The sequence below is a fragment of the Laedolimicola ammoniilytica genome (genome assembly GCF_025567165.1).
Classification (GTDB): Bacteria; Bacillota; Clostridia; order Lachnospirales; family Lachnospiraceae; genus Laedolimicola; species Laedolimicola ammoniilytica.
Window position 1 is genome coordinate 1 of sequence record NZ_JAOQKC010000018.1, and the last position, 57,671, is coordinate 57,671.

Annotated in this window: 58 protein-coding genes (1 of these 58 running past the window's edge); 53 read left to right on the top strand and 5 right to left on the bottom strand. The window is 50.3% G+C overall.

Annotation, left to right across the window (positions count from 1 at the left end):
- Nucleotides 1-571: 571 nt before the first annotated feature.
- The 5 genes from OCV63_RS12445 to OCV63_RS12465 all read left to right on the top strand — a co-directional run bounded on the left by OCV63_RS12445 (nucleotide 572) and on the right by OCV63_RS12465 (nucleotide 6,543).
- Nucleotides 572-1,447, top strand: coding sequence for an Abi family protein (locus tag OCV63_RS12445; protein WP_262670852.1), 876 nt, complete (start codon nucleotides 572-574; stop codon nucleotides 1,445-1,447).
- Between the two features lie 303 nt (nucleotides 1,448-1,750).
- A complete protein-coding gene (locus tag OCV63_RS12450) occupies nucleotides 1,751-2,731 on the top strand; it encodes a LacI family DNA-binding transcriptional regulator (protein WP_262670853.1) in 981 nt (326 codons plus the stop codon).
- Nucleotides 2,732-2,735: 4 nt separating this feature from the next.
- On the top strand, nucleotides 2,736-4,151 hold the full coding sequence (locus OCV63_RS12455) for a glycoside hydrolase family 32 protein (RefSeq protein WP_158364315.1): 1,416 nt from the start codon (nucleotides 2,736-2,738) through the stop codon (nucleotides 4,149-4,151).
- Between the two features lie 19 nt (nucleotides 4,152-4,170).
- Entirely contained in the window at nucleotides 4,171-6,075 is a 1,905-nt protein-coding gene (locus OCV63_RS12460; protein WP_158364317.1) for a PTS sucrose transporter subunit IIABC, read from the top strand.
- A gap of 105 nt (nucleotides 6,076-6,180) precedes the next feature.
- On the top strand, nucleotides 6,181-6,543 hold the full coding sequence (locus OCV63_RS12465) for a hypothetical protein (RefSeq protein WP_158364319.1): 363 nt from the start codon (nucleotides 6,181-6,183) through the stop codon (nucleotides 6,541-6,543).
- Between the two features lie 72 nt (nucleotides 6,544-6,615).
- On the opposite strand, the gene OCV63_RS12470 is transcribed toward OCV63_RS12465, so the two are convergent.
- A complete protein-coding gene (locus OCV63_RS12470) occupies nucleotides 6,616-6,852 on the bottom strand; it encodes a hypothetical protein (RefSeq protein ID WP_158364321.1) in 237 nt (78 codons plus the stop codon).
- Between the two features lie 222 nt (nucleotides 6,853-7,074).
- Between OCV63_RS12470 and OCV63_RS12475 the strand changes: the two genes are divergently transcribed.
- The 4 genes from OCV63_RS12475 to OCV63_RS12490 all read left to right on the top strand — a co-directional run bounded on the left by OCV63_RS12475 (nucleotide 7,075) and on the right by OCV63_RS12490 (nucleotide 10,469).
- Nucleotides 7,075-7,767, top strand: a complete 693-nt coding sequence (locus OCV63_RS12475) for an iron-sulfur cluster assembly scaffold protein (protein ID WP_158364323.1) — start codon at nucleotides 7,075-7,077, stop codon at nucleotides 7,765-7,767.
- Nucleotides 7,768-7,786: 19 nt separating this feature from the next.
- Nucleotides 7,787-8,797 (top strand): GGGtGRT protein, encoded by a 1,011-nt coding sequence (locus tag OCV63_RS12480; protein ID WP_158364324.1) that lies wholly within the window; start codon nucleotides 7,787-7,789, stop codon nucleotides 8,795-8,797.
- Between the two features lie 276 nt (nucleotides 8,798-9,073).
- Nucleotides 9,074-9,844 (top strand): cyclase family protein, encoded by a 771-nt coding sequence (locus OCV63_RS12485; protein WP_158364326.1) that lies wholly within the window; start codon nucleotides 9,074-9,076, stop codon nucleotides 9,842-9,844.
- Nucleotides 9,845-9,863: 19 nt separating this feature from the next.
- Nucleotides 9,864-10,469, top strand: a complete 606-nt coding sequence (locus OCV63_RS12490; RefSeq protein ID WP_158364328.1) for a peroxidase-related enzyme — start codon at nucleotides 9,864-9,866, stop codon at nucleotides 10,467-10,469.
- A 48-nt stretch (nucleotides 10,470-10,517) separates the two neighbouring features.
- Here the strand turns inward: OCV63_RS12490 and OCV63_RS12495 are convergent, their stop codons facing one another.
- Nucleotides 10,518-11,267 (bottom strand): GTP pyrophosphokinase, encoded by a 750-nt coding sequence (locus tag OCV63_RS12495; protein WP_158364330.1) that lies wholly within the window; start codon nucleotides 11,265-11,267, stop codon nucleotides 10,518-10,520.
- 17 nt (nucleotides 11,268-11,284) lie between these two features.
- Nucleotides 11,285-12,328, bottom strand: coding sequence for a helix-turn-helix domain-containing protein (locus OCV63_RS12500; RefSeq protein WP_158364332.1), 1,044 nt, complete (start codon nucleotides 12,326-12,328; stop codon nucleotides 11,285-11,287).
- A 180-nt stretch (nucleotides 12,329-12,508) separates the two neighbouring features.
- Between OCV63_RS12500 and OCV63_RS12505 the strand changes: the two genes are divergently transcribed.
- The 24 genes from OCV63_RS12505 to OCV63_RS12620 all read left to right on the top strand — a co-directional run bounded on the left by OCV63_RS12505 (nucleotide 12,509) and on the right by OCV63_RS12620 (nucleotide 39,440).
- Nucleotides 12,509-13,237 (top strand): MBL fold metallo-hydrolase, encoded by a 729-nt coding sequence (locus OCV63_RS12505; protein ID WP_158364334.1) that lies wholly within the window; start codon nucleotides 12,509-12,511, stop codon nucleotides 13,235-13,237.
- Nucleotides 13,224-13,895 (top strand): nuclear transport factor 2 family protein, encoded by a 672-nt coding sequence (locus tag OCV63_RS12510; RefSeq protein ID WP_158364336.1) that lies wholly within the window; start codon nucleotides 13,224-13,226, stop codon nucleotides 13,893-13,895. The genes OCV63_RS12505 and OCV63_RS12510 overlap by 14 nt, the downstream gene beginning before the upstream one ends.
- A gap of 12 nt (nucleotides 13,896-13,907) precedes the next feature.
- Entirely contained in the window at nucleotides 13,908-14,570 is a 663-nt protein-coding gene (locus OCV63_RS12515) for a hypothetical protein (RefSeq protein ID WP_158364338.1), read from the top strand.
- A 43-nt stretch (nucleotides 14,571-14,613) separates the two neighbouring features.
- On the top strand, nucleotides 14,614-15,972 hold the full coding sequence (locus tag OCV63_RS12520) for a PTS transporter subunit EIIC (protein WP_158364439.1): 1,359 nt from the start codon (nucleotides 14,614-14,616) through the stop codon (nucleotides 15,970-15,972).
- 1 nt (nucleotide 15,973) lies between these two features.
- Entirely contained in the window at nucleotides 15,974-17,410 is a 1,437-nt protein-coding gene (locus OCV63_RS12525) for a family 1 glycosylhydrolase (RefSeq protein WP_158364340.1), read from the top strand.
- 168 nt (nucleotides 17,411-17,578) lie between these two features.
- Complete coding sequence (locus OCV63_RS12530; RefSeq protein ID WP_158364342.1) at nucleotides 17,579-19,165, top strand: peptide chain release factor 3; 1,587 nt, start codon at nucleotides 17,579-17,581, stop codon at nucleotides 19,163-19,165.
- 195 nt (nucleotides 19,166-19,360) lie between these two features.
- Nucleotides 19,361-19,750 (top strand): Asp23/Gls24 family envelope stress response protein, encoded by a 390-nt coding sequence (locus OCV63_RS12535; RefSeq protein ID WP_158364344.1) that lies wholly within the window; start codon nucleotides 19,361-19,363, stop codon nucleotides 19,748-19,750.
- A 73-nt stretch (nucleotides 19,751-19,823) separates the two neighbouring features.
- The gene (nusB, locus tag OCV63_RS12540) at nucleotides 19,824-20,237 is read left to right on the top strand and encodes a transcription antitermination factor NusB (RefSeq protein WP_158364346.1); all 414 of its coding nucleotides are present in this window, start codon (nucleotides 19,824-19,826) and stop codon (nucleotides 20,235-20,237) included.
- Nucleotides 20,234-21,445 carry an exodeoxyribonuclease VII large subunit gene (xseA, locus tag OCV63_RS12545; RefSeq protein ID WP_158364348.1) on the top strand — a complete coding sequence of 404 codons (1,212 nt, stop codon included), beginning with the start codon at nucleotides 20,234-20,236 and terminating at the stop codon, nucleotides 21,443-21,445. The genes nusB and xseA overlap by 4 nt, the downstream gene beginning before the upstream one ends.
- A 39-nt stretch (nucleotides 21,446-21,484) precedes the next feature.
- On the top strand, nucleotides 21,485-21,700 hold the full coding sequence (gene xseB / locus OCV63_RS12550; protein WP_158364350.1) for an exodeoxyribonuclease VII small subunit: 216 nt from the start codon (nucleotides 21,485-21,487) through the stop codon (nucleotides 21,698-21,700).
- Nucleotides 21,690-22,574 carry a polyprenyl synthetase family protein gene (locus tag OCV63_RS12555; protein WP_158364352.1) on the top strand — a complete coding sequence of 295 codons (885 nt, stop codon included), beginning with the start codon at nucleotides 21,690-21,692 and terminating at the stop codon, nucleotides 22,572-22,574. Before xseB ends, OCV63_RS12555 begins: the two co-directional genes overlap by 11 nt.
- A 15-nt stretch (nucleotides 22,575-22,589) precedes the next feature.
- Nucleotides 22,590-24,458, top strand: a complete 1,869-nt coding sequence (dxs, locus tag OCV63_RS12560; protein WP_158364354.1) for a 1-deoxy-D-xylulose-5-phosphate synthase — start codon at nucleotides 22,590-22,592, stop codon at nucleotides 24,456-24,458.
- Between the two features lie 64 nt (nucleotides 24,459-24,522).
- Nucleotides 24,523-25,368, top strand: coding sequence for a TlyA family RNA methyltransferase (locus OCV63_RS12565; RefSeq protein WP_158364356.1), 846 nt, complete (start codon nucleotides 24,523-24,525; stop codon nucleotides 25,366-25,368).
- 19 nt (nucleotides 25,369-25,387) lie between these two features.
- Nucleotides 25,388-26,260 (top strand): NAD(+)/NADH kinase, encoded by an 873-nt coding sequence (locus OCV63_RS12570; RefSeq protein WP_158364357.1) that lies wholly within the window; start codon nucleotides 25,388-25,390, stop codon nucleotides 26,258-26,260.
- Nucleotides 26,261-26,273: 13 nt separating this feature from the next.
- Complete coding sequence (locus OCV63_RS12575) at nucleotides 26,274-26,723, top strand: arginine repressor (RefSeq protein ID WP_158364359.1); 450 nt, start codon at nucleotides 26,274-26,276, stop codon at nucleotides 26,721-26,723.
- A gap of 15 nt (nucleotides 26,724-26,738) precedes the next feature.
- A complete protein-coding gene (gene recN / locus OCV63_RS12580) occupies nucleotides 26,739-28,427 on the top strand; it encodes a DNA repair protein RecN (protein ID WP_158364361.1) in 1,689 nt (562 codons plus the stop codon).
- An 88-nt stretch (nucleotides 28,428-28,515) separates the two neighbouring features.
- Complete coding sequence (gene spoIVB, locus OCV63_RS12585) at nucleotides 28,516-29,742, top strand: SpoIVB peptidase (RefSeq protein ID WP_158364363.1); 1,227 nt, start codon at nucleotides 28,516-28,518, stop codon at nucleotides 29,740-29,742.
- A 161-nt stretch (nucleotides 29,743-29,903) separates the two neighbouring features.
- On the top strand, nucleotides 29,904-30,707 hold the full coding sequence (spo0A, locus tag OCV63_RS12590) for a sporulation transcription factor Spo0A (protein WP_158364365.1): 804 nt from the start codon (nucleotides 29,904-29,906) through the stop codon (nucleotides 30,705-30,707).
- Nucleotides 30,708-30,812: 105 nt separating this feature from the next.
- Nucleotides 30,813-32,255, top strand: coding sequence for a glycogen synthase GlgA (gene glgA, locus OCV63_RS12595; protein WP_158364367.1), 1,443 nt, complete (start codon nucleotides 30,813-30,815; stop codon nucleotides 32,253-32,255).
- A gap of 220 nt (nucleotides 32,256-32,475) precedes the next feature.
- Nucleotides 32,476-33,210 carry a 30S ribosomal protein S2 gene (gene rpsB, locus OCV63_RS12600; RefSeq protein WP_158364369.1) on the top strand — a complete coding sequence of 245 codons (735 nt, stop codon included), beginning with the start codon at nucleotides 32,476-32,478 and terminating at the stop codon, nucleotides 33,208-33,210.
- 55 nt (nucleotides 33,211-33,265) lie between these two features.
- Nucleotides 33,266-34,204, top strand: a complete 939-nt coding sequence (tsf, locus tag OCV63_RS12605; RefSeq protein ID WP_158364371.1) for a translation elongation factor Ts — start codon at nucleotides 33,266-33,268, stop codon at nucleotides 34,202-34,204.
- A 273-nt stretch (nucleotides 34,205-34,477) separates the two neighbouring features.
- Nucleotides 34,478-36,016 (top strand): alanine/glycine:cation symporter family protein, encoded by a 1,539-nt coding sequence (locus OCV63_RS12610; RefSeq protein ID WP_158364373.1) that lies wholly within the window; start codon nucleotides 34,478-34,480, stop codon nucleotides 36,014-36,016.
- A gap of 124 nt (nucleotides 36,017-36,140) precedes the next feature.
- On the top strand, nucleotides 36,141-37,592 hold the full coding sequence (gltX, locus tag OCV63_RS12615; protein ID WP_158364375.1) for a glutamate--tRNA ligase: 1,452 nt from the start codon (nucleotides 36,141-36,143) through the stop codon (nucleotides 37,590-37,592).
- 3 nt (nucleotides 37,593-37,595) lie between these two features.
- On the top strand, nucleotides 37,596-39,440 hold the full coding sequence (locus tag OCV63_RS12620; protein WP_262670854.1) for an ATP-dependent helicase: 1,845 nt from the start codon (nucleotides 37,596-37,598) through the stop codon (nucleotides 39,438-39,440).
- A gap of 157 nt (nucleotides 39,441-39,597) precedes the next feature.
- Here OCV63_RS12620 and OCV63_RS12625 read toward each other — a convergent pair whose 3' ends face one another.
- Nucleotides 39,598-39,966, bottom strand: a complete 369-nt coding sequence (locus OCV63_RS12625; protein WP_158364377.1) for a DUF1292 domain-containing protein — start codon at nucleotides 39,964-39,966, stop codon at nucleotides 39,598-39,600.
- 204 nt (nucleotides 39,967-40,170) lie between these two features.
- On the opposite strand from OCV63_RS12625, the gene OCV63_RS12630 reads away from it, so the two are divergent.
- From OCV63_RS12630 to OCV63_RS12680, 11 genes are all read left to right on the top strand, one after another.
- The gene (locus OCV63_RS12630; RefSeq protein ID WP_158364379.1) at nucleotides 40,171-41,343 is read left to right on the top strand and encodes an aminotransferase class I/II-fold pyridoxal phosphate-dependent enzyme; all 1,173 of its coding nucleotides are present in this window, start codon (nucleotides 40,171-40,173) and stop codon (nucleotides 41,341-41,343) included.
- Nucleotides 41,344-41,357: 14 nt separating this feature from the next.
- Entirely contained in the window at nucleotides 41,358-41,948 is a 591-nt protein-coding gene (locus OCV63_RS12635; RefSeq protein WP_158364381.1) for a YdcF family protein, read from the top strand.
- A 2-nt stretch (nucleotides 41,949-41,950) separates the two neighbouring features.
- The gene (locus OCV63_RS12640) at nucleotides 41,951-42,709 is read left to right on the top strand and encodes an inositol monophosphatase family protein (RefSeq protein ID WP_158364443.1); all 759 of its coding nucleotides are present in this window, start codon (nucleotides 41,951-41,953) and stop codon (nucleotides 42,707-42,709) included.
- 228 nt (nucleotides 42,710-42,937) lie between these two features.
- A complete protein-coding gene (locus tag OCV63_RS12645) occupies nucleotides 42,938-45,082 on the top strand; it encodes a BglG family transcription antiterminator (protein WP_262670855.1) in 2,145 nt (714 codons plus the stop codon).
- A complete protein-coding gene (locus OCV63_RS12650) occupies nucleotides 45,076-45,354 on the top strand; it encodes a PTS sugar transporter subunit IIB (protein ID WP_158364385.1) in 279 nt (92 codons plus the stop codon). Before OCV63_RS12645 ends, OCV63_RS12650 begins: the two co-directional genes overlap by 7 nt.
- Nucleotides 45,355-45,385: 31 nt before the next feature.
- Nucleotides 45,386-46,657 (top strand): PTS ascorbate transporter subunit IIC, encoded by a 1,272-nt coding sequence (locus OCV63_RS12655; RefSeq protein WP_262670856.1) that lies wholly within the window; start codon nucleotides 45,386-45,388, stop codon nucleotides 46,655-46,657.
- Between the two features lie 18 nt (nucleotides 46,658-46,675).
- Nucleotides 46,676-47,134: a PTS sugar transporter subunit IIA gene (locus OCV63_RS12660; RefSeq protein ID WP_158364389.1), complete on the top strand. Its 459-nt coding sequence runs from the start codon at nucleotides 46,676-46,678 to the stop codon at nucleotides 47,132-47,134.
- Nucleotides 47,135-48,016: a dihydrodipicolinate synthase family protein gene (locus OCV63_RS12665; RefSeq protein ID WP_158364391.1), complete on the top strand. Its 882-nt coding sequence runs from the start codon at nucleotides 47,135-47,137 to the stop codon at nucleotides 48,014-48,016. It abuts the gene before it with no gap.
- Between the two features lies 1 nt (nucleotide 48,017).
- Nucleotides 48,018-48,644 carry a cyclase family protein gene (locus tag OCV63_RS12670; RefSeq protein ID WP_158364393.1) on the top strand — a complete coding sequence of 209 codons (627 nt, stop codon included), beginning with the start codon at nucleotides 48,018-48,020 and terminating at the stop codon, nucleotides 48,642-48,644.
- An 8-nt stretch (nucleotides 48,645-48,652) separates the two neighbouring features.
- Nucleotides 48,653-49,522, top strand: a complete 870-nt coding sequence (locus OCV63_RS12675; RefSeq protein WP_262670857.1) for an SDR family oxidoreductase — start codon at nucleotides 48,653-48,655, stop codon at nucleotides 49,520-49,522.
- Nucleotides 49,494-49,895, top strand: coding sequence for a secondary thiamine-phosphate synthase enzyme YjbQ (locus tag OCV63_RS12680; protein ID WP_262670858.1), 402 nt, complete (start codon nucleotides 49,494-49,496; stop codon nucleotides 49,893-49,895). Before OCV63_RS12675 ends, OCV63_RS12680 begins: the two co-directional genes overlap by 29 nt.
- Nucleotides 49,896-50,081: 186 nt before the next feature.
- On the opposite strand, the gene OCV63_RS12685 is transcribed toward OCV63_RS12680, so the two are convergent.
- Complete coding sequence (locus OCV63_RS12685) at nucleotides 50,082-50,561, bottom strand: S-ribosylhomocysteine lyase (RefSeq protein WP_158364399.1); 480 nt, start codon at nucleotides 50,559-50,561, stop codon at nucleotides 50,082-50,084.
- 105 nt (nucleotides 50,562-50,666) lie between these two features.
- On the opposite strand from OCV63_RS12685, the gene OCV63_RS12690 reads away from it, so the two are divergent.
- The 9 genes from OCV63_RS12690 to OCV63_RS12730 form a co-directional block, all read left to right on the top strand.
- On the top strand, nucleotides 50,667-51,572 hold the full coding sequence (locus OCV63_RS12690) for a ComEC/Rec2 family competence protein (RefSeq protein WP_262670859.1): 906 nt from the start codon (nucleotides 50,667-50,669) through the stop codon (nucleotides 51,570-51,572).
- A gap of 167 nt (nucleotides 51,573-51,739) precedes the next feature.
- On the top strand, nucleotides 51,740-52,186 hold the full coding sequence (locus OCV63_RS12695; protein WP_158364403.1) for a GatB/YqeY domain-containing protein: 447 nt from the start codon (nucleotides 51,740-51,742) through the stop codon (nucleotides 52,184-52,186).
- A 20-nt stretch (nucleotides 52,187-52,206) separates the two neighbouring features.
- Complete coding sequence (locus tag OCV63_RS12700; RefSeq protein WP_416862044.1) at nucleotides 52,207-53,097, top strand: DMT family transporter; 891 nt, start codon at nucleotides 52,207-52,209, stop codon at nucleotides 53,095-53,097.
- Between the two features lie 92 nt (nucleotides 53,098-53,189).
- Nucleotides 53,190-54,518 (top strand): 30S ribosomal protein S12 methylthiotransferase RimO, encoded by a 1,329-nt coding sequence (rimO, locus tag OCV63_RS12705; RefSeq protein ID WP_158364407.1) that lies wholly within the window; start codon nucleotides 53,190-53,192, stop codon nucleotides 54,516-54,518.
- Nucleotides 54,515-55,057, top strand: a complete 543-nt coding sequence (pgsA, locus tag OCV63_RS12710; protein WP_158364409.1) for a CDP-diacylglycerol--glycerol-3-phosphate 3-phosphatidyltransferase — start codon at nucleotides 54,515-54,517, stop codon at nucleotides 55,055-55,057. Before rimO ends, pgsA begins: the two co-directional genes overlap by 4 nt.
- Nucleotides 55,058-55,059: 2 nt before the next feature.
- Nucleotides 55,060-55,560, top strand: coding sequence for a CinA family protein (locus tag OCV63_RS12715; protein ID WP_158364411.1), 501 nt, complete (start codon nucleotides 55,060-55,062; stop codon nucleotides 55,558-55,560).
- The gene (locus tag OCV63_RS12720; protein ID WP_158364413.1) at nucleotides 55,557-55,994 is read left to right on the top strand and encodes a dUTP diphosphatase; all 438 of its coding nucleotides are present in this window, start codon (nucleotides 55,557-55,559) and stop codon (nucleotides 55,992-55,994) included. Before OCV63_RS12715 ends, OCV63_RS12720 begins: the two co-directional genes overlap by 4 nt.
- Nucleotides 55,995-56,000: 6 nt before the next feature.
- Entirely contained in the window at nucleotides 56,001-57,542 is a 1,542-nt protein-coding gene (locus OCV63_RS12725; RefSeq protein WP_158364415.1) for a Ppx/GppA phosphatase family protein, read from the top strand.
- A gap of 6 nt (nucleotides 57,543-57,548) precedes the next feature.
- Nucleotides 57,549-57,671, top strand: partial view of an RNA degradosome polyphosphate kinase gene (locus OCV63_RS12730; RefSeq protein ID WP_158364417.1) — the 5' portion only. The gene runs 2,007 nt beyond the window's last position; 123 of the gene's 2,130 nt are visible here — the first part of the coding sequence; the start codon lies at nucleotides 57,549-57,551; its stop codon lies off the right edge, out of view.

Sequence of the window (57,671 nt, forward strand, 5' to 3'; positions counted from 1 at the left end):
AATTTTAACACAAAAAGAGGACCTTGGATTCATTATGAATCCTTGGTCCTTCTTTTTTATAGGTTATGTTTTTTCACAGCCCCTTTTTCTTTACCTAAAACAAGAGAATAAGAAAACACTTTAAGCTATCAGTTTTGTGACTGGTAGCTTTTTTATTGGAAAATTGAATATGGCTGATAGTTGAAAGTGCGGGAAATATCGGATATAATGGAATCCGAGAAAACAACCGTGTTGCAGGGTGGCTGGCCCCGATTCTTACATAAGAATGGGGGTGATGCGAATGAAACATTTTGATTTTAAAGACCTGATGGCCTTTGGAATGTTCCTTCTTGCATTACTGACATTCATTTACTTGATTTGTCATTAGTGTTATAAGCATAGAAAACCAAAAACACAACACGCTTTAAACTATCAGATGTAGAGTCAAAAATGAAATTATTAAAATTATTAAAAATCAGGATAAAGTAGTTGATTTTTTCAGGGAAATTACATATAATGAAATCAACAGAACCCAACACGCCTCTCAACGATGCGGACCACGTTGGGTCTTTTAATTTTAAAGAGATGTTATATGGAAAAATTGAAAAAACATCAACCGCCTATGTCCATTAAGAAACAGATAGAAAATTTGAGGACAATAGGATTAAATATAGAAAATGAAGAGTATGCAGAAAAAATTCTAAATGATATTTCATATTTTAGGTTGATTAAGGCATATAGTTTGGAGTTAAAAATTAAGAACGGCAATTATCGGGAAAATATAACTTTTGAACAAATTGTAGAATTGTATTTATTTAATGCTGAATTTCGACAACTCATCTTTCCGGAAATAGAAAAAATAGAAGTAAATGCAAGGTGTAGAATTGGAAATTATGTCTCAGAACGATATGGAGTTATAGGATATAAAAAGGCAGATAATTTCCAAAATAGTGAATATCATAAAATATTTTTGAAAGATATAGAGGAAGAACTCAGAAGAAATGCTAAAGCTCCATTTGTAAAGAACTTTCAAGAAAATTACGAGGGTGGAGAATTACCATTTTATGCATTAGTAGAAGTGTTTAGCTTTGGAACTTTATCGAAATTCTATAAAAATATGCTAAATTCTGATAAAAAAGCAGTAGCGAAATCTTTTGGCGTAGGCTATACATATTTGGAGAGTTGGTTGGAAAGCATCTCATATGTGCGTAATGTGTGTGCGCATTATGGGAGACTTTATAATGCGAAATTATCAAAAACACCGACTCTATATAAAGAATATTCACAGGCAGGTATTAGAAATAATCGAATATTTGGGGTACTGCTATGCATCAAACAGTTATTAAAAGACGATGACCATTGGAAAATATTTGTAGAGGCATTAGAAGCATTATTTGAAAAATATGAGCATGTTGATATTAAAACAATGGGATTCCCGGAAAAGTGGGAAGAATTTATGCTCTCATAAAGACGGTTATAATAAACATTATTTCAACCCCAGAAAGCGGGGCGGGAAAAACTTTCCTAAGGAGGGCTATTTGTCCCCGAGCGTGGAAAATTTTTCCCGCCTCGCTTTTGTCCGTCTTACAAATCCCTTCCTTTTTGTAGCAATGCACAAAAATCCCACCTTTTTTTGGTAATTCCACCGATTGACACCTACCCCGCCCCATGCTACTATAATGTTGTCCTGTGAATACGTATTCACAAGCGAAAATACTGAATTTTTATGACATGGAAGCAGAAGAGAAACCAGAAACAGGAGACGACAAATATGATTACAATGACCGAAATCGCCCGTCTTACAGGAGTGTCCCAGCCGACGGTATCCCGGGTCCTGAACGGAAATACTTCCGTGAATCCGGAGGTGCGGGAAAAGGTGCTGGCCTGTGCCAGGGAACATCATTTTCAGCCCAATGCCATGGCCCGCAGTCTGGTGGGCAGCGGCACCAAGCTGATCGGCGTGGTACTGACGGATATTTCCAACTCTTTTTTCGCGGATTTGGAGAAATATATGGAACAGGCTGCCAGAGAAAAGGGCTACAGCCTGATATTGTTTAATTCGGATTACGATCGGGAAAAGGAAAAGCATTGCCTGGAGGTCATGCGGCGTTACCGGGTAGACGGTCTGATTATCGTTCCGGTTCTGGAGCAGGATCCGAAATTCCGGGCGGAGATCAAAGAGCTGGATATTCCGGCGGTGTCCATCACCCGACAGACGGAGCACATGGACTGCGTCTACATTGACCATGCGGCTGCAGGAGCCCGGGTGGCTGAACATCTGCGGCATATCGGCTGTGAGAATTATCTGTTTGTGGGAACTACCGGGGACAGGAAGTATCAGGGCTTTGCGGAAAAGATGAAAGAGAGCGATCCGGACTTTGAGCAGAAGCTGACTGTGATTGAGACAAAGGATTCCGGGAAGATCCGGAGCATTTTGCAGGCGCATTTCCGGGAGCACCCGGGAAAATGTGGCATCTTTGCCTACAATGACCGTCGGGCAGTGCAGCTTCATGGCATTCTGCAGAGACTGGGGATCTCCATGCCGGATCAAGCGGCCCTGGTGGGCTTCGATAATACATACACCTGCGAATATCTGTATCCGGGACTTTCCAGCGTATCCCAGCCGAACCGGGAGATGGCAGCCCGGGCTGTGGATATTTTGATTCAGAAAATCGAACAGCCTGCGAATCAGGAATGTTTTGACAACCCTATGCAGGCAGAGCTTGTTATCCGTGAAAGCTCAGAAAGGTAAGAAGATGAACGCATTAAACAGAACCTGGGATAAGCTGATTTCCCAGAAGATAAAGGAAACAAAAGACTCTGGCAGCCGCTGGCGGCCTGCCTTTCATATCGCGCCGCCGGTAGGGTGGCTGAATGATCCCAACGGTCTGTGTCAGTACAAGGGAATATACCACGCCTTTTATCAGTATTCCCCCTTCGATGAGAAGGGCGGCCTGAAATTCTGGGCCCACTGTACCAGCAGGGATATGCTTCACTGGAAGCTGGAGGGCGTTCCGCTGGTGCCGGATCAGCCCTATGACTGCCACGGGGTCTACTCCGGTTCTGCGGTCATAGAGGACGAACATATGTATCTCTACTACACAGGAAATGTGAAGGAGGCGGGAGCTTATGATTATATCAATCAGGGCCGTCAGGCCAACACAGTCCGGGCAGTGAGCTATGACGGGATTCATTTTGAGCGGAAGGAGCTTCTTCTGACCAACGGGGATTATCCCATGGATCTGACCTGCCATGTGCGGGATCCGAAGGTGTGGAAGAAAAATGGCCGCTGGTATATGGTACAGGGCGCCCGGACAAAAGAGGATCAGGGCGAGGTGCTGCTCTTTACCTCCGGCGACGGCGTCAAATGGTTCTGCACTCACCGGCTGAAATCGCCGAAGGCCTTCGGCTATATGTGGGAATGCCCGGATCTGTATGAGGTGGACGGATATACGGTTTTAAGTATCTCTCCTCAGGGCGTGGAGGCTGACGGATTTCGCTATAACAATGTGTATCAGAGCGTCACGACCTTTCTGGACAGTGATTTCCGGATCACTTCCGTCAATGGCAGTTTTCGGGAACTGGACGGCGGCTTTGATTTCTATGCGCCCCAGACCTTTGAGACCGAGGATGGACGGCGTATCGAAATCGGCTGGATGGGTATGGCGGATGTGGATGAATTCTACACGAACCGCACGGTGGAGGATGGCTGGCAGCATGTGCTGACCCTGCCCCGGGAACTTTCCGTGAAAGATGGCGTGCTCTGTCAGAATCCCATACGGGAGCTGGACGCATACTGGACGAAGGAGCAGCCTTTTAAAAATGATTTTGCAGGCAGCCTTGGAAAAGCTTTCGAAATCGAGCTTCCGGATCTGAATAAACTGGGAGAAAATGTAAAAATAACACTGGCGGAGCATCTGTGGCTCACCTGGAACAGCAGAGAACAGATTTTCCGCATGGAATTTCAAGATAACCTATTGGGATCGGGCCGTACAATGCGCGGAAGGGAAATAACGAGACTGACAGATATGAGGGTCATTGTGGACGCTTCCTGCGTGGAAGTGTTTTTGAACGGCGGAAAAGATGTATTTTCTACCCGGTTTTATCCGGAAGGGGAAGAGATCGGAGTAACAGTTAACGCGCCGGGCGCAGCGGGACGGCTGCGGGCGTAACGGGAAAGAGGAGGTAAGCATGGATTACAGAAAGACAGCAGAAGCGATTTATGAGAAAGCAGGAAAAAGAGAGAACCTGGTATCGGTGGCGCATTGCTCCACAAGACTTCGCTTGGTACTGGCCGATGACGGAAAATGTGATGCTAAGGCGGTAGAGGACATCGACGGCGTCAAGGGTGTGTTCAGCGCAGCCGGACAGCTTCAGATTATTTTGGGAACGGGCGTAGTCAATAAGGTTTACGATGAGTTCCTGTCCATTTCCGGCATGAGCGGTGTCAGCAAGGACGAGGCGAAGGAGGCTGCGGCCCAGAAGCAGCCCTTTTACAAAAGAGCCATTAAAACCCTGGGCGATATTTTTGTGCCGATTATTCCTGCCATTGTAGCCAGCGGTTTCCTGATGGGAATCATGGAAGCGTTGAATTTTATGGTAAATAACGGCTTCCTGAATCTGGACACCTCAGGCTCCCTGTTTGTGCTGGCGAATTTATTTGCCAACACGGCGTATACCTTCCTGCCCATTCTGATTGCGTACAGCGCGGCTAAGGTATTCGGCGGCAATCCCTATCTGGGAGCGGTTATCGGTATGATGATGATTCATCCGAATCTGCAGAACGCCTGGACGGTGGCGACCGAGGGCGTGAAACAGACCCTTCCGGTCTGGTTTGGCCTTTACAGAGTAGACCTGGTAGGCTATCAGGGACATGTCATTCCGGTTATCATCGCGGTATTTGTCATGTGCCAGATTGAAAAGCGTCTGCACAAGGTTGTTCCGGCCATGTTTGACCTGTTTGTGACGCCGCTGGTCAGCGTCTTTGTCACAGGTTACCTGACCTTTTCCATCATCGGACCTATCTTTGTAACTGTGGAAAACGGGATCTTGAATGGGGTACAGCAGCTTCTGACCCTGCCCTTCGGTATTGGCAGCTTTATCATGGGCGGCCTTTATTCCACTACGGTAGTGGCGGGCGTCCATCATATGTATACGCTGATTGATGTGGGTCAGCTTGGCCTTTATGGAAAAACCTACTGGCTTCCGCTGGCGTCCGCAGCGAATATCGCCCAGGGCGCAGCAGCCCTGGCGGTAGCGCTGAAAACCAGAAATCAGAAAACGAAATCCATGGCAGTCCCCTCCGCCATGTCCTGCTTCATGGGAATCACTGAGCCGGCTATCTTTGGCGTAAACCTGCGGTTCTTCAAACCCTTTATCTGCGGAGCGGCAGGCGGCGCCTGCGGAGCCCTCTATGCTTCCGTCGTGGGTCTGGGCGCAACCGGAACCGGCGTCACCGGTATCTTCGGCCTGCTGCTCTGCCTGAATGATCCGCTGAATTATATTATAATGTTCCTTATTTCCGCAGGCTCAGCCTTTGCGCTGACCTGGGTGTTCGGGTACAAGGATCCGGTGGAGACCAAGGCTACTCCGGCAGAGAAGGTCCCTGTGGTAAGTGAGTCTCCGGCAGCGGAAAAAGAAAGCTCCAGGGGCGGCAGTGTATACGCTCCGGTCACCGGCGAGGCTATTTCCTATACGGAGATCGCAGATCCGACCTTTGCCTCTGGCGTTCTGGGTAAGGGCGCAGGTATCCGTCCGGAGAAGGGAGAGATCCTGGCTCCCTTTGACGGAACCGTCACCATGGTTTTCGATACGAAGCATGCCATCGGACTGGAAAGCGCGGACGGAACGGAGCTTCTGATTCATGTGGGGATTAATACGGTAGAATTAAAGGGAAGATATTTTACCACTCTGTGTGAAGCGGGCACAAAGGTGAAACAGGGCGATAAGCTTCTGGAATTCGATATAGAGGCCATCAGGACAGCCGGCTACGACGCCACCGTGGCGGTTCTGGCGTCTGCCCCGGAAAATGTGAAGGACATAAAGACCGGGCACGTGAAGGCCGGAGAGAAGATATTTGAGACCTGCGGGAACTAAATAGATTTGTTTGGAAATTCCTTGTCAAATCTGTCGCATTATAGTATTATGACTTTATGACATTGCATATTCTGGAAATGGCGCTGTCTCGGAAAAGGAGAATTTATGGCGTTGACAAAAGAAGATGCAGTTATGATATCCCAACTGTTCAGCGAGCAATTGGAAAAGCAGTTGGAGAAGCAATTGGAAAAGCATTTGGCCCCTATCCATGAGCAGCTACAGGGTATTCATATGCGTTTGGACAGACTGGAAGACCGCATGACTATCAACGAGGGACATATGCTGAAACTAGGACTCCTGCTGGAGAACGATATGCTGCCGAGACTTCAGAATATCGAAGCCTGTTATACCTCTACATATCGGAGGTATCAGTTTCGAACCGAACAGATCGACACCATGCAGGAAGATGTAAATGTTTTAAAAAAAGTAGTTCAGGAGCACAGCGAGATGTTATTGAGACTGGCCTGAATGCAGAATCGTGCAATGTCTGATTGCACAAAAGAGAAAAACGCCGTAGGCTTTGCCTGCGGCGTTCATACGTTACCGGTTCTGTCCGGCCAGTTCCTTCAGCTCCTGGAAGAGCTCCAGATCCTCCCTGCTGATTTTTAGATTGGAACAGAAGGTTCTGCCGTCCGGCTCCGTGACCTTGAATTCCAGAATCGTCCCTTCGTGAATCCCGTTTTGCATGACAGAATTCAGAAAAAGCGGAAACTTAGGGTGCGCGGACTGGAAACGGTCCCAGGCGGATTTCATTTTCAAAAGCTGCATTGGATTCATAGATCATTCTCCCTGTAAAAGTATGATATCCCATTGTAGTATAAAAAGGAAAAAGAAACAAGTCTTGAATAACTGCTCGTTATTTTTTTCACGGATTTTCGATTTTTTACAAAAAAGGGCTTTACGAATCCGACAGAATGTGCGAAAATATAACCAAATGCGACAAACCGGGACTTAAGCCACCCCGTGTCGCTATTAATCCATTCTGAAAGGAGTTTTAAAATGATTTATTCACATGAAGTCGAGATGATGTGTCCGGTAGCACAGGGCGTACACCATGGCGCCGCTCCGATCCCGGAAGAAGCAAAATGGGTACAGGCGAAGGAAGTTAAAGATATTTCCGGCTTTACACACGGCATTGGCTGGTGTGCACCGCAGCAGGGAGCATGTAAGCTGACCCTGAACGTAAAGGAAGGCGTGATCCAGGAGGCTCTGGTTGAGACTATCGGATGTTCTGGTATGACTCATTCCGCAGCGATGGCGTCCGAGATCCTGCCGGGTTTGACCGTACTGGAGGCTCTGAACACAGACCTTGTATGTGATGCTATCAATACCGCTATGCGTGAGCTGTTCCTGCAGATCGTATACGGACGTTCCCAGTCCGCATTCTCCGAGGACGGACTTGCAGTAGGCGCAGGCCTTGAGGACCTTGGAAAGGGACTTCGCTCTCAGGTAGGTACCATGTACGGTACTCTGAAAAAGGGACCCCGCTACCTGGAGATGGCAGAGGGTTATGTAACAGGTATCGCTCTGGATGCAGAGGATCAGATCATCGGCTACCAGTTCGTTTCTCTTGGAAAGATGACAGACTTTATCAAGAAGGGTGATGACCCGAACACTGCATGGGAAAAGGCGAAAGGTCAGTATGGCCGTGTAGCAGATGCGGTTAAGATCATTGACCCGCGTAAAGAGTAATCGAGGAGGTAGATGAAAAATGGCATTATTTGAATCATATGAAAGACGTATTGATAAGATTAACGCTGTTCTGAACAGCTATGGCATCGCTTCCATCGAGGAAGCAGAGAAGATCACCAAGGATGCTGGTCTGGACGTATACAATCAGATCAAGGGCATTCAGCCGATCTGTTTTGAGAACGCTTGCTGGGCATACATCGTAGGCGCAGCTATCGCAATCAAGAAGAACTGCCGCAAGGCAGCAGACGCTGCAGCAGCCATCGGAGAGGGCCTTCAGGCTTTCTGTATTCCGGGTTCTGTAGCAGATACACGTAAGGTAGGTCTGGGACATGGTAACCTGGGCAAGATGCTTCTGGAAGAGGAGACCGAGTGCTTCGCATTCCTGGCAGGCCATGAGTCCTTCGCAGCAGCAGAGGGCGCTATCGGTATCGCAGAGAAGGCAAACAAGGTTCGTCAGAAGCCGCTGCGTGTTATCCTGAACGGTCTTGGAAAGGACGCTGCTCAGATCATCGCAAGAATCAACGGATTTACATACGTTGAGACGGAGTACGATCCGTACACCAACGAGGTTAAGGAAGTATTCCGCAAGGCTTACTCCGAGGGACTTCGCGCAAAGGTTAACTGCTACGGCGCAAACAGCGTTCCGGAAGGCGTAGCTATCATGTGGAAGGAGAACGTAGACGTATCCATCACAGGTAACTCTACCAACCCGACCCGTTTCCAGCATCCGGTAGCAGGTACCTACAAGAAAGAGCGTCTTGAGGCTGGTAAGAAGTACTTCTCCGTAGCATCCGGCGGTGGTACAGGACGTACTCTGCATCCGGACAACATGGCAGCAGGACCGGCTTCCTACGGAATGACCGATACTCTGGGCCGTATGCACTCCGACGCACAGTTTGCAGGATCTTCTTCCGTTCCGGCTCACGTAGAGATGATGGGTCTGATCGGTGCAGGAAACAACCCGATGGTTGGTATGACTGTAGCAGTAGCAGTAGCTGTTCAGGAAGCAGCAGACGCTGGCAAGTTCTAAATATAAGCCGAATAACGACAGATAAAGTAAGAAGGCACTCACCGGAGAGTTTTGGTGGGTGCCTTCTTTTTGCTCTACAGGAAATACTGTGTTACATGAAAGTACGAAATCTATAATTCCTATATATAAAATAGTGTATTGACAAAAAAACAATCCTATGATAAAGTCACTATAATGAATCAAAGTTGTACAGTGAAAAATAAAGTCAATGGAGACCTAAAATATAAAGTAAGTGGGTCTTGTATTGACTTTTTTTAATTAAAGGAGGATAATATTATGGCAAACCTTAAATTATGGGATTTTGTAAAAGAAGTAAAAGGGACAGGTTACAAATGGGTAGACCTGACGCATGAGCTGAGCCCAGAGACTCCGCACTGGTACGGCTTCAAGCCGCTGGAAGGCAAGCTTCTTTTCGACTACAGAGAGGGCACCCCGGACGACATGATGGCGCCCATGAGATGTATCCAGTACAGCGTAGCCAGCCAGTATGGAACTCACGTAGACGTACCCCTTCATTTCTGGGGCGATGGCCGCGACATGAGCAAGATTACCGTAAAAGAGCTGGTATATCCTCTGGTAGTGGTAGATAAGTCTAAGGAGTGCGCGGAAAACCCGGAATTCACCATGACCGTAGCCGATCTGGAAAAATGGGAGAGCGAGAACGGTAAGATTCCGGAGGGCGCATTCGTAGCGTTCCGTTCCGACTGGTATAAGAAATCCAATCTGGATAATCCGGACGAGAACGGCAATCCCCATTACCCGGGCTGGAGCGTGGATGCCATTAAATGGCTGGTGGAGGAGCGCAACATCGGCGCCATTGGACATGAGCCGGCAGATACCGATCCCAGCTACGTGACCACCAGAGAGGACGCGTATCCGTATCCGGGCGAGCAGTACATTCTGGAGACCGACCGCATCCAGATCGAGGTTATGAGAAATTTCGACCAGGTACCGGCTGTGGGAGCCATGATCGTATGCGCGTTCCCGAAGCTGAAGGATGGCACAGGCTTCTCCGCAAGATGCTTCGCAATCTGCCCCGAAGACTAAAATCAGGAGGACATAGAATATGTTGGAATTTGACGAGCAGCTTTCAAGACTGCAGAAACCGGACCGCGAGGAGATGACAGACGAGGAATACGCTGTCTTCAATAAAAATGTAGAAGTTATGGAGAAGAACTGGGGCTTCATCAACAACCTGTTCAAGATTCTTCCCCTGAACGCCAAGGAGTACATCGGATTCCTGAATTTCAAGAATTCCCTGTACAATGACACCTGCTATCTGACAGACGCGCAGAAGGAGATGATCGGCGTAGTCGTATCTTCTTATAACTGCTGCTGCTATTGCCTGACCACCCATGGCGATAACCTTCGCGGTATGTGGAAGAATGCCCGTCTGGTAGACAAGATTTCCTATAATTATCGTTCCGCTAAGGATGAGCTGTCCAAAGAGGACTATGCGCTCTGCGAGTACGCATGGTACGTAACCGCACATCCCCGCGACATTGATCAGGAGCAGGTGAATAAGCTCCGTGAAGCGGGCTTTGATGATCATCAGATTCTGGAGGCAGCTTTCGTGGCAGGCTTCTTCAACTACACGAACCGTTGGGTCAGCACCATCGCACCAGTTCCGAATCCGGGTCATTACAGCCACAACCGTAATTTTGAAGATTAATCCTTACATAAAAATAAGACCGAATCCCTTCGGTCTTATTTTTATGCGTTACAGTTCTCGGTTATTCAGCGGAATCGTCAGCTTTTTCAGCTTGTCCATATTGGTCTGAGGCAGGGCGTTACCGGGATATATCTTATCCTTGATAGCCTGCATCCGCCTGTCGGTCTGGGCAATGATATCAGCGCAGTCCTTCAGCTCCGCAGAGAGCTCGTCCACATTTTCCACATCATCGATATCCTGCTTGTACTTGAGCTGATGATCGACGCTGGCCCAGAAGTCCATGGCGATGGTCCGGATTTGCACCTCCACCCGCATATTTTTCTTCTGATTGGAAAAGAAGACCGGGATCTCGATAATCAGGTGCAGGCTGCGGTAGCCGTTGTCCTTGGGGTGCTCGATATAATCCTTCTTTTTAATTAAAGTAATATCATCCTGGCGCAGCAGCATATCCGCCACGGTATAGATGTCATCGATAAAAGAACAGATAACGCGGACGCCTGCCACATCGTTCAGATTCTTCTCTACAGATTCCACGCTGACGGGCACGCCGTACCGGTGTAGCTTTTCCACGATACTCAAGGGCTTCTTCACCCTTGAGGTGATGAATTCGATGGGGTTACGCTGGTGGTGGATGCTCAGTTCATCATTCAGCACCTCCAGCTTGGTCCGCATCTCGCGGATGGCGCAGCTGTACATCATCATCAGCTCCTGAAATTCAAAAGCCTGATTGACAAAATAGGTCTGTATATCCGGAATATCCGTGGTATCGAGAAAGGTTTTCTGTAATTCGTTTTCCATGACAATTCTCCATTTCGTTATTTTCCGCGTGCCTGGGCACGATACTTTGAAGGACTTAAGCCTGTAGTTTCAGCAAATTTCTTATAAAAAAATCCCTTATTGCGATATCCAATCAGCCACATGATTTCCTCAACATTCAGGTTGGAAGATTCCAACAGCAGTTTTGCGCGTTCGACACGCAGAAAAACCAGATATTCCGAATAGGTTTTCCCGGTTTGTTTTTTGATGAGGTTATTAAAATAATTGGGCTGAAAATGAAAATTTTCAGTTAGAGCATGCATGTGGACAGAAGAAAGATTATTTTTCATATACTCGCTGACAGCTTCAAACAATTTTTCTTCGTAAATGGCATTTTCTTGACGGGAAAAACTGTATTGATAGCCTGAGGAAAGGCTGTCCATAAGGCGGATGAGGTAGCCTTTACTGATGTCCATGTAGCCGGGGCGTTTATTTCGGATTTCTGAAATAATATGGAACAGGGAATCCTGAATAGAATCCAGCTGTTCGAGTTTTATCGGGGTAAATTTCAGATAATGCTGTCGATCACTGTACATCATAATATTTTTGCGCAGAAATTTCTGCAGGGGCGAAATGCTGACATTGCCGAGAAAAGCCTCATTAAATACATCCCGGTCGATGCAGATATTCACCAGAAGACATTCGGAGTCCCGGATGGACTCCCGGTGGTAGGCCATGGAATTGATAAAACAGATTTCGTTTTCTGTAAAGGAGGCAATTTCTCCTTCGATTTCCACGGTCAGATATCCGGATACAATATAGCGCAGTTCAATATAGTCAGAATAGTAGCTGACAAGCTCAGTGTCTCCCAGATCCAGATGTACCGGATGCTCGTGGGAAAAAAAGAGATTGGTCAGATGCCCCTGATGGAATTTCTGATAGGAAATGCATAAATCCTGTGTGATTTTGTGGAAATCCTTTCCGTCACGGATAACAGAAATAAAATCAAAATCCATATCGCAGGCATTGAGCTGCTCATAAGTCATTTTTAAATGGTGCTCCGGAGCAATGGGAATCCGGTAAAGTTCTTCGGCAAGTTGCATATCGACGTCCTCTCGCCTCTTTTTTATCAGTATAGCACGAAAAGCAGAAGAATGAAAGTGGAGAATAAAATACGGGAAAAACAGGATGAATGCAATAGGTAACTTTTTCGAGAAAAACTGTGTAGAATACGTAATCGAAAAACAAAAAGAAGGTGGTAAAATAAAGGAAAACAAGGAGGGATGAGAAAAGTGAAAATTACAGAGCACCTTTTCCAAATCAGTGGGGTGCAATATGGAACAAATTCTAATATATATGCCATACAGACGGAAGAAGGGCTTGTCCTGATAGACTGTGGATATCAGGAGGAACAGTGGAAGAAGATGCTTAGCTGTATGGAAAAGTGGAATCTTGATCCGATGAATATTAAAACCGTATTTCTGACCCATTCCCATTTCGATCATGCAGGAAATGTCTGGAGGATGAATCAGTTGGGAGCGGATGTGCTTGCCAGCGCGGAAGATGCAGAAAAAATAGAACATGGAAATCCGGAGATGGAACAGCTTTTCGGGTCACCATGGAAATGTGGCAGGATAACAAGGACGATACGGGAAGGCGACAGCTTTACATTTGGAGGACAGGTAGAAATCAATGTGCTGGAAACGCCGGGACACAGCAAAGGCTCTCTTTCCTTTCTGATTTCTGTAGATGGGATTCGGGCTTTGTGTACGGGGGATCTGTTCTTTGTGAAACCCTGGCCGCCGGAAGACAAGGTGGATGTGGAGCTTGGCTATATGGGAGGATGGGACTTCGATATGAAAGCATATCAAAATTCCCTGAGACGCCTGCGGAATGTGAAAGCGGATATCTTCCTGCCGGGGCACTACTATTTTTACAGAGGAGCCGATGTACACAGCCTGTTTGAGATGGCCTGCGAAAAGGAAGAAAGGGGAAAACATGTCGGAGCGTGAACGAAAGGAAGCACTTCTTAGAAAATTAAATAAGTTGGAAGCATACCATGAAATTCAGAACGAAATGGGAAGACTGACAGCGGCTTTCAATTTCCATCAGAGAGAAGCGGTTGCAGAACATTTTGCATGGGAAATGGAAGATGTATCCGTGGAGTATGCGGACGAAGGCCGATTCGAAGGAAAAAAGGCAGTGGAAGCGGTACTGGATATGCTTCTCGGTAAACCGGCAGAGCCTGGAGAAATGTTGGATATGCAGCTGACAACGCCGATGATTGAGGTGGCAGACGACCTGCGGACAGCGAAATGTGTCTGGTGGTGTCCGGGAGCCGGGGCGTGGAAGAATGAAGAAGGAGCTCACGCCATCTGGGTCTGGGGTCAGGTTGCTGCAGACTTTATCTTTACAGAAAAAAGAGAATGGAAGGTCTGGCACCTGCATTATTTCCGCTTTATCAAATGTGCGTATGAAAAGGGATGGGTGGAAGATACCAGCATGATTCATCGTGCGAATACCGCAATGCATCCGGAATCGTTGCCTGGAACCTATCATAATCCCTATTCGCCGCTCAGCGTCCGGGAAGGTATTCCGGCAATGCCCCTGCCTTATCAGACTTATCGGAAAGAAGACAGGTATTGGGAACTGAGCCGGGACAAGCGGTAGAGAGAAAGCCTTATGTACTGGACGATGGAAAAAATCGATGTGCTGACAGAGGAAGAGCTTTCGGAAATTGAGAGACGAACCGAGCGACTGATGTCTATCTGGAAAATACAGAATCTGCGGGGAAATGCGGCAATTTTTCATGATGATCAGCATATTGGAGAACAAAGAAGAGAACTGAATGCATTGAAGCATCCGTCGGTGGATGTGGAAGGTCTGATGGCATTCCGACAAAAAGCAGTGGTGGACTCTCTGACAGGCAACATGTTGGTTCATCCGCTAACTACACCGGTCATTGAAGTGGATGAAAACAACAGGAGGGCCAGGAGCGTGTGGTGGTCCATGGGAGTTGAAGGCTTGTCAAAGCATCGGGAGGAGCCTGTGGCCATTGTGTCTCTGGGAATGGTTCCCGGCGTGGAGATTGTGGAAGACGGTGCATGGAAAATCCTCTGGGGAGTTTGGCAGCGGACGACCAAGAATGAATATCATGCAGGCTGGGTGAAAAGCATGATTCCGACCAATACCAGGCCGGAATTGACGCCGGAGGAGGATCGGGCAGGCTTTGGCAGATATGCTTATCAGGAAAACGAGGTGCGTCAGGCGATACCGCAGCCACCAAAGAAAGATACTTGGGAAAAATATCCCGATGAGATGGATAAAACCTGGCTGGAGGGTTGAAAAATCCGGAAAAAAGTGAAATGATAGAAAAAGGAGAAAAGCTATGAAAAGGAACAATTATGAACAGATGTCCGAAGCTATCTTAGAACTGGCAGGCGGACCGGAAAACTTGAGAAAAGTATCCCATTGCTTTACACGTCTGCGTCTGGACGTAGAAGCACTCGACAAATGTGATGTGGAAGGGCTGAAGAAGGTAGAAGGAGCCAAAGGCTGTGTGGTAAACAGCGGCCAGGTACAGGTGATTATCGGAAAAGAAGTGGAGGATCTCTATCCGGTATTTTTAAAAAAGGCCGGCATCTCAGAGGATGCAAGGCCTGTGGAGACAGCAGAGGATAAGGGAGAGGAAAAACTGCTGAATCGAATTTTAAATGGTATTGCGAAAATTTTCATTCCGGTATTTCCAGCTCTGGCAGCCAGTGGTCTTTTGAAAGGAATCCTGATTGCGCTGAAATTCGGCGGCGTTGTGGATCCGACCGGCAACACCTATACCATGTTAATGATGTTTTCGGATGCGGTATTTTATTTCCTGCCGGTATTACTGGCGTTTTCCGCAGCAAAGGTATTCGGCTGTAAGCAGACGCTGGCGGCAGTTCTGGCCTGCATTTTACTGCATCCCACTTATACGGGAATGACAGAAGCCAGCAGTATTTTTGGAATTACCGTACCGGTAGTCAGCTATTCTTCTACGGTATTCCCAATTCTGGTAGGTGTGTTTATTCTTTCACTTGTAGAAAAGGGTTGTAACAGGGTGATTCCGAAGAGCTTTTCCGGATTGTTTACACCTCTTATCTGTATCGTAGTGACAGCTCCGATTATGCTGATTGTCGTTGGCCCGGCTGTAAATATGCTGTCTGACGCGCTGGGAAATGCTATCATCGGACTGTATAATGCGACCGGAGCTATCGGAGGCGCTGTGTTTGGAGCGATTTATCCGTTCCTGGTATTTACAGGTCTGCATCATGCAGTGGTACCGGTGGAATTACAGAGTCTTGCAGCCAACGGCTACGATCCGCTTCTGGCGCTCTGCGCAGCAGCTAATGCCGCGGTAGGCGGAGCCGCTTTGATGGTAGCGATTGATTCCAAAAACAAAGAGTTTAGGGGACTGTCCGTTTCTTCTGGTATCACAGCATTGATTGGTACTACAGAGCCGGCCCTCTACGGAGTGCTGGGTATTCTGAAGCGTCCGTTTATCGGAGCGGCAGCAGGCGGCGCAGTGGGCAGCGCGATTATGGCAGCGTTTAAGGTATACAGTACCGGACTTGGCCCGGTTCCGGGAGCTGGCTTTGCACTGTTCCTTGGCGAAAAATTTCTGATTTATGTAATCGGTATTGCGGCCTCCGTGGCAGTGGCTATGATTGTGACACATATTGTGAAATTTGAAGATGTGAAACTGGAGGGTTAAAATGTCTGGATTTCCAGCAGATTTTCTCTGGGGCGGCGCAGTGGCGGCAAACCAGGTGGAAGGTGGAGTACGAGAAGGAGGAAAGGGTCTGTCCACGGCAGACATCTTTCCCTTAAGTGAAAGAGAAAAGGGAGGGTGTTTTGACCGAACCTGGGATCAGATTCTGGAGGCTGCCGAGGATAGGAATGACAGTGGATATCCGAAACGGAGAGGAATTGATTTCTATCACAGATATCGGGAGGATATTGCGCTGTTTCATGAAATGGGCTTTAAGAGTTTCCGATTTTCTATGTCATGGTCGAGAATTTTTCCAAATGGGGATGACGAACAGCCCAATGCGGAAGGAATTAAATTTTATCATGATGTGGTGGATGAACTGAAAAAATATGGAATAGAACCCATTGTGACCCTTTCCCATTTTGAAATGCCATTGAATCTGACATTGAAATATAATGGATGGACGGATCGCAGAGTGATCAGCTTCTTTGAAAAGTTTGCGGCTGTGTTATTTGAAGAGTTTCATAATGACATTCGATACTGGATTACGTTCAATGAGATAGATGCGACGATCCATATTCCGCTGACCGGGGCGGGTATTGTCAAAGAGCATACAGAGAATCTGGAGCAATCCTGCTATCAGGCTTTACATCATCAGTTTGTAGCGTCTGCACTTGTGACGAAGCTGGCTCATGAAAAATATCCGGAGCTAAAAATCGGCTGCATGACTACGAAAAATCTGAAATATCCTGCGACCTGCAAGCCTGAGGATTGCATACAATGGCTTCAGGAAACAGAAGTGGATGCTTTTTACACGGATGTACAGGTTTTTGGAGAGTATTCTTATACGGTACGGAAATTGTGGGAAAGAAAGCAGATTGAGATTCAGGAAGAACCGGAGGATGCCCGGATTTTGAAAGAAAACACGGTGGATTTTGTCTCTTTCAGTTATTACGCGTCTCTGGTAACGAGCGCGGAAGGAGCAAAAAAAGAGAAAGCTTCAGCCAATCTTCTGGTGGGAGAAAAGAATCCTTATCTGAAGCAGACCCCATGGGGCTGGCAGATCGATCCAGTGGGTCTGCGGTTTGCTTTAAATCAAATGTACAGTCGTTATAAGCTACCATTATTTGTGGCGGAAAATGGACTGGGAACATTAGATGTTCTGGAGGACGGAAGGATTCATGATTCCTATCGAATAGAATATATCCGGGAGCACATCCATCAGATGGAACTGGCTATCGAGGATGGCGTCCTTGTACTGGGATACACCTATTGGGGATGTATCGACTGTATCAGCGCATCCACCTCGGAAATGAGCAAGCGCTATGGCTTCATCTATGTGGATCAGGATGATCAGGGGAATGGAACCCTGAAACGAATCAGAAAGGATTCTTTTAACTGGTATAAAAATGTGATAGCAAGTAATGGCGAGATACTATAAAGAGAAGCGCAGATGGTTTTTATGGCCGTCTGTGCTTTTTCGGGTTTGCCCCTTGCAAAACTTCCGAAAATGTGTATACTGGATAATAGTTATGCCCATTTTCGGAAAGCTATCCGGATGGGCTTTTGAATCGTCAATTGATACACGGATAAGATAAGGAAGAATGAAATGGCAAATTATGTAGATGAGATTAAAAAAAGAAGAACCTTTGCGATTATTTCCCACCCGGACGCAGGTAAGACTACGTTGACTGAGAAGTTCCTGCTCTACGGCGGAGCCATCAATCTGGCCGGTTCCGTCAAAGGTAAGGCCACAGCCCGTCACGCGGTTTCCGACTGGATGGAGATCGAAAAGGAGAGAGGTATCTCTGTTACTTCGTCGGTATTACAGTTTAATTACGACGGCTATTGTATCAATATCCTGGATACGCCGGGACATCAGGACTTCTCCGAGGATACCTACCGCACCCTGATGGCGGCGGACTCCGCAGTCATGGTGATCGACGGCAGCAAGGGCGTGGAGGCCCAGACCCGAAAGCTTTTTAAGGTCTGCGCTATGCGTCATATCCCGATTTTTACCTTTATCAATAAGATGGACCGGGAAGCCATGGACATCTTTGAGCTTCTGGACGATATCGAAAATGAGCTGGGAATCGCCACCTGTCCGGTGAACTGGCCCATCGGCTCCGGTAAGGCCTTCAAGGGCGTCTACGACCGGAACACGGAGAAGGTGCTGCTATTCTCCGATACCGAGAAGGGTACCAAGGAGGGCGAGGAGCTGGATCTGTCCATCAATGATCCGCAGATCGACAGCATTCTCGATCCGGGTCAGAAGGAAAAACTGATGGATGATATCGAGCTGCTGGACGGCGCCAGCGCGGAGTTTGACCAGGAGCTGGTAAGCCAGGGAAAGCTGTCCCCGGTATTCTTCGGATCGGCCCTGACCAACTTCGGCGTGGAGACCTTTCTGAAGCATTTCCTGCAGATGACCACCTCTCCGCTGCCCCGTAAGGCAGACGTGGGGCTGATTGATCCCATGGAAGAGGAGTTCTCTGCTTTCGTATTCAAGATTCAGGCCAATATGAACAAGGCCCATCGTGACCGTATCGCGTTCATCCGTATCTGCTCCGGCAAGTTCACGGCTGGTATGGAAGTCTATCATGTGCAGGGCGGCAGAAAGCAGCGTCTGTCCCAGCCCCAGCAGATTATGGCGCAGGATCGGAAGATTGTGGACGAGGCTTACGCGGGCGATATCATCGGCGTCTTTGATCCGGGCATTTTCTCCATCGGAGATACCTTATGTATGCCGGGCAGGCAGATTAAGTACGAGGGGATTCCGACCTTCGCGCCGGAGCATTTCGCCCGGGTGCGCCAGATCGACACTATGAAGCGGAAGCAGTTTGTCAAGGGCATCGAGCAGATTGCCCAGGAGGGCGCGATCCAGATTTTCCAGGAGTTCAATACCGGTATGGAGGAGATTATCGTGGGCGTCGTGGGTGTCCTGCAGTTCGACGTGCTGAAGTACCGTCTGGAAAATGAGTATAATGTGGATATCCGTCTGGAACCGCTGCCCTACGAGCATATCCGCTGGATTGAGAACGAGGACATCGACATGAGTAAGCTGGTGGGTACCTCCGACATGAAGAAGATCAAGGATCTGAAGGGCAGACCGTTGCTGATCTGGACCAACGCATGGAGCGTGGGCATGACCCTGGATCGGAATCCGGGCCTGGTTCTGTCAGAGTTTGGCCGGTAAGTCTTGTCAATCATGGATAAAGTGTGATAAAATATAAAAAGCATGGCAGGGGTATGATATCTGCTGCCGAGTGGTGGGAATAGTAAGAAATAATAAAGGAGTGGAAGCGGATTTCATTCACAAAACAGGCGAAATGAAAACTGCTTCGTGCGAACAGGGAAACCTGATTTGCACAGAAAACAGGAGGTTTTGAATATGTCAAAGGAAGAAAAAAGAGGCGTTCATATGATACATGAGGATAGTCAGCTGGGCGAGGTTCAGATCGCGGACGAGGTAGTCGCTACCATCGCAGGGTTAGCAGCCACCGAGGTAGAGGGCGTGGCATCCATGGCTGGCAATATCACCAATGAGCTTATCGGAAAGCTTGGCGTAAAGAATCTGTCCAAGGGTGTGAAGGTTCTAGTGACAGACCGCAGCGTAGACGTGGATCTGGCGCTGAATATCGAGTACGGCTACAGCATTATGAAGGTGTCTGAGAAGGTTCAGGATCGCGTAAAGAGCGCCATCGAGAACATGACAGGACTGGAAGTAGCCATGGTCAATATCCGCATTGTCAATGTGAATATGGGAAAAGAAGAAAAGTAAGCGTTACTGTTCGGGAGCGGCTGCAGTCAGCGGCTCCCTTTTCAAACGATAAGAGGGAAAAAGGCGGAGTAAGATGAAAAGACGAGAGTTAAGAGAGCATATTTTTGAGCTGCTGTTCCGTATCGAGTTCAACAGCGCAGAGGAGATGCCAGAGCAGATGCGGCTGTTTTTCGAAGGACTGGGCGAGGTCGAGCCGAAGGATCAGGAATATATTGAGAAGAAATATGCACATATAGTAGAGAAACTGCCGGAGATTGACAGGACTCTGGATGAGACCGCGGAGGGCTGGAAGGTATCCCGTATGGGTAAGACCGATCTGACCATCCTGCGCCTGGCTGTGTATGAGATGGAATACGACGAGGACGTGCCGGTAGGCGTGGCGGTCAACGAGGCGGTCGAACTGTCCAAAAAGTTTGGCGGCGACGAATCCCCGATCTTTGTCAACGGTATCTTAGGTAAGATTGGAAAGACAGGAAAAACAGAATGAAGCATGTCTATACGGTAGCGCAGGTAAACACATACATCAAAAATATGTTTACACAGGATTTTATGCTGAACCGTATTTATGTAAAGGGAGAGGTGTCCAACTGTAAATATCACAGTTCCGGGCACATCTACTTTTCTCTGAAGGATGAGAGCGGATCCATGGCCTGCGTGATGTTTGCGGGCGACCGGAAAGGACTGGCCTTCCCCATGAAGGACGGTCAGCGGGTCATCGTACTGGGGCGCGTCAGCGTCTATGAACGCAGCGGCAGCTATCAGCTCTATGCCAGAGAGATTATTAAGGATGGCGTGGGACAGCTCTATGAGGCTTATGAGAAGCTGAAGATGGAGCTGGAAGAGATGGGCATGTTCGCCCCGGAGTATAAGCAGCCGATTCCGTATTACGCGAAGAAGGTGGGTGTGGTGACGGCCCCCACCGGAGCGGCCGTGCAGGACATCCGTAATATCGCCCTCCGGCGCAATCCTTATGTGCAGCTCATCCTGTATCCGGCCCAGGTACAGGGCGAGGGCGCGGCGGATAGTATCGTGCGTGGCATCGAGACCCTGGACGCGCTGGGACTGGACGTGCTGATCGTGGGCCGCGGCGGCGGTTCCATTGAGGATTTGTGGGCTTTTAATGAGGAAAAGGTAGCGAGAGCCATTTTCGACTGTAATACGCCGGTGATCTCGGCGGTAGGCCATGAGACTGACACGACCATCGCTGATTACGTGGCGGATTTGAGGGCTCCGACCCCATCGGCGGCGGCAGAGCTGGCTGTGGCCGATATCCGGGAACTGTTGGAGCGGATGCGCGGTTATCAGCAGCAGTTTGAGAATATCTTCCGTCATAGAATGGAAGAATATTACAGAAGACTGGCGGAACTGAAAAGCCGGGTTCAGCGCGTCAGTCCGGAGACACAGCTTCTGGAGAAGCGGATGCGTCTGGCGGAATTATCCAACGGTTTGGAGCAGGCCATGCAGAATAAGCTGTCGGATCGGAAGCACAGCCTGAATTTGTATATCGAACGCTTACACGGGCTTTCGCCGCTTCTGAAGCTGCAGCAGGGCTATTCCTACACGGAAGGGCCGAATGGAAAGGCCGTGACTGGAATTGATGAGGTTACGGAAGGCGAACGGCTTCGAATCCATGTGACAGACGGTGTATATACCGCAGTGGTAGAAGGCCGCGAGAAGATAAAAAAGAGGATATGATGATTCAGGGACGGAACAGTTAAGAGAGGATAAGACGGTATGGCAACGAAGAAAAAGGAAGCGACACTGGAAGAAAATTTTGCAGAGCTGGACGCGATGCTGGCGAAGCTGGCTGACCGGGACGTGCCATTGGAGGAGTCCTTTACGATTTACGCCGAGGGCATGAAGCTTCTGAAGGCCTGTGGCGATAAGCTGGATAAAGTAGAGAAAAAGATGCTGGTCATGAATGAGGAGGGCAAACTGGATGAGTTTTAAAGAAGAACTTCGTACCAAGACGGAAGAGATTGAGAAGCTGCTTATGGCTTATCTGCCGGAGGAGACCGGCTTCCAGAAGACGGTTCTGGAAGCGGTGAATTACAGTGTGCTGGCAGGCGGCAAGCGTCTCCGTCCCATGCTGATGAAGGAGACTTATCAGATGTTCGGCGGCCAGGGTAAGGTGGTGGAGCCCTTTATGGCAGCCATGGAAATGATTCATACCTATTCCCTGGTGCATGATGATCTTCCGGCCATGGACAATGACGAATATCGCCGCGGCAAGAAGACCACCCATGCGGTATACGGCGAGGCCATGGGGATTCTGGCGGGTGACGCTCTGCTAAACCTAGCTTTTGAGACGGCTGCGGGAGCTTTTGATATCGAGACCAGTGCCCGGACTGCGAAGGCATTGCAGATTCTGTCTAAGAAGGCAGGTATCTATGGCATGATCGGCGGTCAGGTGGTGGATGTGGAGTCTGAGGGACAGCCCCTGTCCAGAGAAAAGCTGGATTTCATCTATCGCCTGAAAACTAGCGCCCTGATTGAGGCGGCTATGATGGTGGGCGCGGTGCTGGCAGGTGCTTCCGACGACGAAGTGGAGACAATTGAGCACGTGGCAAATGATGTGGGACTGGCTTTCCAGATCCAGGATGATATTCTGGATGTGACGAGTACGCTGGAAGTACTTGGCAAGCCCATTCACAGCGATGACAAGAACCATAAGACCACCTATGTAAGCCTGGAGGGCCTTGACAAGGCAAAGAAGGATGTGGAAGAGATTTCTGAGAGAGCCCTGTCCACACTGGCTTCTTTGAACCATAAGAATGCATTTCTGGAAGAACTGATCCGGATGCTGATTACAAGAGAAAAGTAAGATTGAGGTGAGTACATGCTGCTGGAGCAGATCAATCAGGTTAATGATATTAAAAAACTGAACAAGGAGGACTGGGAACCCCTGGCGCAGGAGATCCGGGATTTTCTGATCGAGAAAATCAGTGTGACAGGCGGCCATCTGGCCTCCAATCTGGGCGTGGTGGAGCTGACCATGGCCATGCATCTGGCTTTTGATTTCCCGAAAGATCAGGTGGTCTGGGATGTGGGACATCAGTCCTATACCCATAAGCTTCTGACCGGAAGAAGAGCCGGTTTTGACGATCTGCGGAAATACGGCGGCATGAGCGGCTTCCCGAAGCGGAAAGAGAGTGACTGCGACTGCTTCGATACAGGCCACAGCTCCACCTCGATCTCAGCGGGTATCGGCCTGGTGAAGGCCCGGGATCTGACCGGCGGAAGCCAGAGCGTGATTTCAGTCATCGGAGATGGATCCATGACCGGCGGCATGGCCTTTGAGGCCCTGAACAACGCCTCCCAGTTAAAGAGTAATTTTATCATCGTGCTGAATGACAACCAGATGTCCATCGCGGAAAATGTGGGTGGCTTAAGCCAGTACCTGAACGGCATGCGCTCCAACGAAGGATATAATAATTTCAAGGCGGGCCTGCAGAATACCCTGGAGAAGATTCCGGTATACGGCGACGGCATTGTGCGACAGCTGAAGAAGACCAAGAGTGGCCTGAAGCAGCTGGTAATCCCGGGTATGTTTTTTGAAGACATGGGCATCACCTACCTGGGCCCGGTGGACGGCCATAATATCGATCAGCTCATCCGTACGTTTAACGACGCGAAAAAAGTGCATCATGCGGTCTTGATTCACGTCTGTACGAAAAAGGGCAAGGGATATGAACCGGCGGAGCGCCATCCCTCCCGGTTCCACGGCGCGGAGCCTTTTGTCATCGAGACGGGGCTGCCTAAGAGCAGACGGGCCAAGGCCAATTATACGGATATCTTTTCCACAGTGATGCGGAAGCTGGGCGACCGGGATGAGAAGGTGGTGGCCATCACGGCGGCTATGCCGGACGGAACCGGACTTAAGCGATTTAAAAATATGTTCCCGGATCGGTTTTTCGATGTGGGAATCGCGGAGCAGCATGCGGTGACCTTTGCAGCCGGACTGGCGGCAGGCGGCCTGAAGCCGGTGGTGGCGGTGTATTCCTCCTTCCTCCAGCGTGCTTACGATCAGGTGCTGCACGATGTCTGTATCCAGAACCTGCATGTGATTTTCGCTATTGACCGGGCAGGTCTGGTGGGTAGCGACGGCGAGACCCATCAGGGTATCTTCGACCTGTCTTACCTGTCCAGTATTCCGAATATGACCATTATGGCCCCGAAGAATAAATGGGAGCTTTCGGATATGATGAAGTTTGCCGTGAATTACGGCGGTCCCATCGCCCTGCGTTATCCCAGAGGCGAGGCCTACGACGGTCTCCAGGAGTTCCGCGCTCCCATTGCCTATGGAAAGAGCGAGTGGATTTATGAGGAAGCGGACATCGCCCTGATGGCGGTGGGCAGTATGGTGAAGACTGCGGAGAAGGTACGGGATACCCTGAAAGACACCGGATATAACTGCACGCTCATCAATGCCCGCTTTGTGAAGCCCATCGACGAGCAGATGCTGGAAGAGGTGGCCAGGCAGCATAAGCTTCTGGTGACACTGGAAGAAAATGTAAGAAATGGAGGCTTTGGCGATCACGTACTGGAGTATGTGAACGACAGAGGCTTCGACATGAAGGTGCTGAACATCGCGTTGCCGGACGAGTATGTGGAGCATGGCAATGTGGCATTACTGCACAAAGAGGTAGGCCTGGACGCGGAAACCATCGTGAAGCGTGTGATCACCGCCTATGTGGGCGAGATGTAAAAAAACAGGTGGCTTGACCATATGTGGCAGAGCCATAAGAAATAGAGTTTAGGAGAGAACGGATATGAAGGTACGTCTGGACGTGCTTCTGGTAAACAGAGGCCTGGCAAAATCCAGAGAGCAGGCCAAAGCCATCATCATGGAGGGCAAGGTCTTTGTAAAGGGACAGCGGGAGGACAAGGCTGGTTCCATGTTTGACGAGGCCGCGCCCATCGAAATTCACGGACAGAAGCTGCGCTATGTGAGCCGTGGCGGTTTAAAGCTCGAGAAGGCAGTGGCCCATTTTGACCTGGGGCTGGAAGGAAAGGTCTGCATGGACGTAGGTTCCTCCACCGGAGGTTTCACCGACTGCATGCTGCAAAACGGCGCAGTGAAAGTATACGCGGTAGACGTGGGAACCAATCAGCTGGACTGGAAGCTCCGGAGCGATCCGAGAGTGGTCTGTATGGAGAAAACCAATATCCGTTACCTGACCCCGGATCAGATCGACGAGCCTCCCAGGTTTGCGTCCATTGACGTGGCCTTCATTTCCCTGACCAAGGTGTTGCTTCCGGTGCGGGAGCTTCTCGACGACGGCGGCCAGGTGGTGGCCCTGATTAAGCCCCAGTTTGAGGCGGGCCGGGAGAAGGTCGGCAAGAAGGGCGTGGTGCGGGAAAAGAGCACTCATCTGGAGGTAATCCAGATGGTTCTGACCTACGCCTGGTCCATCGGCTTCGACATTCTGGCGCTGGAATTTTCCCCCATCAAGGGACCGGAGGGCAACATCGAATACCTGGTATGGCTTCAGAAGACCGACCGGGAGGCTGTAGAAGAGCTTCCGACCTGGGAAGAACTGAAGGGCCATCTGCCCGCGGGCGTAGAACCGGAGCGTATTGTGGACGAGGCTCACGGAACCCTGGATGTAAAATAAGAAAGCCGGGAAGAGACAGATGAACCGATTTTATGTGATTACTAATGTGGAAAAAGATAAAGACCTGAAGACCACCCGACAGATTTACGATTATCTGAAGGCCCGGGGGTGCGAATGTACGGTACGGGAATTCCAGAAAAAGGAAACTGAAGATTCCGGTGGAGATTACCGTTATACAGACGCGTCGCTGATTCCGGCCGGGACCGAGTGCATCCTGGTGCTGGGCGGCGATGGAACCCTGATTCAGGCGGCCCGGGATACGGTGGATCGGAAGATTCCGCTTCTGGGCGTGAATCTGGGAACCCTGGGTTTCCTGGCGGAGATTGAGAAGACAGGCGTGCCGGACGCGTTGGACAGCCTGATTCTCGACAATTATACCATTGAGCCCAGGATGCTTCTGGAGGGAACCGTATACCGGGAGGGGAAAGAGCCGGTCAAGAATCTGGCTCTCAACGATATCGTCGTGAACCGGGCGGGAGCGCTTCGGATCATTGATTATGAGATCTCAGTCAATGGAGAGCCGCTGAACCGGTATTCCGCCGACGGCATGATCGTGTCCACGCCCACGGGATCCACAGGCTACAGCCTGTCCGCCGGCGGCCCCATCGTATCGCCCATGGCCAGCATGATTGTGGTGACGCCCATCTGTCCCCATACCCTGACCGCCCGAAGCATCGTACTGTCCGGCGGCGACCGGGTGACGGTACGGACCGGGGCCGGAAGAAGAAACCAGAGAGAAGAATCTTTTGTGACCTTTGACGGCGAAGTGCAGGTGCCGGTGGCCACAGGCGATTATGTGGAGATACAGAAGTCGGAAAAGACCGTCAACATACTGAAGATCAGCAGGGTCAGCTTTCTGGAGGTCCTGCGTGACAAAATGCGCGGCAACTAGGAGGTATGACGAAATGAAGATAGAGCGGCACGCAAAGATTATCGAGCTGATCAACGAGTATGCCATCGAGACCCAGGAGGAGCTGGCGGCCAGATTGAACGACGCGGGCTTTCGGGTTACCCAGGCGACGGTATCCCGGGATATCCGGGAGCTGAAGCTGACCAAGATGGCGGTGAACGGACGGCAGCGCTATGTGGTAGTGCCGGGCGGCAACGGCCACATGGGTGATAAGTACATTGGCATCCTCCGGGACAGCTTTCTGTCCATGGAGATGGCTCAGAATATTCTGGTGGTGAAGACTGTGGCAGGTATGGCCATGGCGGCAGCCGCGGCCCTGGACGCCCTTCACTGGCAGGAGATCGTGGGCTGTATCGCCGGGGATGATACGATCTTCTGTGCGGTACGCAGTGTGGACGATACCATGATCGTCATGGAAAAACTGAGAAAAGCAATCAGGGGTTAGAGCGAAAGGAAAAGTATGTTAGAGCATCTGCATGTGAAAAATCTGGCATTGATTCGTGAAGCGGAGATTGATTTTACGGAAGGACTGAATATCCTGACCGGCGAGACCGGAGCCGGAAAATCCATCGTCATCGGCTCGGTGAGCCTGGCGCTGGGCGGCAAGGTCAGTAAAGATCTGGTACGTCCGGGGGCGGACTACGGTCTGGCGGAGCTGGTCTTTTCTGTCACAGGCAAGCGGTTGGAAAGCCGCCTTCAGGAGCTGGACGTGGTTCCGGAGGACGGCCAGATCATCCTGTCCCGGAAAATCATGAACGGTAAGAGCATCAATAAGATCAATGGCGAGACGGTCACCTTAAGTCAGCTTCGGGAGGCGGCATCCCTGCTCATCGATATACATGGGCAGCACGAACACCAGTCCTTATTGCAGAAGAAAAAGCATCTGGAGATTCTGGATGAATACGCGAAAGAAGAATTACAGCCGGTAAAAGACACTCTGGCGGCTGTTTATCAAGAATGGAAAAAACTGGAAGAGGAAAGGGAGAACGCCCAGCTGGACGAAGAGAGCCGCATGCGGGAGCTGTCCCTTCTGGAATTTGAGACAAAAGAGATCGAAGAGGCGGGGCTGGTGCCCGGCGAAGATGAAGAGCTGGAGCAGCGGTACCGGAAGATGACGAACGCGAAGCGGCTGATGGAAGCCGCCGGAACTGCCTATGGCCTGACCGGCTATGAGGAAGCCGAGGGTGCCGGAACCGCCATCGGACGGGCGCTCCGGGAGCTGCAGGGCGTCCAGAGCCTGGACGAAGGCCTTGGGGATCTGACCGGCCAGCTTTCCGACATCGACAGCCTGTTAAATGACTTTAACCGGGAGCTTTCCGATTATGTGTCCTCCCTGGAGTTCGCAGATGAAGAGTTTGAACAGGTGGAGGAACGCCTGAATACCCTGAATCACTTGAAATCCAAGTATGGCAAGACCCTGGAGGCGGTGCTGGAATACGACCGGGAGCAGCAGGAACGTCTGGCAGCCCTGCAGGATTATGACGCCTATCTGGAACGTCTGAGCAGGGCCATTGGAGAGAAAGAGCAGGAGCTGGAAAAGCTCTGCGAGGAAGCCAGCGCCATCCGGAGACGCTATGCGACGACGCTTTGCGGAAAGATCCGGGAACATCTGGTGGATCTGAATTTCCTGAACGTGGAATTTGAACTGGATTTCACACGGCTTTTCGGTTATACCGCGAATGGCTTCGACGACGCCGAGTTTGTCATTTCCACGAATCCCGGCGAGCCCCTGCGGCCGCTGGCGAAGATAGCCTCCGGCGGCGAGCTGTCCCGCGTTATGCTGGCTATTAAGACTGTGCTGGCGGATAAAGATCAGATCGAGACCGTGATTTTTGATGAGATTGACGTAGGCATCAGCGGCAGGACAGCTCAGAAGGTATCGGAAAAAATGATGCTGATTGGCCGCACCAGACAGGTCATCTGCATCACCCATCTGGCCCAGATTGCAGCCATGGCGGATACCCATTTCCGCATCGAAAAGCAGGTGGAGGAGGGCGGCACCCGGACAGAGATCAGGAAGCTTACGGAGGCGGAAAGTATCGATGAGTTGGCCCGTATCCTGGGCGGTGCGGAGATTACAGACGCCGTTTTAAAAAATGCTTCGGAGATGAAAGAACTGGCAGGTAACAAAAAGTCCCAGACTAGATAGCAGAGGATTCTGCATACTAAAGACAGAGACGGAAAAGCGTTTCTGTCTTTTTTTTGATCGACTTTTCTCTTAAGATAAGGAGAATGCCATGATGATATGCAGAAAAACATACCGGAAATTTTTGCTGGGGCTGCTGGCTGTAAGCCTTCTGGGACTGGGCGTGTATGATTATTTCCGGGAACGGGCGCGGATTCCCGATTCCTACGTGCAGACTGAGGGCGAGCCCGGACCGGCGGAACCTGATTTCCCGGTGACAGCGCAGATCACGCAGAGCGTGACGGAGGCCTCTTACAATAGCCGGAGCGGGAAGAGCTATCAGATATCTTATCGGTATCTGGGATGGATGCCGCTGAAAGAGACGGAGGTCACTGTGGTGCAGAAGACCTGCGTGATTCCGGGCGGCATTCCGGTGGGCATCTATATGGAGACGGACGGCGTGCTGGTGATTGGAACCGGAAAGGTAACCGGACGGGACGGTCTGACCTATGAACCGGCTTTTCGGCTGGTGCAGGCCGGCGATTACATTCGCTCTGTCAACGGACAGACGATCCGGGAGAAGGAGGAGCTTATTGAGGCTGTGCAGGAGCAGGGCAGTGAGAAGGTGGTGTTGGGACTGGAACGGGACGGAAGAAGCTTTGAGATTCGGCTTTCAGCCACGGACACGGAGGAGGGCTTCCGACTGGGCATTTGGGTGAGGGATAATACCCAGGGCATCGGAACCCTGACATTTTTAACGGAAGACGGAAGCTTCGGGGCCCTGGGACACGGGATCAACGATTCAGATACGGGTAAGCTTCTGAAGCTCAGCGAGGGCAAGCTGTATGATACCTCGGTGGCGGAAATTCACCGGGGCGAGCCCGGAACGCCCGGGGAGGTGGCGGGGCTGATCCGCTATCGGGAAAGCCTGATCTGCGGGGAGATTCAGGAGAATACAGAGGCAGGAATATTCGGCACGGCGACAGAGCATCTGCGGGAACAGCTGCCTGTGGAGACGCTGGAGGTGGGGTATAAGCAGGAAATTACCAGGGGCGAGGCGTGGATCCGAAGCGCTGTGAGCGGGGAAGTCCGGGATTACCGAATAGAAATCGAAGAAATCCACAGCAGTGAGTCCGATGTCAATAAGGGGATCGTGTTGCGGGTGACCGATCCGGAACTGCTGGCACTGGCGGGCGGAATCGTGCAGGGAATGTCTGGCTCGCCGGTGATTCAGAATGGAAAGATCGTGGGCGCTGTGACCCATGTATTTATCAATGATCCGACGAAAGGTTACGGTATTTTTATAGAAAATATGCTGGATCCGCAGGGAAAGAGTTAAAACAGAGGAGCTGCCGGGTCATTTGTTCGGGAAGTCTGTCGAAACCTGTCTTTCGGTGTCCAAAAAAGAAGAACGATAGAAATTGCAGAAAAAGGGAAAAACTGGCTATAATGTTCCTATCACAAATCAACAGCGAATGTAGAAGAAATGGGGGGAATTTTGTGGAGAAACTTAGAATTGCGATTGCGGATGATAACGAGCGTATGGTAGAGGTACTGAGCGCGTTGATTCAGGGGGAAAACAGTATGGAGCTTGCAGGAACAGCGGCAAATGGAGAAGAAGCGTTGGATTTGATTCGCAGACATATACCGGATGTGGTGCTTCTGGATCTGATCATGCCGAAGGTAGACGGGCTGGGCGTCATGGAGAAACTGCGGGAAGATAAAACCATCCGGAAAATGCCCGTGATTATCGTACTCTCCGCAATCGGACAGGAGAGCGTTACAGAAGATGCCTTTGCTCTGGGAGCAAGTTATTATATTATGAAGCCCTTCAACCATGAAATGCTGCTGGGAAGACTGAAAGGGCTTCAGAAGCATGGCGAAAAGCTGTGTGTACCCCATCAGACCGAAGCCATAAAAGAAAGGGAAAGCGTCTGTGAGGAACGGGATCTGGAGACAGATGTGACCAATATGATTCATGAAATTGGCGTGCCCGCTCATATCAAGGGATACCAGTATCTTCGGGACGCGATAATTATGACCGTGAATGACATGGAAATGCTGAGCTCCGTGACGAAGGTACTGTATCCCACCATCGCTAAGCATTATCAGACAACGCCCAGCCGGGTGGAACGGGCCATCCGGCATGCCATTGAGGTGGCCTGGGGCAGAGGAAAGATGGACACCATAGACGCGCTGTTTGGCTATACGGTCAGCAATGGGAAAGGAAAGCCCACAAATTCCGAGTTTATCGCGCTGATTTCAGACAGGATCCGACTGGAGAACAGGAAGAAGGTTTCCTAATGTAGCGAGAAATGTAAAAATTGCACAAATTATACTTTTAAATACACTGCAAATGCGTTATAATGAATATAAATGAATTTATTATAGAGCTGGGGAGGAAATGCAGTGAGAAAGATTTTATTTGTCGCTTCAGAAGCGGTTCCTTTTATTAAGACAGGAGGCTTGGCGGATGTGGCGGGTTCTTTGCCGAAATACTTCGATAAAGAGCAGTATGATATCCGGGTTATGATTCCGAAATATATGTGTATCCGCCAGGAGTGGAAGGATCAGATGAAGTATGTGACACACTTCTACATGAATCTGGCATGGCGCAGCCAGTATGTGGGAATTCTGGAGATGGAATACGAGGGTGTGAAGTTCTACTTTATTGATAATGAGTATTATTTTGCGGGACCGAAGCCCTACGGCAATATCTATGAGGATATCGAGAAGTTCGCGTTTTTCTCCAAGGCCGCGATTTCCGCATTGCCGTCCCTGGATTTCCGCCCGGATATCATCCATTGCCACGACTGGCAGACCGGACTGGTTCCCGTATTTTTAAATGATTCCTTCCAGGATAATCCGTTCTTCCAGGGTATCAAGACGGTGATGACCATTCACAACCTGAAGTTCCAGGGTATCTGGGACATGAAGACGGTCAAGGACATCACCGGCCTGAACGCTTCCTATTTCACACCGGATAAGCTGGAAGCTTATGGCGACGCCAACTATCTGAAGGGCGGTATCGTCTATGCGGATGCCGTGACTACCGTAAGTGATACCTATGCCGAAGAGATCAAGATGCCGTATTACGGAGAACATCTGGACGGCTTGATGCGCGCCCGTGCCAATTCCCTGCGCGGTATCGTCAATGGTATCGATTATAACGAGTACAATCCGGAGACTGACAAGTATCTGGTACATAATTATAATGCTGTGAACTTCCGCAAGGAGAAGGTGAAGAACAAGACCGCATTGCAGCAGGAGCTGGGGCTTGATGTGGATCCGAAGAAGATGATGATCGGTATTGTATCCCGTCTGACAGACCAGAAGGGCTTCGATCTGATCGCCTATGTAATGGATGAACTCTGTCAGGACGAGGTACAGTTCGTGGTTCTGGGCACCGGTGAGGAGCGCTATGAGAATATGTTCCGCCATTTCGCATGGAAGTACCAGGGCAAGGTTTCCGCGAATATCTTCTATTCGGAGGCCATGTCCCACAAGGTATACGGTTCCTGCGACGCTTTCCTGATGCCGTCCCAGTTCGAGCCCTGCGGCTTAAGCCAGCTCATGAGCCTCCGTTACGGCACCGTGCCCATCGTCCGGGAGACCGGCGGCCTGAAGGATACGGTAGAGCCCTATAATGAGTACGAGAACAGGGGAACCGGCTTCAGTTTCACCAATTACAACGCCCATGAGATGATGCATACAGTCCGCTACGCAGAGCATATCTACTATGACAAGAAGCGCGAGTGGAACAAGATCATCGACCGCGGCATGGCTATGGACTTCTCCTGGAATAATTCGGCGAAGAAGTATGAGGAGCTGTATAACTGGCTGGCGGGCTAAGGCGTATGGAGCAGGCTGAGGCACTCCGCTTCAGAAAGTCTGAGAAAAAATGCAAATTTGTCAAGGGAAAGGGCTTGTCAAAGCCCTTTTTCTATGCTATACTTTCAAAGTTAGTGAAAAAACACGCGGGCGGAACCGGGAAAGGTGCCTGGATCACATGTGAACCGGTATTTCACGGTGAAGAAACTCGCGGAAGAACAACCAAATGGAGGAAAGAAACATGAGTGTAATTTCAATGAAGCAGTTACTGGAAGCAGGTGTTCATTTCGGACATCAGACAAGACGCTGGAACCCCAAGATGGCTCCGTACATCTACACAGAGCGTAACGGCATCTACATCATCGACCTGCAGAAGTCTGTAGGCAAGGTAGATGAGGCTTACAAGGCCGTATTCGATATCGCTGCTGAAGGTGGCAAGATCCTGTTCGTAGGTACTAAGAAGCAGGCTCAGGACGCTATCAAGGTTGAGGCAGAGCGTTGCGGTATGTACTATGTAAATGAGCGTTGGCTCGGCGGTATGCTGACCAACTTCAAGACCATCCAGAGCAGAATCGCCCGCCTGAAGGCTATCGAGAAGATGTCTGAGGACGGAACCTTTGATGTACTGCCGAAGAAGGAAGTTATCGCACTGAAAAAAGAGTGGGAGAAGCTTGAGAAGAACCTTGGCGGTATCAAGGACATGAAGAGAACCCCGGATGCGATCTTCGTAGTAGACCCGAAGAAGGAGAGAATCTGCGTACAGGAAGCACATACACTGGGTATTCCGCTTATCGGAATCGCTGATACCAACTGTGATCCGGAAGAGCTGGACTATGTAATCCCGGGCAATGATGACGCTATCAGAGCCGTAAAGCTGATCGTTTCCAAGATGGCAGACGCTGTCGTTGAGGCTAACCAGGGCGCAGCTGAAGAAGTTGCAGAGGAAGCTGAGACTGAGGAGACTGTAGAGGCTTAAGTAAAAGTCGAAAGTGCACACGCGGCTTACACTAACGAATTTGGAGGGATTAGAAATGGCAATCACAGCAGGAATGGTAAAAGAGTTAAGAGAAATGACCGGCGCCGGCATGATGGACTGCAAGAAGGCCCTGACAGCTACTGATGGAAATATGGACGCAGCTGTTGACTGGCTGAGAGAGAAAGGCCTTGCAAGCGCACAGAAGAAGGCTGGCCGTATCGCAGCTGAGGGTATTGTAGATACCTGCCTGGTAAACGATGATCACAAGGCTGTTGTTGTAGAGGTAAACGCTGAGACTGACTTCGTTGCAAAGAACGAGAAGTTCCAGTCCTACGTAGCAGACGTAGCAGCTCAGGCTGTTAAGACTACCGCTACTGATATCGATGGCTTCCTGGCAGAGAAGTGGGAGAAGGATCCGTCTCTGACTGTAAAAGAGGCACTGGCTTCCCAGATCGCTATCATCGGCGAGAATATGAACATCCGTCGTTTCGCACAGGTAGAGGAGGAGAACGGTTTCGTTGCTTCCTATATCCATGCAGGCGGAAAGATCGGCGTTCTGGTAGACGTTGAGACCGATGTCATCAATGACGCGATCCGTGAGATGGCTAAGAACGTAGCTATGCAGGCTGCAGCTCTGAAGCCACTGTACACCAGCGACGCTGAGGTAGAGCCGGAGTACATCGAGAAAGAGAAGGCTATCCTGATGGCTCAGATCCAGAACGACCCGAAGGAGTCCCAGAAGCCGGAGAAGGTTATCCAGGGCATGATCCAGGGCCGTATCAACAAAGAGCTGAAAGAGATCTGCCTGCTTGATCAGGTATACGTAAAGGCAGAGGACGGAAAGCAGTCTGTAGCCAAGTACGTAGCTCAGGTAGCAAAAGAGAACAACGCAAACATCACCATCAAGAAGTTTGTTCGTTTCGAGACCGGTGAGGGACTTGAGAAGAAGAACGAGGACTTTGCGGCAGAGGTAGCAAAGCAGATGGGAATGTAATTCTCATAAACAGAGATTCAAGAGTCTGTAAAGAGCTGTTCTGCGAGGCACCTAATGCACACACACTCAGCTTTGCGGAAACGGGATTTTACAGATTTGACTATCATATGTATTTTACAAGGGCGTGGCGGCAGCTGCGCTCTTGTTTTCTGCGCAGAATACTTTAGAAACTGAAAGTTTTTGGCCTAACTCGGAGAAAGAAGAAAAGTAATACTGTACAAAACCCCGTGCATTGAATTATAATAAGAAAAACAATACGAGGGGGTTTCTGTTATGGAAGCTTTATTTAGTGCAGTGAACACAATTTGTGGGAAGATTCAGATCGTGTCCAACTGGTTCTGGGATTTTCCAACGAACCTTGACTGGTACGCGTCTATCCCAGTTCTGGGCAATTTCAGTCTGGCCATTATTTTATTGGTGGGAACCGGCATCTATTTCACCTTTAAGCTGCGTTTCGTACAGGTGCGCAAGTTTAAGTACGGACTTCAGGTGCTGATAAACAGCAAGAGTACGACCATGGGCATCTCTTCCCTGGGGGCGTTCCTGCTGTCCACGGCCATGCGTGTAGGCCCTGGCAATATCCTGGGTGTAACCGGAGCGATTTCTATCGGAGGACCGGGCGCACTGTTCTGGATGTGGATTTCCGCGTTCTTTGGCATGGCGACCGCATTCGTGGAGTCTACCATGTCTCAGATTTTCAAGGAGAAGCGCGGCGACGCCTATGTGGGCGGCCTTCCGTTCTACGGACGCCGTCTTTTGAAGGATGCGGCCTGGGCGGGCGTAGCCTTGAGCGTGCTCTACATTATTTACGCGTTCCTCTGCTTCCCTGCGCAGGGCTTCAACACCATTTCCGCAGTGGGAGCCATCGCTGGTGTGGTGACAGGAACGACTTTTGCGACCAATTCTGCACTGTACTGGGTGTCCTTTGCAGTGCTGATCGTGGTGACCGCTATTATCAGCTTTGGCGGTATCAAGAAGGTGTCGAAGGTAACAGATGTATTGGTTCCGATTATGGCAGTGGTATACGTGCTGACTGTCGTAGTTCTGGTACTTTGCAACTTCACTCGGATTCCCTGGTTCTTCGCAGCTATCTTTACCCAGGCTTTCAAGCCGGCGGCAGTTTTCGGCGGAGCCTTTGGCATCGCGCTGAGTCAGGGTATTAAACGAGGCCTGATGTCAAATGAAGCAGGCCAGGGAACCATTACCATGCCTGCAGCGGCGGCAGATACAGATCATCCCTGCGATCAGGGCTGCGTACAGGCTCTGGGTGTATTTCTGGATACCATCGTTATCTGCACCCTGACCGGTTTTGTGGTTATTATGGGAAGAATGTGGCTGACCGGAGAGGCGGACGCCTGGTTCGAACTTGGAAAGCTGGAGAAGTTCTTGGCATCTTGTGGTGCACTGACCGGAAGCAGTGGAGCGGCTTATGGCTTTGTGACCCTGCTGGTAAGCCTTTGCTTTGGCCTGTTCGCCTTCACCTGCCTGATGGGCTTCATGTCCTTTACCGAGATGTGCGCGAACCGTATTTCCGCCAACAAGGCCTTCATCAATGTGATCCGCGCCCTGTGCCTGGTGGTCATCAGCTTCGGCGTTATCACGAATATCGCGGGTATGGATCTGGGAGCCCTCTGGGATCTGAGCGATTTTGCTAATATCCTGATGGTATACTGCAACCTGCCGCTCCAGTACATAGGCTTCAAATACGTGCTGCGGGCATGGCGGCATTTCGAGAAGCACGATGGAACGCCATTTACCTCCGAGGTAGCGGGTATCTCCGTTCCGGTGTGGGATGAAAAAGCAGGAAAATAAAAGAGACGGGGAACTTTTCCCCTTGTAAAGCGGGCCGCTTTGGTATATAATTTCCAGAGCGGCCTGTTTTTACGCAAGTAAGGAACCGAAGGCCATTTCAGAAGAATAACGGGAGTGAAGAAGAATGAGTAAAGTAAGAACAAGATTTGCGCCGAGCCCCACCGGAAGAATGCATGTGGGTAACTTGAGAACGGCGTTGTACGCATATCTGATTGCCAAGCATGAGGACGGAGATTTCCTGCTCCGTATCGAGGATACCGACCAGGAGCGCTATGTGGAGGGTGCGGTCGATATCATTTACCGTACCATGAAGGAAGCGGGCCTGGAGCATGACGAGGGTCCGGACAAGGACGGCGGCGTAGGCCCCTATGTGCAGAGCGAGCGCCAGGCGGCTGGCATCTATATGAAGTATGCCAAGGAGTTGATTGAAAAGGGCGAGGCATATTACTGCTTCTGTGATAAGGAGCGTCTGGAGTCCCTGAAGACCGAAGTAGCAGGAAAAGAGATTGTGGTATATGATAAGCACTGTCTGCATCTGTCCAAGGAAGAGGTAGAAGCGAAGCTGGCAGCGGGTGTGCCCTTTGTCATCCGTCAGAACAATCCGACCACCGGAACCACTACCTTCCACGATGACATTTACGGCGATATCACTGTAGACAATGCGGAGCTGGACGACATGATCCTGATCAAGTCCGACGGATATCCCACATATAACTTTGCCAATGTAGTAGACGATCACTTGATGGGCATCACCCATGTGGTCCGGGGAAATGAATACCTTTCCTCTTCTCCGAAGTACAATCGTCTTTACGAGGCATTCGGCTGGGAAGTGCCGGTCTATGTACATTGCCCGCTGATTACCGACGAGGAGCATAAGAAGCTGTCCAAGCGCTGCGGCCATTCTTCCTTCGAGGATCTGCTGGAGCAGGGCTTCCTGCCGGAGGCGATCATCAACTTCGTGGCACTGCTGGGCTGGAGCCCGGAGGAGGATCGGGAGATCTATTCCCTGGAGGAGCTGATCAGGGCCTTCGATTATCATCATATCAGTAAGGCTCCGTCTGTATTTGATTACACCAAGCTGAAATGGATGAACGGCGAGTACATCAAGGCTATGGACTTCGACAAGTTCTATGAGATGGCACTGCCGCATCTGAAGAAAGTCATTACCAAGGACTACGATCTGAAGAAGATTGCGGCCATGGTAAAGACCCGTATTGAAGTATTCCCGGAGATCGAGGATATGGTAGATTTCTTCGAGGCAGTTCCGGAGTACGACACCGCAATTTACGCGCATAAGAAAATGAAGACCAGTGTGGAATCCTCTCTGGAGGTTTTAAAAGAGCTGCTTCCGATCCTGGAGGAGCAGGAGGATTACAGCAACGACGGACTGTATACACGTCTTCTGAAATATGTGGAGGAGAAAGGCTGTAAGAATGGCTATGTGCTCTGGCCTATTCGTATCGCCGTATCCGGCAGGCAGATGACGCCCTGCGGAGCCACCGAGCTCATGGAGGTCATCGGCAAGGAGGAGACTCTGAAGCGTGTGCGTGCAGCGATTGCAAAGCTGGAGGCATAAAATTTGAATTCTTTATCTGAAGTACAGCAGAAGGCCGTCACCCACCGTGACGGCCCCATGCTGGTTCTGGCGGGACCCGGTTCCGGTAAGACGATGGTACTTACGAGACGGGTTCAGTATCTGACGGAAATCTGTCACATTCCACCCGGAGAGATTCTGGTGATTACTTTTACAAAAGCGGCGGCAAGGGAAATGAAAGAGCGGTATCTGCGGCTGACGAACAGCGCGAATACAGCTGTTTCTTTTGGTACCTTTCACGCGGTCTTTTTCCAGATCCTGAAGCTGGCCTACGGCTATCGGGCCGACAATATTCTCCGGGAGACCGAAAAATATCAGTTTCTGCGTGAGGCCGTCTATAAGCAGAAGCTGGAGCCGGACGACGAGGCGGAACTCATCGGCAGCATCGCGGCGGAAATCAGCAAGGTGAAAAATGACAGGGTGAGCCTGCAGGAATATAAGGCCACCTCCTGCAACACAAAGAGCTTTATCGCTATATTTAATGAATATGATAACAGGCTGCGACGCAGCAATAAAATCGATTTTGATGATATGCTGGTCTACTGCTACGAGCTTTTGAAGGAGCGGAAGGATATCCTGGGGGCATGGCAGCGGAAATTCCGCTATGTTTTGGTGGACGAGTTTCAGGATATTAACCGGATTCAGTACGATATTGTGCGGATGCTGGCCGCGCCGGAAGATAATCTTTTTATCGTAGGCGACGACGACCAGTCCATTTATCGGTTCCGGGGCGCGAAGCCGGAGATTATGCTGCATTTCGAACAGGATTATCCGACGGCAAAGCGGGTGCTGCTGGATACCAATTATCGCTGCACCCGGCTTATCGTGGAGGGAGCCTGCAAGGTCATCGAGAACAATAAGCAGCGTTTTGCTAAGAAAATTCAGGCAAAGAAGCAGGAAGGACCGCCGATCCTCCATCACCAGTTCCGGGATCAGGATGAAGAGTACGAGTGCGTCATCGATAAGATCAAGACCTACCGGGAAAAAGGCGGATCTTACCGTGATATCGCCATTCTGTTCCGGACCAACACTCAGCCCCGGAAGCTGGTGGAAGAACTGATTTCCGAGGGAATCCCTTTTCGGATGCGGGACGCATTGCCGAATATCTACGACCACTGGATAGTAAAAGATATTTTTTCTTACCTCCGCATGGCCCGGGATATGAAAAAGGGTCTGGTAAAGCGGGAAGATTTTCTGCAGGTGATGAACCGGCCCAAGCGATATCTGGGGCGGGAATGTCTGGACAGCGACGTGATATCCTGGGAGGCGCTGTTGACCTGGTATGACGACAGGCCCTGGGTCTGCGAGCGGATCGAGAAGCTGGAAAAAGATCTGAAGATGTGCGGACACCTAAGCCCGTCCGGGGCGTTGCACTATATCCGAAATATCATCGGGTATGAGGAATACCTGAAAGAATATGCGGATTATAAGGGCAGAAAGCCAGAGGAGCTGCTGGGAATTCTGGATGAACTGAAAGAACTGGCGGCTGGCTTCAAAACACTGGAGGAGTGGGAGAGCCATATTGCGACCATCCGGGTGGAGCTGGCGAAACAGGCCAAAGAGCGGGCGCAGAACACCGACGGGGTGGTGTTGTCCACCATGCACAGCAGTAAGGGCCTGGAATACCGCATTGTATTTATCATCGATGCCAATGAGGGGATTACGCCGCATAAGAGAGTGATCTTTGAAGAAGATATGGAAGAGGAGCGGCGGTTGTTCTACGTGGCCATGACCCGGGCGAAGGAACTGCTGTATATCTTTTCGGTGCGAAAGCTGTATGGGAAAAAGGCGGAGCAATCACGGTTTGTAGAAGAACTTTTAGATGAGTAGGCGGACGTAGGAAGAGCCGAGAGGCTTATATTCTGGAGTGTTCGGACGTTTCACGGACACACGCTTAGAATATAAGCCTCTCGGCTCTTCCATCTGTATTTTGAAAAGTGGAAATCTCTATCTGCCTGTCTATTGATTTGAGCGAAATAGATAAGATTTAGTTGGTTTCGTCGATATCAATATCCTCGCCGTCAGCCTCAACTAACTCATCATACTCGGCTGCATCCAGCATCTGATCGAACATGTCTGCCACTGCGTCGTATTCTTCGTCGGATTCGATATTGTCCAGAACCGGGCTTCCGGTGCTGTTATCGTAGCGGTACAGATATACTTCACCGTCCTCGTTTTCGCCGTTCTCGTCGAGAGGAAGCAGGGCGATGTAGTCGCGTCCGTCTACCGGGAAAATGGTGAGGATGGCGCACTCTACAGTTTCGTCATTGTCCAGGGTCAGAGTTACAGTGATGTCGCCGTTACAGGAATCGCAGTTGCCGCCGCAATCCGCTGTGTTACATTTATTGTCTGCCATTTGATTGTTCTCCTTTATTGATAATTTGATAATAACAGTTCAACTACTACTCTATCAGACCTGACAGGGAAAAGCAAGAAAAGAATTGAATTGCCGGGAAGTTTGTATTAAAATAAGAAAGATTAAGCGCTGCCAGACAGCGGCTTACCAGAATATCAGAGAAACGCGCCGGGATACGCGGCGCAGCAGAGAGGACTTAAGACAATGAATTTTACATTTTCAAAACGGGCCGAAGCCATTGAGGAGGGCATCTTCGCGGCCCTGGCCCATAAAAAGAACGAGCTGGTGGAGAAAGGCATGGAGGTCTATAACTTTTCCATCGGAACGCCGGATTTCCAGCCGCCGAAGCATGTGATGGACGCTATGGTGGAGGCCTGTAAGGATCCGGAGAATTACAAGTACGCCATTTCTGATCGGCCGGAGCTTATCAGGGCCATGCAGGATTTCTATCAGAAGCGTTTCGGGGTGCGTCTGGAGACGGACGAGATTATGACCCTGTACGGCTCCCAGGAGGGCATGGCCCATGTGGCTGTCGCGCTCTGTGATCCGGGCGATATTATGCTGGCCCCGAATCCAGGTTATCCGGTCTTTTCCCTGGGACCGCAGCTGGCGGGTGCGAAGATTGAAACCTACCCGCTCTATGCGGAAAATAACTTCCTGCCAAAGTTCGAGGACATTCCGGAGGAGACCGCGCGGGCGGCGAAGTTCATGATCGTGTCCTATCCGTCCAACCCGGTTTGTTCTGTGGCGGATGATGCTTTTTATGAAGAACTGATTGCGTTTGCAAAGAAATATAATATTATCATTCTGCATGATAATGCGTATTCCGATATCATTTACGACGGAAGAGAAGGGAAGTCCTTCCTGTCCTATCCGGGCGCGAAGGAGGTGGGCATCGAGTTTTACTCCCTGTCCAAGAGCTATAATATGACCGGCATGCGTATGTCCTTCGCGGTGGGCAACCGGGCAATTATTCAGGAGTTCTCAAAAGTGCGTTCCCAGATCGACTATGGCATCTTCCTGCCCATTCAGATGGCGGCGGTGGCGGCCCTGACCGGTCCCCAGGATGCGGTGAAGGAACAGTGCGCCGAGTATGAGCGGAGAAATAAGGCGCTTTGCGGCGGTTTACGTGAAATTGGCTGGAATGTGCCGGACAGCCAGGGCACCATGTTTGTATGGGCACCGCTGCCTGCGGGCTACACCGACAGCGCGGCCTTTACCATGGAGCTGATGGAAAAGACTGGCATGATCGTGACTCCGGGCAGCGCGTTTGGTGACCTGGGCGAGGGATATGTGCGGATGGCGCTGGTACATCCGGTTCCGGTGATTGAAAAGGCCATCCAGAAGGTGCAGGAGAGCGGCATCCTTCAGAAATAACAGGAGTATGGAACATGGGGTTTGTTCAGGACATCACCGATTTTATCTTTGTGGAACATGAGCCGGAGCAGGCGGATATCATCTTTATCCCGGGCGGCGATCAGGGGGCGCTTGCGGTGACGGCGGCCCGGCTTTACAAAGCGGGTTATGCGCCTTATGTGCTGCCGTCCGGGCGTTTCAGTAAGCCGGTGGGCCATTGCCGGATTCCAGGCTATGAGGAGCGGACGGAATGGGATTTTCTGCACGAGCTTCTGGTACGGGAGGGTGTTCCTGATAGTGCTATTCTGGAGGAAAAAAAGGCGACCTATACCTATGAAAACGCCATTTACTCCAGAAAGGTGACGGACAGCCAGGGTCTTTCTATCAAAAAGGCAATCCTCTGTCCCCAGGCCTGTCACGCCCGCCGGGCGCTGCTTTATTATAAAGTATGCTTTCCGGAAACGGAGTTCCTGGTCTGCCCGACAGTGACCAGGGAGATCAGCCGGGAAAACTGGTTTCTGGAGGAGCAGAAGATAGACATCGTTCTTGGGGAACTAGAAAAATGTGGAAGCCAATTTCATGAGATTTTAAAAGAATTCAGAAAGCAGGAGGAAGGGAAACGATGAGCGTGGATATCAATGAAGTGATGCGGCTGGTCCGTGAGACCAGACAGTTTGTGGAAAACCGGGATATGGCGGGCCATGTGAAGGTCAAGGGTCTGGCGGACTATGTGACTCAGGTGGACACGAATATCCAGAATTTTCTGCGGGAGAAGCTGGGCGAGCTGGCGCCGGAAATCGAATTTCTCGGAGAGGAGGACGGACTTCACGCTATGAAGGGCGATACCTTCTGGATTCTGGATCCGATAGATGGCACTACGAATCTGGTGCATGATTATCAGCACAGTACCGTATCTCTGGGACTCTATAGCAAAGGTGAGATTATCCTGGGCGTGATTTATGATCCGTTCCGGGAGGAAATGTTCTATGCCGAGAAGGGCAAGGGAAGCTTCGTCAATGGCCGTCCCATCCATGTGGCCAAGGCGGAGAACCTGGGGCAGACCATCATTGCCATTGGAACAGCTCCCTATCAGAAGGAGCTGGCACCGCAGAATTTCGCCTGCTTCCAGAGGGTTTTCGAAAAGTGTGAGGATATCCGCAGAACCGGTTCTGCAGCCATGGATCTGGCTTATACGGCGGCCGGCCGGCTCGGAGGATATTTTGAAGCCAGGCTGCAGCCCTGGGATTTCGCGGCAGGAATGCTGATTCTGACAGAGGCGGGTGGGAAGATTACCCGTTATGACGGCTCGCAGGTGAATCCGGTGGAGCCGGGCGGTATCGTGGCGACCAACGGAAAGCTCCATGAGGAGCTGCGGGCGCTGCTGTAAAAAAGAAAACACGCAGAAGAGACAGAGAGAAAAAATGGCAGGTGTACACTCCATGTGGAGGTACACCTGCTATTTTTGTGCAAAACAGCAGGTGAAACGGTGCTTTTTTGCATGATTGTATTACGAAAAAACAAGAACTTCCGGCCGTATTGAAATGAGGATGTGCAAAATGTATAATAACATCATCGAAAGAAAACAAGACAAAACCACAGGCCGACAGGGATGGATATGTTATCAAATCGAAATGAAAGAATACTGCAAATTTTATATAGAGCAAACGGTTTTGTAACAAGTCATGAAATCGCAGAGCAGTTGGGGATCAGTGTCCGGACGGTGCAGTACACCCTTCGGGATCTGGAGGACTGGGCCAGGAAAGAACAGGTTCGGCAGGAAATCAAGCCGAAGCTGGGTATCCGGCTTCTGGATAAGGAAAAGGCGGTCGGCTTCTTCACCCAGACAGCGGAGCAAAATGAAAATTTTCTGTCCGGGGAGACACGGGTCTGGATTTCCATTCTGTCTGTCCTGAACGGTATCGATGGCACCCGGGTGGTGACCCTGATGCAGAAATTTCAGGCGTCGAAGACAACGGTACTGAAGGATCTGGCAAAGGCGGAGAGCTATTTTGAGGAGCGCTCCCTGAAGCTTCAACGAACCAGAAACGGACTTTTACTTCCACTGGAAGAAAAAGCCAGAAGGAAGGAAATGCTGGAAGTCATTCATCGGAATTTCCCGGTGGAGGCGCTGGCGGAATACATTTTTTCCTCGGATTATACACTGGTCAGCCATTCGGGAAACGAACGGCAGAAAGCCATCTGGAATTTTTTTGATATGCATAAGCTGAAAGAGCTGAAGGAAGGGATGTATTATATACTGGAAGCGTTGGGAATGCAGTTTGGTGACATGGCCTTTATCGATAATCTGCTGTGGGTTCTGATTACCCTTGGCAGAGTCCAGAAGGGACAGTATCTCCCGCGGGATGAAAAGGCGGATCCGGACAGATTTCCGACCGAATACCGTGTAGTTCAGGAGACAATTCAGTCGCTGGAACAAAAATACAGGTTACAGTTTCCGGAACAGGAGGTGCGCTATCTGGCTTATCGAATAGCAGTCTCCCAGAAGGCCGGAAACGCAGAGACAGGGAGCAGATGCTTTGTCAATGAATTTCTGGAAATCCTGAATGATATTTGCAGAAAAGAATTCAACCGTTCACTTTCGGAAAATCCGGAAGTGGTCCAGAACCTGAAGATCCATCTGCAGATGGCACTGCAGCGGGCCAGATATGGAATTACATCCTACAATCCGCTGCTGGATAAAATAAGAACTCAGTATCCCATGAGTTATCTGATCAGTGAGACAGCCGCGCACTCCTTTGAACGACAGAAGCAGGTTCAGCTTTCAGCGGACGAGGTGGCTTACATTGCCACTTATGTAGAACTTGCTCTGGGGGAACTGGAGGAGAGAGAAAACAGTAAAATCTACCGAGCTGTGGTGGTCTGTAGTATGGGCTTTGCCACATCGAAGATTTTGAGCCTCAAGATAGAAAATGAGTTTCCGAACATCCGGGTGATCGATCAGCTGTCCGTGGCGCTGATTCCGCGCTATGATTTTACGGCCATCGATCTGGTATTTTCCACCGTGGATGTGCGGGTCATGCTGGCAAAGCCGATGCTGCTGATCAATCCCATGCTGACAGGGGAGGATGTCCGCAGAATCAATGAATATCTGCTGGCGGACAGCGGTGAAAAGTTGAAAAAGATGCAATATCAGCAGATTCTTGAGCTGTTGAATCGAAAAGAGGCTGCCGACAAGAATGAGGTGGCCAGGGGAATCCGATCCATTATGGGAATTACCGGAGGAGAATCGAAGCTGAAGACACTCCTGGAGCTGATGCCGCAGAAATTCTGCCAGGCGGGCGTCGAAGCAGAAACTTGGGAGGAGGGTGTATGGATTGCGGCGGAGCCGCTGATCCGGGAACAGTACATTCGGGAATCCTATATCTGCGAGATTATTCGTGTGAACAGGGAATACAATAATTTTTACCTCATGGGGGAAGAGCTTTCCATGCCCCATGCGGCGCCTTCCGCAGGTGTTCTGCGTCTGGCCTTTTCCATGGCCACGCTGAAAAAGCCGGTGAAGGTACCCGCGAGAAACGGGAAGACAGCGGAAGTCCGCGTGATTCTGATTCTTGCGGCAGTGGATACGAAGCAGCATGCCGGAGCCTTGGAAGAAGTGGCAGATATTTTTGACCGGCAGGATGCAGTGGAACGATTGTTAAATTCTCAGAGCTCAGAGAATTTATATAAAGTATTCCAAGAAATATCCGGAAATTTCTTGGATGCGGAAATGAAGAAAACGGAGGATACAAAATGGTAAATGTATTATGTGTCTGCGCGGTTGGCGTAGGCTCCAGTCTGATGCTGAAAATGAATGCGGAGAAGGTATTACAGTCCAAGGGCTTTGAAGTGCATGCGGAGAACACCAATGTGACGGGAGCAGGCGGCATGAGCTGCGATATCCTGGTAACGACGCCGGACGTCTACGGAAATATCCGGAACTGTACGGCAAAGCATGTGATTCTGATGGAAAATATGGTAAGCAAGCGGGAGCTGGATGAGAAGATTTCAGCCATCGTGGGCGAACTGTAGGAAAGGTGTAGTAAAACAGGGGGATTTATTTATGGCAGTTTTAAATTTTATATCGACACAGATATTCGGAAACGCGGGCGTTCTGTTTGGTCTTATCGTACTGGCCGGACTGGTGATCCGCAAAAAATCAGTCAGTGACATTATCTCGGGAACGGTAAAAGCAATTGCAGGTTACTATGTACTCTGTGCAGGCTGCAACGTGCTGCAAGAAGCCATCAACCCGGTTGTGGCCTGGATTCAGCAGGTCATCGGAGTAGAAGGTGTACAGCCTCAGGAGTTTGTGGTACAGGGCGTTGTCATGAAGGAGTATGCGGGACAGGTTGGTCTTGCAGTTGTAATCGGCTTCATCCTGAATATTATTCTGGCCAAGGTGACGAAGTATAAAAATATCGCGATCACCGGCCATCTGATGCTGCACTGGTCCGCATGGATCGTGGGCATGGTGGCGGCGACCAGTCTGCCCATGTGGGCGGTGGTAGTTCTCTCCGGCGTTATCTGCGGTCTGCAGTACTGGTTGTCCCCGACGATTATCGGATACTTTATGCGGAAATCCGGAAAGATGACAGACGAGTACTCCGTATACTGTCATGAAGTGACAGGTATCGCGTTTGCCAGCTGGTTTGGAAAGCTTATTGGCAATCCGGAGAAGAACTGTAAGGATATGAACCTTCCGAAATCTATTGAGTTTTTCCGCGATTCCACAGTAAGTATGGCAGTTCTGACTGCTATCGTATGGTTTATCGTGGGACTGATTGCAGGACCGGATGCAGTGCAGGCCACAGCAGGAAGCACCAACTGGATTATTTATCTGCTGCTTCTGGGCATCCAGTTCTCCGCAGGACTTGTTACCCTGCTTCTGGGTGTGCGGATGCTGATTGCGGAGCTGGTTCCGGCTTTCGAAGGTATCGCGGAGAAATTCGTACCGGGCGCTGTGCCGGGTCTGGATTATCCTACTGTATTTGCTTTTTCACAGAACGCGGTCTTTATTGGATTTATCTTTAATGTACTGGGCGGCGTAGTTGCAACCATCGTCATGGTAGCATGCCATATGCCGATTATCATTCTGCCTGCTATCTGGATTAACTTCTGGCAGGGCGGTATCATGGGTGTATTCGCAGACTGCTACGGCGGAAGACGAGCCGTTATTATCACGACCTTTATTGCAGGCTTTGTATCTGCCTTCGGCTGGATGTTCATCTATCCGCTGCAGGGCGTGGCAGCAGGCTGCGGAAGCGTCTACAACTATACGGACAGTGCAACCTACGGCGCATTGCTGGCATGGTTGATTCATCTGATTCCGTAAACGGAGGAGACAAAAAACATGTTGTACGAACTGCTGAGCCAGAACCTGGTAAGAGTAAATGTAAAGACAGCGGATCGGGAGGACGCCATACGGAAGGTGGGCGCCATGATGGTGGAAAACGGCTTTGTGGAGCCCTCCTATGTGGATGGCATGTGTAAAGTGGCGGCTGAGATGCCGGGCTACATCGTGATTACCGACGGTGTGGCCATGCCACACGCACGGCCTGAGTGCGGCGCAAAGAAGGTCTGCGCGGCGCTGATGACCCTGGAGAAGCCGGTTCCCTTTGGAAATGAGGCCCATGATCCAGTCAAGCTGCTGATTGCGATAGCGGCTGTGGATAACAGCTCGCATATTGATTTGATACAGAATATTGCGACGATTTTTGACTGCGAGGAAGTGGTGGAGCAGTTGAAAAATAGTAAGACAGAACAGGAAATTTTGAAAATTATCAGAGAAAATGCAGGAGGAAATGAATAAATGTTCAGAATGAAGGGCGTTGTACCGCCGATGATTACACCATTTACCGCAGAAGGGGAGCTGGATGTGCCGGGACTTCGGAAGCTGGTTCAGTTTCTGCGTGATCGGGTGGACGGTCTGTTTATCTGTGGCTCCTACGGAGCAGGGGCGCTGATGACGCTGGAGGAGCGGAAAACTGTGGCGGAGGTGACCATAGAAGAGGTGGCTGGTAAGATTCCGGTGGTCGTAATGGTGGGAACTACCAACAACCGGGACAGCATTGAGCTGGCAAAGCATGCGGAAAAAGCCGGAGCGGCCGCAGTGGCTGCAGTGGGTCCCTATTATTTTAAACATAATATGCTGGATGTGGAAGAATTCTATACAGACCTCATCGAGAGCGTGCGGATTCCGGTCTATCTCTATGACAATCCGGGATTCCAGGGATATGAGATCTCCATTGAGACCGTGCAGAAGCTGAAGGCCAAGGGATTGGCCGGTGTGAAGGACGCCACCTTCGATATCCTGAAATACGCAAAGTATGAACGGCTTCTGAAGGATGAAAACTTTGATGTGGCCCTGGGCACAGAGGCCATGTGGCTTTCCGCGCGGGTGCTTGGCTGCGAGGCTTATATTCCCGGCATCGCCAACGCATTTCCGGAGATCTGCAAAAAGATGTACCAGGAGGGAATGGAAGGGCGGTATGAAGAATGCCGTACGACTCAGTTCCAGGTCAACAAAATGCGGGATATTATGTATCTGGCGAAATCCACGCAGCTGGCTATTTACGCCATGCTGGAGATCCGGGGCATTGTAACCTGCTATCCGAGAAAGCCTTTTGTTCCGGCTTCTGAGCAGGAAAAAGAGAATATCCGGGCAGCATTAAAAGAACAGGGGATGATCTGAAATGAAAATTATGGATATATCGGTGGCCTTTCAGGAAGGCATGATGAAATACCCGTCGCTGCTTCCTTTTGAGAGAAAGTGGCTGAGAAGTTTTGAAAACGGCGATCAGAATCAGGTGTCCTACATCCAGTCGCCCTCCCACAATGGGACGCATCTGGATGCGCCGAGCCATTACATAAAGGGTGGCAAGACCATGGATGATATTCCGCTTGACAGATTCTATGGAACCTGTCAGGTGATCGAAATTCCGGCGGATCAGAAGGCAGTAACCAGAGAGTTTCTGAAAGGAGTTTCTTTGCAGGCAGATAAAGTCCTTTTGAAGACTACAAACTGCATTTCCAGGATGGAAGAGTTTGCGGAGGATTATGTATATCTGGATGCGGACGGAGCGAAATATCTGGTGGAACAGGGTGTCCGGCTGGTAGGCGTGGATTATGTGAGTGTGGACGCGAGGGTAGCGCCGGAGAAGCCCACTCACCATATGCTTCTGGAAAATGAGGTTATCATACTGGAATGCGCAAATCTGAAGGATGTGGAGCCGGGAATCTATACGCTGGCCGCGTTCCCGCTCAAGGTAACCGGCGCAGAGGGCGCGTTTTGCAGAGCGATATTGATGCAGGAGGAATAAAGACAGATATGAGAGTAGTTGTATTTGGCGCCACAGGTCTGTGTGGAGAAGAAATTGCGGATGTATTTGAGACCAGACATGAAGTTATCCGTTTTAAAGGACACAGGGACGGCGATATTTCCAATTTATTTGAGATACAGAAAAAACTGGAGCCCATGAAGCCGGATCTGATTATCAACGCGACCGGCTACCGCCATCCAGATAACTGCAAAAAGAACCGGGATATCGCAGTGCGGATCAATACGCTGGGACCGAAAAACCTGGCGCTGCTGGCCGAAAAAATGGGCTGTGATTTTATGCAGATAAGTTCTGATTCCGTGTTCAGCGGAGATACCAAGTGGCCTTATTCGGAATTTGATATTCCGGATCCCAACAATATCTATGGACAGACCAAGTATCTGGCGGAGAGAGCGATCGCGGCCGTGTGCAGGCATCACTACATTATCCGGGTTCCCATGCTGTTCGGCTTTAAGGGAAAACCAGAGGAAAATCTGATGTTCCAGACTTGGGAAAATATGAAAAATCATGTGCGGATGGACGCGGCCACAGATCAGATCTGCAATCCCACCTATACTAAGGATGCGGCAGAGTGCATGATGAAGGTGGCAGAATCCGGCATGTACGGTACCTATCACATCAGCAATGAGGGGCTGGGTTCCCGTTATGACCTACTGTGCGAATTCGCGCGGATTGCGGGACTTCCCCATGATGACATTCTGACCTCCAATTCAGAAGTAAAGTATGACAAGCGGTCTACATACACGGCATTCAATGCCATTGCCTTTAAGGGCACGTTCGGGGTCGAACTGGAGGAATGGCACACGGCGATTCGGAGGATGTACAGAGATTATGAAGAATACAAAAAGAACGGTCATTGAAGTACAGTCGGACGCTAGAACTGGATTTTATGACGCGACAGAAGCGATCGCAGCCTGGGCGTCCGGGCAGAAAGGCAGCCTGTTGCATCTGTTCCTGCCGCACACTACGGCAGCCCTGGTGATCAGCGATAAGATGGACACGGTATCCAGAGATGTGGATATGCTCCTGGGAACGATTTTTCCGGAAAAGGGATCTTACGTGCATCGCTCGCCGAATTCTGATGCCCATGCAAAATCTGTGGTCTGCGGCTGTGAGCTGACGATTCCGCTGGAAGAGGGAAGGCTACTGCTTGGAGAGTGGCAGAGAGTTTTCGTGGTGGAGGGCGACGGCCCGGGAAAGACCAGAAAAATTATTTGCACCATAACAGAATAAAAAGAAAGCACGAAGCGGAGAAAGAACCGTTTCGTGCTTTCTTTTTATGGAATAGGAAATTCCGATAGAATTCCCTATTCCATAAAAGCAAGCAGAGCTTGCAAAGATGCGCACTTGGCGCAATGGTAGATGGTTGCTGAAGCAACCGCGCCTTGGCGCGAGAATGTGTCAATGAGACATTCTTTCTTATTCCGGATATACCAGCCGCTCCTCTTTGATATCATAGAGCACATTTTCCAGATATTTTTTTGCCAGGTACTTCGCCATCGGCAGATTCATATCCAGATAATTGCCGCAGTCTTTTGCGCTGGCGCCGGGAACGTCGCCCTCGAAATCCCGGATGAATTCCCACATTTCGATCATCAGCGGAACGATATCCTTCGACTCATAATCACCGGTCAGCAGGAGATAAAAACCGGTACGGCAGCCCATAGGTCCGAAGTAGACCGTTTTGGAGCCGTAGTCCTTGTGATTACGTAAGAAGGTAGCGGCCAGATGTTCAATGGTGTGCATCTCAGCAGTGTTCATGACCGGCTCCTCGTTGGGGCTGGTGAGGCGCAGATCAAAGGTAGTAACGACGGTTCCGCCCACCGGATCCTTTCGTGACACATAGACGCCGGGCTGAAGCAGCAAATGATTGATGGTAAAACTTGTTATTTTCTCCATAAAAAACAGATTTCCCTTCGTATTTTTTGTTAAAATGTGATATAATATAATAAATACATGTTTCAGTATATCACAGAAGCCAAGAAAAGAAAAGGGATGCATGCTTTGAGAAGAATAAGAGAGAGAGACTGGCTGCAGGCAGGAGTCCTGCTTCTGGTATCAGCCCTGCTGATAGGCTGTCTGCTGGGTTTTGATCATCATGAAGCGGAGCGGGCAGACACAGCAGTGGCAACAGGCGTAGCGGAAAAACAGAGGGTGTCGGCCGATGAACTTAAGGTGACGTTTTTTGATGTGGAGAAAAGCGATGCCATTCTGATAGAGCAGGCGGACTTTCGGATGCTGGTGGATACCAGCTTTGATGATCGGGCAGATGTGATCCTGGATTATTTTTCAGAGCATGGAATTGACACACTGGATTACCTGATTATTACCCATTTTGATAAGGATCATGTGGGCGGGGCGGATAAAATTCTGGATGCGGTCAAGGTAAAGCGTGTGCTGGAGCCGGACTATACGGTAGATAAGAAGCAGTACAGGGAATACCGGGAAGCGATGATGCGGAACGGAATTGTGCCCTTGAGCGTGACGGCTGTGGAGCACAGAAAACTGGGCAAGGCGTCCTTTGCGATCTATCCGCCGGAACAGAAGCAGTATAGCGGAAATGATAACGATATGTCCCTGGTGATAAGCCTTCGGTATGGTAGCCAGAGCTTCCTGCTGACCGGAGACAGTGAAATGGAGCGGATAGCAGAGTTGCTTACGGAGCCGGAGCTGAATCTGAAGCATACGGTTCTGAAGGTGCCGCACCACGGTATTAAAGAGAAAAATTCAGCTGCGTTTCTGGAACAGGTTCACCCGGAGACAGCTGTGATTACCTGTAAGAATGAGTGGTACGTGTCAAGGTCTGTGAAAAAGACCCTGCTTTGCATGGACGCGGATCTCTATCTGACCTGTCATGGGACGGTGACCTGTATCACAGACGGAAACACGATGGAGATTCTCCAAGAATGATATTTTGGCTTGAAAAATGGGCGGGATACGATTACAATGGTAAATAGCGTATCTGCGCCCTTTTTGTATAACAGGAAAATCCTGTTATACAAAATTTTATCGCACTGCGGCGGAGAATCCTGCAAAGCAGGATTCTCATACAGACATTTAACGAGGAGGAAATGAAAATGAGTAAAATTGATGAAATCCGTGCCGAGATGGTAAAGGCAATGAAGAACAAGGACAAAGACAGAAAAGAGACGCTGTCCATGCTGCTTGCGGCTCTGAAGAATAAAGCGATTGACAAGCGCGCAGATCTGACTCCGGAGGAGGAGTTTGAGGTGGTTAAGAAAGAGATAAAGCAGACGAAGGAAACCATGGATCTGGCGCCTGCAGACCGTACTGATATCATCGATCAGTGCAAGGCCCGTCTGGCTGTACTTTCTGAGTTCGCGCCCGAGGAGATGAGCGAGGACGCTATCCGCGCTGTCATTCAGGAGGTACTCACAGGTCTTGGTATTGAGAAGCCCACCGGTAAAGATAAGGGTAAGATTATGAAGGAGCTGATGCCGAAGGTAAAGGGCAAGGCGGACGGTTCCTTGGTGAACAAAATCGTGGGAGAAATGCTGGCATAGGATAAGACAAGATGAAAAAGATACAGATCCAACATTCACTGCTGCTGCTTCTGACGGCAGTAATCTGGGGAACTGCTTTTGTGGCGCAGAGCGTCGGTATGGATTATGTGGGGCCCTTTACCTTTTTGTGTACCCGCTCCCTGATCGGCGGAGTGGCGCTTTTGCCGGTGATAGCCTTTATGGATCGGCAGAAGAGTAAAGAAGCACGGCTGGAGGAGAAAAAGCCGGAGAATAAAAAGATCCTGATTAAGGGCGGTATTCTCTGCGGCCTGGCCCTCTGCTTTGCCAGTGCCTTTCAGCAGTATGGTCTCCTGTTTACGACTGTGGGAAAGGCCGGATTTATTACAGCCTGCTACATCGTGCTGGTGCCCATCGCGGGGCTTTTCTTTGGAAAGCGCTGCGGCATCAATGTATGGATTGGCGTGATTCTGGCTGTGGGTGGACTTTACTGTCTCTGTATTACAGAGACTTTGCAGATTGGAACCGGAGATATTCTGGTGTTTATCTGCGCGTTCCTGTTTGCGGCACATATTCTGATCATTGATCATTTTACGCCCTATGTGGACGGTGTGAAGATGTCCTGCATTCAGTTCTTTGTCTGCGGCATCGCGGCCGGCGTCGGGATGCTGGTGCTGGAACAGCCGAATTTTTCGGATATTCTGATGGCTTGGCAGTCCATTCTCTACGCGGGACTTCTGTCCAGCGGCGTGGGCTATACCCTGCAGATCGTGGGTCAGAAGGACCTGAATCCGACCGTGGCTTCCCTGATTATGAGCCTGGAGTCGGTGGTATCGGTGCTGGCGGGACTTGTGATTCTGCATCAGACCTTAAGCGGCCGCGAGGTACTTGGCTGCGTCCTGATGTTCGCGGCGATTGTGCTGGCGCAGCTGCCCGGGAAGGGAAAAGTGTAACGCTTTGTTAAGGGCAGGTTAAGCTTCCGTTAATTGTACCGCAAACCTATTGCGGTATCAGAAATAGTAAATATAATGAAAGAGATTGATTTATGAAAATTTTATTTGTATCCCTTGGCTGTGACAAGAATCTGGTGGATTCCGAGGTAATGATTGGCCTTCTGGGCAAGAATGGCTTTTCTTTTACCGACAATGAGACCGAGGCAGATGTGATTGTAGTGAACACCTGCTGCTTTATCAATGACGCCAAGGAAGAGAGTATCAACACCATCCTGGAAATGGCAGAGTACCGGAAAGAGGGAAGCTGCAAGGCCCTGATTGTGGCCGGCTGCCTGGCTCAACGCTACAAGCAGGAGATCGTAGACGAGATCCCCGAGGTAGACGCGGTCCTCGGAACCACCACCTACGATGCCATCGTGGAGACCGTAGAGAAGGTTCTGGAGGGTCAGAAAGAGCTTCATTTCGAGGACATCGACCGTCTGGTACCGGAGCAGGAAGGGGCCAGAACCTTGACTACCGGCGGCCACTACGCGTATCTGAAGATTGCGGAGGGCTGTGACAAGCACTGTACCTATTGTATCATTCCCAAGGTCCGGGGCAATTACCGCAGCGTTCCCATGGAGCAGCTTTTAAAGGAAGCCCGAGGGCTGGCCGAGGGCGGCGTCAAAGAGCTGATTCTGGTAGCCCAGGAGACTACCCTCTACGGAAAAGACATTTACGGCGAAAAGAAGTTGCCGGAACTTTTAAAGAAGCTGGCCAGGATCGGCGGTATCCAGTGGATCCGCGTACTGTACTGCTACCCGGAGGAGATCACCGAAGAGCTGATTCAGGTTATGAAGGAAGAACCGAAGATTTGTCATTATCTGGATCTTCCGATTCAGCATGCCTCCGATCGGATCCTGAAACGCATGGGAAGAAGAACCACCCAGGCGGATCTGAGAAATATCATCGGACGGCTCCGGGAGGAGATTCCGGATATCTGCCTGCGCACCACCCTGATTACCGGTTTCCCGGGGGAGACAGAAGAAGATCACGAGGAACTGATGCGGTTCGTGGATGACTGCGAGTTCGATCGGTTAGGTGTCTTTACCTATTCTCCGGAGGAGGATACTCCGGCGGCAACTATGGCTGACCAGATCCCGGAGGAGGTCAAGGAAGACCGGAGAGCGGAACTGATGGAGCTGCAGCAGGAGATCGCTTTTGACAAGGCCGACGCCATGACAGACCGGATTCTGGAGGTTATGGTAGAGGGTCAGGTGGCTGATGAGAATGCTTACGTGTGCCGCACCTATAAGGACGCGCCGGGCGTGGACGGTTACCTGTTCCTGAACACCGACGAAACCCTGATGAGCGGCGACTTCGCGAAGGTGCGCGTCACCGGAGCTGTAGATTATGATTTGATAGGAGAATTGGCAGAATGAATTTACCCAATAAATTAACCACACTGCGCGTGTTGATGATTCCGTTTTTTGTAGTATTTATGTTGACTGACCTGGGCGGTGCTGCTTCCAAATACATCGCCGTCGGTATCTTTATCGTGGCAAGTCTGACCGACCTTCTGGACGGCAAGATTGCAAGAAAATATAACCTGGTGACCAATTTCGGAAAGTTCATGGATCCGCTGGCTGATAAGCTGTTGGTCTGCTCCGCCCTGATTTGCCTGGTGGAAATGAACCGTCTGGCAGCCTGGATGGTCATCGTAATCATTTCCAGAGAGTTCATTATCAGCGGATTCCGCCTGATTGCATCCGACAACGGCGTGGTCATCGCGGCCAGCTACTGGGGCAAGTTCAAGACCACATTCCAGATGATTATGATTATCCTTCTGATTCTGGATCTTGGCGGCGTGTTTACGACGATTACAACGATTGTGACCTGGGTGGCACTGATTTTGACCGTGGTATCACTGGTTGATTACCTGGCGAAAAATAAAGGAATACTTCTGGAAGGAGATATTTAAACATGGGAGAGCAGCAAAAGATGACGCTTGCAGAGGAAGTCGTAAAGCTTTTGGAGGAAGATGAGCTGACCGTAACGACAGCAGAGTCCTGTACAGGAGGCCTGGTGGCTGCGCGGCTGGTGGATGTACCGGGCGTGTCCGAGGTATTTAAGCAGGGCTTTATTACCTATTCCAACAAGGCCAAAAGAAAGCTTCTGAATGTGAAGAAGACCACGCTGAAGGAGGTCGGCGCAGTCAGCGAAAAGACAGCCCGTGAGATGGCCAAGGGCGCCATTCTGGCAAGTGGCGCGGATGCTGCTATCGCCACCACCGGCATTGCGGGCCCGGACGGCGGAACTGAGGAGAAGCCGGTAGGTCTTGTATACATCGCCGTATCTGTCCGGGGACAGATGTATGTGGAGGAGCACCATTTTGAGGGCGATCGTACAGAGGTGCGGGAAAGCACCGTGCAGGCAGCCCTGGCCCTTCTGAAAAAAGGACTTGAGGAGACAGCAGTAGAATGACAAAGACCATCAAAATCAAATATTTTACCGATAAAATCGAAAAGCTGGCCTACATCGGCGGCAAGTCCGACTGGGTGGATCTGAGAAGCGCCGAGGATGTGACCCTGAAAAAGGGCGAGTTTAAGCTGATTCCCTTAGGAATCGCCATGGAGCTGCCGAAAGGCTACGAGGCTCATGTAGTGCCGCGCAGCAGCACCTATAAGAATTTCGGCGTAATTCAGACCAACCATATGGGCGTTATCGACGAGACTTACTGCGGTGACAACGACCAGTGGTTTATGCCGGTTATCGCCATGCGTGACACGGAGATTCATGTCAATGACCGGATCTGTCAGTTCCGGATTATGGAGCATCAGCCGGAGCTTATCTTTGAAGAGACTGAAGTTCTCGGCCATGCGGACCGGGGCGGACACGGAAGTACAGGAAAGGCGTAAAAAAGTATGCAGATTGTCACATTTGCGGCCATCGAGATCGGATCCTATGAAGTGAGCATGAAGATTCTGGAGCTGTCCTCGAAATATGGAATGAAAGAAGTCGACTACATCCGACACGGACTGGAGCTGGGCAAGGACGCCTACAACCAGAAGGAAATCAGCAACGAGATGCTGGAGGAGCTGTGCGAGGTTCTGGAGGACTTCACCCGGATCATGAAGGGATACCAAGTGGACGACTACCGGGCCTGCGCCACCAGCGCCATCCGGGAGACAAGGAACTGCCTTCTGATCCTCGATAAGATCCGCGTGCGGACCGGCCTGGAGGTGGAGATCTTAAGTAACTCCGAGCATCGTTTTCTGGGCTATAAATCCATCGCCTCCAACGAGGAATCCTTTCAGAAGATCATCCAGAAGGGAACCGCCATTGTGGATGTGGGCGGCGGAAGTATCCAGATTTCCCTGTTTGATAAGGATGCGCTTGTTTCTACCCAGAACCTGCGTCTGGGCACCATGCGTATCCGGGAGCGGCTGGCAGAGATCGAGAGTCAGACCACTCATTTCGGAGATATTATCGAGGAAATGATCAACAATGAGCTGAAAAGCTATAAGCGGCTTTATCTGAAGGAGCACGAGATTAAGCACATGATCCTGGTGGGCGATTATATCAATCAATTGGTGGATCAGAGCGGTCGTGCCAAAAGTGTGTCATTTACCAGGGAAGAATACCTGAACCTGTATGAGAAGATTCTGGCTGACGGCTCCCGGGAGAAGGCACGTGAGCGTCTGGGCGACATGGGAGAGAATCTGTCCCTGGTGCTGCCGGCGCTGATTATTTACCGGAAGCTCATCGAGGAGACCGGCGCGGAGGTCATCTGGGTACCTGGCCTGAATATCAGCGACGGTCTGGCCTACGACTACGCGGAGCGTAAGAAGATCTTCAAGCCCAGCCATAATTTCGAAAATGATATCATCGAGGCGGCCAAGAACATCGCCAAGCGCTACCAGAGCAACAAGACCCACCTTCTGGGAACCGAGTATCTGGCTCTGACCATCTTTGATAAGATGAAGCGGATTCACGGCATGGACAAGCGGGAGCGGCTGTTGCTTCAGATCGCGGTCTGGCTCCACGACTGCGGCAAATATATCAGCATGACCCATACGGCGGAGTGCTCCTATCAGATCGTCATGTCTACGGAGATCATCGGTCTGTCCCACCGGGAGCGGGAGATTATCGCCAATGCCATCCGGTTCGATACGGAGGAGTTTGTGTCCTTCGAAGAGTTTTCCATGGGCAGCAGCCTGGATAAAAACGACTACCTGCTTATCGCGAAAATCAGCGCGATTCTCCGGGTGGCCAATTCCATGGATCGCAGCCACAAGCAGAAATTCAAGAATGTTCGCGTGACCTTAAAGGAGCGGGAGCTTCTGGTGGTCGTGGACACAGTAGAAGATATCACCCTGGAACAGGGGCTCTTCTCCCACAAGGCGGATTTCTTTGAAACCATTTTCAGTATAAGGCCCGTTATCCGGCAGAAAAGGCAGGTATAAAAGCGCATGGACAAGAAAGAATTTACCAGACACGAGTACTACAGAAACCGGGAGTTGTCCTGGCTGGCGTTCAATGAGCGTGTGCTCAGCGAGGCGCGCGACAAAACGATTCCGCTTTTTGAACGGTTG

Coding starts and splice junctions, on each gene's coding strand:
- OCV63_RS12445 (WP_262670852.1), top strand. CDS start 572: ATGGAAAAATTGAAAAAACATCAACCGCCTATGTCCATTAAGAAACAG.
- OCV63_RS12450 (WP_262670853.1), top strand. CDS start 1,751: ATGATTACAATGACCGAAATCGCCCGTCTTACAGGAGTGTCCCAGCCG.
- OCV63_RS12455 (WP_158364315.1), top strand. CDS start 2,736: ATGAACGCATTAAACAGAACCTGGGATAAGCTGATTTCCCAGAAGATA.
- OCV63_RS12460 (WP_158364317.1), top strand. CDS start 4,171: ATGGATTACAGAAAGACAGCAGAAGCGATTTATGAGAAAGCAGGAAAA.
- OCV63_RS12465 (WP_158364319.1), top strand. CDS start 6,181: ATGGCGTTGACAAAAGAAGATGCAGTTATGATATCCCAACTGTTCAGC.
- OCV63_RS12470 (WP_158364321.1), bottom strand. CDS start 6,852: ATGAATCCAATGCAGCTTTTGAAAATGAAATCCGCCTGGGACCGTTTC.
- OCV63_RS12475 (WP_158364323.1), top strand. CDS start 7,075: ATGATTTATTCACATGAAGTCGAGATGATGTGTCCGGTAGCACAGGGC.
- OCV63_RS12480 (WP_158364324.1), top strand. CDS start 7,787: ATGGCATTATTTGAATCATATGAAAGACGTATTGATAAGATTAACGCT.
- OCV63_RS12485 (WP_158364326.1), top strand. CDS start 9,074: ATGGCAAACCTTAAATTATGGGATTTTGTAAAAGAAGTAAAAGGGACA.
- OCV63_RS12490 (WP_158364328.1), top strand. CDS start 9,864: ATGTTGGAATTTGACGAGCAGCTTTCAAGACTGCAGAAACCGGACCGC.
- OCV63_RS12495 (WP_158364330.1), bottom strand. CDS start 11,267: ATGGAAAACGAATTACAGAAAACCTTTCTCGATACCACGGATATTCCG.
- OCV63_RS12500 (WP_158364332.1), bottom strand. CDS start 12,328: ATGCAACTTGCCGAAGAACTTTACCGGATTCCCATTGCTCCGGAGCAC.
- OCV63_RS12505 (WP_158364334.1), top strand. CDS start 12,509: ATGAGAAAAGTGAAAATTACAGAGCACCTTTTCCAAATCAGTGGGGTG.
- OCV63_RS12510 (WP_158364336.1), top strand. CDS start 13,224: ATGTCGGAGCGTGAACGAAAGGAAGCACTTCTTAGAAAATTAAATAAG.
- OCV63_RS12515 (WP_158364338.1), top strand. CDS start 13,908: ATGTACTGGACGATGGAAAAAATCGATGTGCTGACAGAGGAAGAGCTT.
- OCV63_RS12520 (WP_158364439.1), top strand. CDS start 14,614: ATGAAAAGGAACAATTATGAACAGATGTCCGAAGCTATCTTAGAACTG.
- OCV63_RS12525 (WP_158364340.1), top strand. CDS start 15,974: ATGTCTGGATTTCCAGCAGATTTTCTCTGGGGCGGCGCAGTGGCGGCA.
- OCV63_RS12530 (WP_158364342.1), top strand. CDS start 17,579: ATGGCAAATTATGTAGATGAGATTAAAAAAAGAAGAACCTTTGCGATT.
- OCV63_RS12535 (WP_158364344.1), top strand. CDS start 19,361: ATGTCAAAGGAAGAAAAAAGAGGCGTTCATATGATACATGAGGATAGT.
- nusB (WP_158364346.1), top strand. CDS start 19,824: ATGAAAAGACGAGAGTTAAGAGAGCATATTTTTGAGCTGCTGTTCCGT.
- xseA (WP_158364348.1), top strand. CDS start 20,234: ATGAAGCATGTCTATACGGTAGCGCAGGTAAACACATACATCAAAAAT.
- xseB (WP_158364350.1), top strand. CDS start 21,485: ATGGCAACGAAGAAAAAGGAAGCGACACTGGAAGAAAATTTTGCAGAG.
- OCV63_RS12555 (WP_158364352.1), top strand. CDS start 21,690: ATGAGTTTTAAAGAAGAACTTCGTACCAAGACGGAAGAGATTGAGAAG.
- dxs (WP_158364354.1), top strand. CDS start 22,590: ATGCTGCTGGAGCAGATCAATCAGGTTAATGATATTAAAAAACTGAAC.
- OCV63_RS12565 (WP_158364356.1), top strand. CDS start 24,523: ATGAAGGTACGTCTGGACGTGCTTCTGGTAAACAGAGGCCTGGCAAAA.
- OCV63_RS12570 (WP_158364357.1), top strand. CDS start 25,388: ATGAACCGATTTTATGTGATTACTAATGTGGAAAAAGATAAAGACCTG.
- OCV63_RS12575 (WP_158364359.1), top strand. CDS start 26,274: ATGAAGATAGAGCGGCACGCAAAGATTATCGAGCTGATCAACGAGTAT.
- recN (WP_158364361.1), top strand. CDS start 26,739: ATGTTAGAGCATCTGCATGTGAAAAATCTGGCATTGATTCGTGAAGCG.
- spoIVB (WP_158364363.1), top strand. CDS start 28,516: ATGATGATATGCAGAAAAACATACCGGAAATTTTTGCTGGGGCTGCTG.
- rpsB (WP_158364369.1), top strand. CDS start 32,476: ATGAGTGTAATTTCAATGAAGCAGTTACTGGAAGCAGGTGTTCATTTC.
- tsf (WP_158364371.1), top strand. CDS start 33,266: ATGGCAATCACAGCAGGAATGGTAAAAGAGTTAAGAGAAATGACCGGC.
- OCV63_RS12610 (WP_158364373.1), top strand. CDS start 34,478: ATGGAAGCTTTATTTAGTGCAGTGAACACAATTTGTGGGAAGATTCAG.
- gltX (WP_158364375.1), top strand. CDS start 36,141: ATGAGTAAAGTAAGAACAAGATTTGCGCCGAGCCCCACCGGAAGAATG.
- OCV63_RS12625 (WP_158364377.1), bottom strand. CDS start 39,966: ATGGCAGACAATAAATGTAACACAGCGGATTGCGGCGGCAACTGCGAT.
- OCV63_RS12630 (WP_158364379.1), top strand. CDS start 40,171: ATGAATTTTACATTTTCAAAACGGGCCGAAGCCATTGAGGAGGGCATC.
- OCV63_RS12635 (WP_158364381.1), top strand. CDS start 41,358: ATGGGGTTTGTTCAGGACATCACCGATTTTATCTTTGTGGAACATGAG.
- OCV63_RS12645 (WP_262670855.1), top strand. CDS start 42,938: ATGTTATCAAATCGAAATGAAAGAATACTGCAAATTTTATATAGAGCA.
- OCV63_RS12650 (WP_158364385.1), top strand. CDS start 45,076: ATGGTAAATGTATTATGTGTCTGCGCGGTTGGCGTAGGCTCCAGTCTG.
- OCV63_RS12655 (WP_262670856.1), top strand. CDS start 45,386: ATGGCAGTTTTAAATTTTATATCGACACAGATATTCGGAAACGCGGGC.
- OCV63_RS12660 (WP_158364389.1), top strand. CDS start 46,676: ATGTTGTACGAACTGCTGAGCCAGAACCTGGTAAGAGTAAATGTAAAG.
- OCV63_RS12665 (WP_158364391.1), top strand. CDS start 47,135: ATGTTCAGAATGAAGGGCGTTGTACCGCCGATGATTACACCATTTACC.
- OCV63_RS12670 (WP_158364393.1), top strand. CDS start 48,018: ATGAAAATTATGGATATATCGGTGGCCTTTCAGGAAGGCATGATGAAA.
- OCV63_RS12675 (WP_262670857.1), top strand. CDS start 48,653: ATGAGAGTAGTTGTATTTGGCGCCACAGGTCTGTGTGGAGAAGAAATT.
- OCV63_RS12680 (WP_262670858.1), top strand. CDS start 49,494: ATGAAGAATACAAAAAGAACGGTCATTGAAGTACAGTCGGACGCTAGA.
- OCV63_RS12685 (WP_158364399.1), bottom strand. CDS start 50,561: ATGGAGAAAATAACAAGTTTTACCATCAATCATTTGCTGCTTCAGCCC.
- OCV63_RS12695 (WP_158364403.1), top strand. CDS start 51,740: ATGAGTAAAATTGATGAAATCCGTGCCGAGATGGTAAAGGCAATGAAG.
- rimO (WP_158364407.1), top strand. CDS start 53,190: ATGAAAATTTTATTTGTATCCCTTGGCTGTGACAAGAATCTGGTGGAT.
- pgsA (WP_158364409.1), top strand. CDS start 54,515: ATGAATTTACCCAATAAATTAACCACACTGCGCGTGTTGATGATTCCG.
- OCV63_RS12715 (WP_158364411.1), top strand. CDS start 55,060: ATGGGAGAGCAGCAAAAGATGACGCTTGCAGAGGAAGTCGTAAAGCTT.
- OCV63_RS12720 (WP_158364413.1), top strand. CDS start 55,557: ATGACAAAGACCATCAAAATCAAATATTTTACCGATAAAATCGAAAAG.
- OCV63_RS12725 (WP_158364415.1), top strand. CDS start 56,001: ATGCAGATTGTCACATTTGCGGCCATCGAGATCGGATCCTATGAAGTG.